Here is a 50,091-nt window from a genome sequence, read left to right as displayed (position 1 = left end):
GGCGGGGCGGGCTCCCGGGGCGTGACGGAGGCGAGCGGGGCAGCCCGGCGTCGCCGCACGGCGGCTCATGGAAGTCCGCTGGCCCGCGACGGGCGGAAGTTGCACGCCCGGCAGGGCCGGTGCGCGGTCGACGGAGGCTATCGGCACGAAGCGGAGCGGTTTAGGACGCGGGTCAGTGATCCTGGAGGTCCTCTGTGGTGACGGATGCGCGTCCCAAGGTGAAGCCCGTGCAGGGGAATCGTGACGAATTGATTGATGCGCTGCGACAGCGCCTCGCGGGCTCCTTCCGCTGGGCCAGCGTGGGCGTGGCGTTGGGGACGTTGGCGGTGCTTTACGGCGCGTCATCGTTCCAGCGGGCGCTCGATTCCGGAAGGTTCCGATGGCCGTTCAGCGCCCAGCTCCCCATCTGGGGGAGTCTCTTGATTGTCATCGGTCTGGCCGCCTTCTGGCTGGCGCCCCGCTACACGCGGAGGTTGGTGAGAAGCGTGGAGTCCGATGAACGGACGTCGTTGCTGATGACGGTGGCGCGCAAGCGAGTGCCGGGAGATGACGAGCACTTCCTGTTCGTCGCCACCCTGTACAGCCCGGAGCAACAGCGCGTGGTGCTCCGGAACGTGCATTTCCTCCAGGGGGACAAACCGCTGCAGTACCCATACAAGGAAGGTGTCACCCAAGTACCGGTGCAGGTGTATGGCAAGCCCGGCCAAGCGCCCATCGTCATTGATGCGGGGTGGGGCTTCCTGCTCCCGGCCAACCTGACGTACCCCTGGTACAAATAGGAAGCGGCCGTCCTCTCGCTGCAGCAGCTCAATACGTGTACGACGCCGCGGCCCTGGTCGCGCCGTTCTCGATGGTGCGCCTGGAGCTTCGCGGCGGCTCCATCCCTGCGCCTCGCTCGGACAAGGACACCGAGTACTCCATGAACTATCACCTCGAGCTCGACATCATGGATGGGCGCGTCATCCTGCTCGAGTGCATCCCCGACCACGGCACGGGGATCTGCCTCTAGAGAATGCCAATGACCTCCCTACGTCCCATCATCACCCCGGCCAACGCCGCGCGCCTGAGGCGCGTGCGGCAGCTCAGCCCCGTGCGCGTCTCCTACTCCTCGGGCCAGCGACTGGGCTTCGACTTCCAAGGCGCGGTGCTGGTCGCAAAGGACGGTCACCCCGCACATCTACGGTGGTGGGATTTGGGGACGGTCTCAGACCATCCCGTGGTGGACACTGAGTTGCCGCTCCTGGAGGCTCCCGCGGTGGCGGTGGGGGAGCTGGTGCTCTGTATCGGCGCTCCGGCACTGTCACCCTCTGGACTCTGGCGGCCGAGCCTCAAGGCCCTGTCCGCCAGGGATGGCTCTCTCCAGCGCCAGGAGTTCCTGCCCCATGCGGTCACCACGCTCTGTGCGTCCAGGGATGGCTCCCATCTGCTCGCGGTGATGGATGAGGAAGCGGGCCTGCTATGGGATGTCCGCGCCTGGCGTCCGGTTCGAGAGCTGCCGTGGCCGGAGGGCGAGTTCTCCGTCACCGCGTGTGCCCTCTCGGCGGATGGCCGCTTCGCCGCGGCGACCGCCACGCAGTGGAGCGATGACCAGCGGGGCGTCCTCTGGCTGTGGGAGGTGGCGTCGGGAGGGCCGCCGTGGACGATGCCCTTCAATTCGTCGACGGCCTGGAGTGTCGCGTTCCATCCCCGGGAGCCCCTGCTCGTCGTGGGGGGCCTCACGGAGAACGTCGCCGTCGTCCACGCGGAGGAGCGCCGCCTCGTTCGGACGATTCCGGGATTCTACGGCTACGCCTACAGCCTGGACTTCCACTCGGAGGGGCAACTGCTCGCCGCTGCTCACGACGGTCGGGGCTTCGCCCTCCACCACTTCGACACGGGAGAGGTCCTCTTCCGTGCCAGCGACGGCGACGACCTCCAGACGAGTGATGCTGTCTTCTCCCCCGACGGGCGCTTCGTGGCATGGGGGCAGGGGGATGGCACTGTGGGGCTGTGGGCCGTGGCCGACTGACGGCGTGGGTGGCGAGGGTGGCGCCCCGCCTTTCCCGGCCCGGAAAGCCCCCGAAACGCTCATCGCGCGCTATCGGCGGCAGGCTGACTGGCTTAGGACGCTGGGCATTGATTCCGGAGGCCTGGCACGATGCCGAACGCGAGCTCCCTGACGAGGACCGCGCAGTTGAACCGTGACGCGCTGCTTGCCTTGTTGCGACAGGACCTGTCGTCGACCCGCCGGATAGGCGTCGTGATGGCCCTCCTGGGGGTGGTGGCGATGCTCTTTGGGCGGCCCCAGTGGGACCAGGTGATGGACGCCGCACGGGACGAGCTGAAGGCGCTCATGTCGTTCTTCTTCTGGGGCGCCATCCTGCTCATCGTGGGCTTGCTGGTCCTCTGGCGTGGGTCGCGCCACACGCGGAAGCTCATTCGAAGCGTGAAGGCGGATGAGCGGACCCCGATGCTGATGACCGTGCTGCGCGAGGAAGTGCCGAGCGACGACGACGAGCGCGTTCGCTTCGTGGCCACGCTGTACAACGTGAAGGAACATCGCGTGGCGCTGCGGGACGTGCGTCTGCGAACCGGGGACATGCCGATGGCCTACCCCTACGACGACGGTGTCACCAAGGTCCCGGTGGAAGTCTATGGCAGGCCCGGCGAGGGGCCTGTGGTCATCATCGATGCGGGCTGGGCCTTCCTGCTCCCGTCCCACCTGACGTACCCCTGGTACAAGTAGCCACGAACCGCGAACAGGCGACGACCGGGCTCCCGTGAAGAAGCCCGGCCGCCGCCCACGTTCCGTTTGAAGGACCGCTCAATCCCCGGAGTAGATGCCGATGGTGCCCGGCATCACGGTGCCGTCGCTGAGCGTGGCGCCCTGGAAGGCCACCAGCATGCGGCGCCGCGGGCCGGAGCGGTCCACCTGGATGTCCGGCACGCGCATGCTGGACAGTTCTCGCCCGAGCACGGAGAGGCTGTAGTGGGAGACGGAGCCGCCCCGGACACGGGAGAGGCCGCCGCCCCAGCTATGACCGGCCCAGATGCTGCCGTTGGCCGGGTCCGCCGCCACGCTGGCCACGTGCGGCGCGGCCAGCTCGTTCTTCAGCGTGCGCACCACCTGGCCGCTGTCGTTCAGTTCCGCGAGGCCGTGGCCGAAGGAGCCCACCCAAGCGGAGGTGCCCACGACGGCGATGCCGGAGACCAGGTCATCCGTGCGCTGCTCCGGACGGGAGTAGCTCTCCTCGCCCACCGCGTCCTTCCAGATGTCGATGCGGTTCCATGCGGAGGCCCGGGACTCCGTCCGCGTCTGGCCCTCCCAGAAATCGTTCGCGACGGTGCCGTAGAAGTAGCGCGTCGTCCGGTTGGCGCCGCCGACCCAGACGTCGCCGTCCGGACGCACGCCCAGGCCCCAGTACGCATCCGTGAGCAGCGCGGGCTGAACCCTCCACCGGCTCCGGTCCTCTCCGTACTGGGCCCGGTCCGCCGTGGGGTTCGTGTAGATGTACGCGTTGATGCCCGGGTGCGAGTGCTCCTCCACGCCCCAGCAGTGGAACTGCCCGTTGCACGTCGGGTCGCCCCGGTAGTCCGCATCACCGCGGGCGAAGCCGTGGTTGGCGCCAAACCAGACGCTGTTGGTTTTCGCGTCATAGGCGATGCGCCAGATGTTGCAGAGCTTCTCGCGGCCTCGCAGCTCGGCGTTGACGACGTTCGGTCCCGAGAAGATGTCGTAGTGCACGACGTCGAGCGTGCCGTCCGCGCGCAGTGAGACACGGTCGGCGTCACCGCTCTTGTATCGCGCGGGGTCCGGCACGTTGCTGTCCCAGTTGTTCTCGCAGTGGAGCGCGCCGTCGCCCGGCATGCCCTCGTAGCCGACGAAGACGGTGTCGTTCCAAGCGCCCGCGACAGAGATGACCTTGAGGTACTTCGGTCCCGGCGGCGCGCTGCCGTCCGGCATGTAGCCGTACGGGCGCAGGCCTTCCGCCATCGTGTAACGCCGGAAGGTGCGCTCACCCTTCTTCATCAGGAAGAGCCCTTCTTCGCCGCCCGCCACCCAGATGTTACCGGAGGCGTCCGCGCTCACGCCGTGGATGAAGCGGGGGCCGCCCGCCTCGCGGCCGAAGAACTCCCAGTTCGCCGCGGAAGGCGTGGGCAGTGGCATTTCCACGGGGCCCCCGTCCGGCGTGCCACCGTCGTCGTCCGGCGTACCCGAATCCGGCGTGCCACCGTCGTCGTCCGGCGTGCCCGAATCCGGTTCTCCCGCGTCGGGTTCGTCTGGTGTTCCTGAGTCCAGCGTGCCCGAGTCCGGCGTGCCTGCATCGCCTTCCGGGGCTTGGGGGAATTCCGAGGGCGGGACGTCCAAGCCCTCGACGCCCGTCGTGTCACTTCCCGAGCCACAGCCCGTCCACAACCAACCCGCCACGAAGAGCGCGCCCGCCCATCCCCATCCGCGCTTCATCTCGTCACCGTTCCCTGCTGAAAAGCCGACCGGCCCGAAGTGGGTCGTCGTGTTCAATCCCCGTTCGTTCGCAAGGTCGGTGCCAGCACGAGCAGCCCTGAAGCGTGGCGTGTCCGTCGGGCGCCGGACACGATGTGGGTAATCCGCTTCCCAGCGTGCGTACGTGCCTGTCCCGGGCGAGGCCGGATTCGTGCTACTTCCTTCGTCGAATGGGTGGTCATGACGCGCGGGGCCGGATGCCACTTTCTCTTGTCAGTCAGGAGCCGGACCTCCTGTTCTACACACGTCAGGCGGCCGAGCATGGCGGGCCCGTGCTGGTGTTGGGAGCCGCCAATGGCCGGGTGGTGTGGGCGCTGGCGGGAGATGGCTATGACGCCGTGGGCGTGGACCCCTCGGAGGTGATGATTCGCTCCGCCGAGGAACAGCGGAGCTCGGAACCCGAGGACGTCTCACGCAGGGCGCGCTTCCAGGTGGCGGACCTCCGCTCACTGCGTCTGGACGAGCGCTTCCCACTGGTGCTCGCGCCCCAGCACGCGTTGGGGCTGATGCCGGGAAAGGACGACCTGGAGGCGTTGCTGGCCACGGTGCGCCACCACCTCACGCCGGATGGCTCCTTCGTCTACGACGTGCTCAACACGCCCCGCGAGCCCGTGCTCCCCCGAGACGACGAGGCGCCCAGCGCCGGCCTGGAGCCTCGCCGCCCGCTCTTCACCCTCCACCTGCGCGAGCGGCGTGCGCCCGGTGGGCCCAGCCCCATCCGTCGGCTCAAGCTGCGGCACTTCACGCCGGAGGAGCTGGACGCTGCGCTCACCGCGGCGGGGTTGGTGCCGCGCGAGCGCTACGGCCGCTTCGACGGCAAGCCCTTCGATCTGGAGGACTCGCGCCACATCGGCATCGCCGGACCGTGAGCGCCCGTCAGCGTTCGAAGCGGTAGCCCAGTCCGCGCACGGTGAGGAAGTGGCGGGGGGCTTCCGGGTCGGGCTCGAACTTCAAGCGCAACTGGCGCATGAAGTTGTCCACGGTGCGGGCGCTGCCTTCGTAGTGGTAGCCCCACGCGCCGGACAGCAACTCCTCGCGGGTGAAGGTGCGTCCCGGGTGCGCGAGGAAGTGCGCCAGCAGCTTGAACTCCTGCGCGGTGAGCTCCACCGGCGTCCTCGCGCGTGCCACCGTGCGGGCGGCCATGTCCACGCTCACGTCGCCGAAGGTCACCGGCGGCGGCGAGCCCGCCCCCGCGGACGGGTAGCGCCGGCGCAACACGGCCTTGATACGGGCCAGCAGCTCCTGGAGGCCGAACGGCTTCACCACGTAGTCGTCCGCGCCCAGGTTGAGGCCGACAATCTTGTCCGTCTCCATGCCCTTGGCGGAGAGCACGACGACGGGCGTGTCCCGGCCGCGCTGGCGCAGCTCCTTGAGGACCTCGAAGCCATTGAGCTCCGGCAGCATGACGTCCAGCACCACCAGGTCCGGCGACTCGTCCAGCGCGCGCGCCAGTCCGGTGCGGCCATCCTGGGCCTGGAGCACCTCGTAGCCCTCGAAGCGCAGGTTCATGGACAGGCCCGTGAGGATGGACAGGTCGTCCTCCACGACCAGGATGCTCCGCGTCTTGTCGCTCATGCCTTCCCCGCCGGCAGGTGGATGGTGAACCGGCTTCCCTTGCCTGGCTCGCTCTGCACGGAGATTCGGCCTCCGTGGGTTTCGATGATGCGCCGGGTAATGGCCAGCCCCAGCCCGCTGCCTTCCGTCCTGCGCGTCAGCAGGTTGTCCACGCGATAGAAGCGCTCGAAGATGCGATTGCGCTCCTGCGGAGCAATGCCCACGCCGTTGTCCTCCACCGACAGGTCCACGCCCTTACCGCTGCCCCGGACCTGGAGGGTGATGCGGCGGTTGTCCGGCCCACTGTACTTGTAGGCATTCTGCAGCAGGTTGAGCAGCGCGCCGGCCACCGCGGCCCGGTCCACGTCCAGCGCGGGCAAGCCGTCTGACATCTCCACCGACAGGTCCACGCCGTCCTCCATGCGCTGGGTGCGGAAGGCTTCCACCGCCGCGTTCACGAGCTCCGACACCGGCACGATTTCGCGTTGGTACACCTTGCGCCCGCCTTCGATGCGCGCCCAGTCCAGCACGCGCTCGACGAAGATGGACAGGCGTTCCGTTTCGCGCATCAGCAGGGTGAGCACCTCCTGCATCTGCGCCGGGTCCTTCAGCCGCCCCAGGGCCAGGGTCTCGATGAACATGCGGATGGACGTGAGGGGTGTGCGCAGCTCGTGGCTCACCAGCGACACGAAGTCCGTCTTCATCCGCGACAGCTGCGCCTCACGGTAGAGCGCGCGGCCGGTGTAGACGACGCCGAAGGTGAGCGTCAGGTAGAACAGGCCTAGCAGCACGCCGTACAGCACGCGGTTGCGCGTGGACGCGCGCGCCACCGGGTCCTCGCCGGTGGGCAGCACCACCAGCCGGAAGTCCTGGAGGGGCGAGGACAGCACGCGCTCAGCCAACCCCGTGGGCCCCAGGGCGCTAGCGCGCGCCTGCGCCACCTCGGACACCAGCCGCCCCATCAGTCCGCCATCGGAGGGCTCCCGGGGCACGGGCAGTAGGGCGAAGCGCACCGGTTCGCTGGACACGGCCCGGGGGTCCACGCGCTCGGCCAGCAGGGCCTCCAGCCGCTGCACCGACAGTCGCACGCCGTGCACCACGCTGCCGCGTCGCTCGGCGGCCACCAGCACCGCGCGACCGCCCGCGGTGAGCGAGAAGACGGTGGGCTCGGTGGGCAGTCCGCCCGCCTCGGGCACCACGGTGGTGAGCGCCTCCGCCAGTTGGGGGTCCCGGGTGCGGACCTGTCCGTCCTCCAACTGGAAGGCGCCGTCCGGCTCCGACACGGGCTGCCCGTCGGGGAGGATGAACTGGAGTTGGCCATTCACCGGCTCCAGGCTCGCCGAGGCGAGGATGCCCGGCAGTTCCTCCGACAGCGACTCCAGCGTGCCGCGCCAGGCGGCCTCCAGCCGTTTCTCCACGGCCGCGCGCTCGTTGATGATGGCCACCACCCCGAAGCCGGACAGGCCGGCGGATGGCACCACCACCAGGACGATGAGCAGCGCGAACGTGCGCCGGAAGTTGAGGAATCGGGGCGGAGTGCGGGACACAGCCCCTCTCCTTTACCCCTACCCGGCGCTACATGCTCGTGGCGTTTCATCCACGCCCGCGACAGGGGAGTGTCCACCACTCACCTGGAGTGTGTGCGGACGTCATCGACTTCAGGGGTGTTCTGGTGCAAGCATGGGCGGCTGCGGGGCAGGCGTGCGACGTGGGCCGGCCGCCTTCTTCCCCGCTCAGGACGCGGCCGCCCGGTGTCTGGTGGGTGGGACGAGCCGCCGCGAGGAAGGGAACCCCTCCATGAGACGGACGGTCCTGGCCACGGTGCTGGCCTCGATGCTCGCGCTTCCGGCGTGTGAAGACCGCGATGCCCAGGCGACCTGGACCCAGGCGTCGGGCTCGGTGGCGCTCAGCCGGGATGACGCCTTTCTCTACGTGGTGGACTCGGACAACGGCGTCCTCGCCGTGGTGGACACGGCGCGTCGTGAAAAGGTGGGCGAGGTGAAGGTGGGCCTCCTTCCCGAGCGCGTGGCGGTGGGGCCGGACGACACCGTCTACGTCTCCAATCGCGGCTCGCGCAGCGTGTCCGTCATCCGCCGGGGGGACTGGAACGAGGCGGCCCGCATCGCGGTGGGTGTGGAGCCCGTGGGCCTGTCGGTGTCGCCCACCGGGGACACGCTGTACGTGGTGAACAGCACCGCGCTGGCGACGTCGAGTCACGGCTCGTTGATGGCGGTGGATACGCGCTCGCTGTCGGTGCGCTGGGAATTGCCGGTGGGGGATGAGCCCCGGGGCATCGCGCTGGCGCAGGGCGGCAAGCGCGCGCTCATCACCCGCTTCCGCCAGGGCGACCTGGTCTCCGTGGACCTGACGGACGCGGACCGGCCCCGCGTGGTGCGTGAGCAGACGGACCTGTACGCGCGCGCCAATGTCCGGGACAACGTGGCCGCGTCCCCGGACGGGCTGTCGCCGCGGCTTCCGCCCGCGGACATCCGCTTTCAGCCGCGCAGCATGTCGAGCGTCGCGGTGACGCCGGATGGAGAGCGCGCGCTGGCGACGGTGATGTGGGCGCGGGAGGACCCGCTGTCTCCAGACGGGACGCCCACTCCTCCAAGCGGGGGCTCGCTCTACGGCGGTGGTGGGCCCTGCAACACGGGCGGCGTGGTGGCGCCAGGGCTGGTCACCTTCGACACGGACACGGGCTCGCCCCGGGTGGATAACCTGGACCGGTGCCGTCCGCCGCCGGACCTGTCACCGGACTTCCCGCCCTCCACCATCATCAGCCCGGAGTCGACGCACCCCATCCAGGGGCCGGTGGCGGCGGTGGTGGACCCGACGGGCCTGTGGGCCTTCGTGGTGAACCGGGAGACGGACAACGTCGCCATCATCCCCACGGGGCGCCGTTCGGGCTCGGACCTGAGGTCGGGCCTGGGCAGCACGGTGCGCCAGTTGGTGCGCGTGGGCTCCGGCCCCACCGGCATCGCGATGACGCGGGATGGGCGCAAGGCCTATGTCTACAACGCGTTCGACCACACGGTGACGACGCTGGTGAACGACGGCGCGGGTGGCACCGCCAACATCCGCACGGACGGCGCGCCGCTGCCCATCGCCGGGGACGTGCTGGCGCCCAACGAGGCGGCGGGCCGCAAGCTGTTCTTCAGCGCGCTGGACTCGCGCATGGCCAGTACGTCGGTGGGCGCGTCGTGCGCGAGCTGCCATCCCGATGGCCGCGAGGACGGCCACGTCTGGGGCTTCCCGGACGGGCCGCGTCAGACGCCCAGCCTCGCGGGCCGGAGCATGACGAAGACGGGGCCGTTCCACTGGAGCGGCGAGTTCTCCACCATGCGGGACTTCCTCGACGCGACGGTGCGCCACCGCATGGGTGGGACGGTGCTGGACGGTGTCATGGTGGCGCAGCTGTCCGACTTCATCGACGTGCTGCCCGCGCCGGACAACCCGCACAGGGCCGACGTCCTCACCGACGCGCAGACCCGCGGCGAGGCCGTGTTCCGAAAGGCCGCGTGTGACACCTGCCACGGAGGGGCGCACTTCACCCTCAACACGCAGGCCGACGTGGGCACCTTCGTCACCTCGGGGCCGCTCCAGGATGACCCGGTGGTGCGCAAGCAGGGGCTCAACACGCCGTCGCTGTTGGGGCTGGCCCGCACCGCGCCGTACCTGCATGACGGCAGCGCCGTGTCGCTGAAGGACCGGCTGATGCAGGGCCGCGAGTCGAACCAGCACGGCGTGACGGCGCAGCTCACCGACGCCGAGGTCGACGACCTGGTGGCGTACCTGCTCACGCTGTAGGGGACGGGGGCTGTCCGGTGGGCCTCAGGGCTCGCCGGAGTCCCCCGCGTCCTCTTTCTGGGCACCGGGTGTCCCCGCGTCGAGCACGGCGGGCGTGGTGGCGATGAGCGCCGAGCGCGCCACCTCCACGGCCCGCTCCGTCTCACCGCCCAGCCAGGTGACGACGACCGCGCAGTCCGTGTCGTCATCCCAGGCCAGCACCTGGGACATGCCCTGGGCGGGCGCGCGCCGCACCGCGGCACGGCCGAGCGCGGGCACCGCCACGCCGCCGGCCTGGAGGGTGGGGGCCATCAACTCGTGGATGTCCGACTGGGCGTAGCGGGCGTTGCAATCCCAGGTGATGGAGACGGCGAGGCCGGGCTCCGCGTCCGAGCGGAAGCTGCACAGCGGGCCACACGTCGGGCAGGCGCGCTCCTGCTTCATCGTGAAGCCGGGGAGCATCAGCTCGCGGTCGTCCGCGGGCAGCAGCACCTCGCAGTCGGGGAGCGCCGCGCGCTCGGCAGGGGGCGCTGTGGTGCCCGCGTCCACCGCGGATGTGTCCGAGGGTCGGCTCCGGCACGCCGCCAGTGCCAGTGCCATGAACAATGCCGCGCGCCCTCCAGCCCTCATCCCGTGTGACTCCCGTGTGCGCCTGCCGAAGCGGCGCGGATGGTAGACCGGAGGATGCCTCGCGCGGCGACGTTTCCCGCATGCCGCTGACCGCTTCCGGACGCAGGCCCGGTTCGGCCTCCGAGCGGGCGGGCTTGCCTCGTGCCTTATACGCCCTTCGGATTAAGCTGAGGCTTCCCTCCATGCGCTTCGCCCCCTCCTTGCCCTTGCTCGTGTTTGCCCTGGTGGGAGACGTCCAGGCGCGTCCGGTGGAGGTCGCTCGCTCGGCTGTCGTGCCGTCGCAGTCGAGGGTGTCGGGCGCCGAGGCTTCGAAGGGGCGTGTCCCATCGGCGGGCTCGTCGAAAGCACCCGTGCCGTCCCAGCCAGGACCGCCTGCGTCTGGCGGCGGGGCACCGGCACGTGTGTCGTCGGGAACCGCGCCCGCGGCGGCTTCTGCGCCAGCGGAGCCTCTTGGGGCGCCTCCGCGCAACCCGGCGCCGGACACCTCCTGGGCGCAACCCGGCCAGGTGCCCGCGCCCGCTCGCAACGAAGCTCCGGACGACGCGGCCTGGGAGTCCTTTCCGGGCGCCACCGCTGTCCCCGAGGCGGAGGAGGCTGCCACGCAGCCCCAGTTGCCCGAAGTTCCGCCGCTGGTGCCCGTCGACGAGGCCGCCATCCCCGCGCCGCCAGCCCCCGTCAGGCCGCCGCCCGTCCCCAACCGCGTGAGCCTGCTCGGCGCTCGGACGGTGGGGGCAGGGGGCATGGCCGTGGGCTTGGCCCTGGGCTTCCCCATCGTGTCCGCGCGAGTCGCCGTGGGCGTCCATCGTCGCGTGGACGTGCTGGCCGGCGTGGACAGCGCCTACGGGTTGATGAACGAGCTGCGCGTGGGCGCGCGGTGGATGGTGCTCGACGGCGGGCCCCGGTGGAGCGTGGGCATGGCGGTGGAGGGCAGCCACGCCTTCTTCCTGCGGCCCGCGAGCGTGGAGGACCGGGGCGCGCGCTACTACAGCGGACGCCGCAACTGGAACGTGCTGCCCGGCATCGTCGGCAATCTCCAATTCGCGGGCGCCCGCTCGCCGCGACTGTTCCTGGACGTCCGCTACCTGATGGCGCTGGACACCGAGCCCATTCAAGGTGTGCCGCTGGGCGGCCTGCCCCCTGACGTAGAGCTGTCCGGCGCCTTTCCGGTGCGGTTGGGCGCGGAAATCCCCGTGAGTGAGAAAACGTCCTACGCTCTGACGATTGGCGGGGACATCCGGACCCGGCCTGACGAGACTGACTTCATGCCCGTCATCACCTTTGGCGTCGTGACGGGTTTCTAGCGAGGTCTTCCATGCGTGGCAGTGTCATCGGCTCCGGCTCCTTCGGTACCGCCCTGGCGAACGTGCTCGCGGTCAATTGCGAGGAGGTTCGTCTGTGGGGTCGTGAGTCCTCCGTCGTGGAGGCCATCAACACCCAGCACGAGAACCCCACCTACCTGAAGGGCATCCCCATCTCGGAGCGCGTGCGCGCCACGAATGACCTCCAGGAGGCGCTCGCGGGCTCGGAGTTGGTGGTGCTGGCCACGCCCAGTCACGCCACGCGCGAGGTGGTGGCGAAGGCTCAGGCGTACCTGCCGCGCCACGTCCCCATCGTCACGGTGTCGAAGGGCATCGAGAACGGGACGCTGCTGACGATGACGGAACTCCTGGAGGACTGCCTGCCGGAGGAGTTCCACCCGTACCTCGCGGTGCTGTCCGGCCCCAGCTTCGCCAAGGAGCTGGCGCGGCGCATGCCCACGGTGGTGACCATCGCCTCCCACTGGGACAAGGTGGCGCTGCGCTGCCAGAAGGCGCTGCAGACGGAGACGTTCCGTAGCTACACCTCCACGGACGTGGTGGGCGTGCAGTACGGCGGCGCGCTGAAGAACGTCATCGCGATTGCCGCCGGCATGGCGGACGGCCTGGGTATGGGCCACAACGCGCGCGCGGCCATCATCACCCGCGGCCTGGCGGAGATTACGCGCCTGGCGGTGCGCAAGGGCGCCAACCCGCTGACGCTCTCCGGCCTGTCCGGCATGGGCGACCTGGTGCTGACGTGCACCGGCGAGCTGAGCCGCAACCGGCACGTGGGCATGGAGCTGGGCAAGGGCCGCAAGCTGCCGGACATCCTCGCGGACATGAAGGAAGTGGCCGAAGGCGTGAAGACGGCCCGCAGCGCACACGAACTGGAGGTCAAGACGGGCGTGGAACTGCCCATCTGCCACCAGGTGTACCTGATTGCCCACGAGGGCAAGAGCGCGCGCACGGCGGTGGTGGACCTGATGACGCGCCAGCCGAAGTCGGAGCTGGCGGGCGTCTGAGCGGCCTTCAGTAGCGGCGCGGCGCGGCGTCCGGCGTGGCGCCGCGGACGCGCCACACGGTGAGCCGCTGGGAGTTGGTGTGGCTCACCACCAGGCCCTCCTGCTGCATCTGCTCCAGCAGGCGGTTCGTCTTGAGCCGGTCCAGCCCCACGGACTTCGCCAGCAAGTCACCGGGCATGCCGCTGATGTTGCGGCGCAGCTCGTTGACGATGGCGCGCTTGAACTCGTTCTTCTGGAGGCCGTCTAGGTCCTGCGTGCGCCACGCCTGGAGGACGCCCGCGGCGATGATGACCAGCGTCAGAATCGCCAGGACTGGGTAGATGATGTGGCTGTTCTGCTCCAGCAGCTCGAAGTACTTCGGAGACAGAGAGGACACAGGCTTCGCGTAGTCAGCCTGGGCCAGCAGCAGGGGTGTGAGCGATGGAGTCGACACGGCCCCCCGACTCTACGGGGAGCCGTGCCTGCGCGGCAACCGCGGGCTCAGACGGCGCCGATGGCCTCGGTGGCGCCTTCGGCGAACAGCGTGGTGTCCGCCTTGGCCAGCAGCGTCGCCAGGCCCTCGCGCGTCGCAGCGCTGATGGCCACGCCGCCCCGGGTGCGCAGCAGCGCCTCCACTTCGTCCGGCGGAAGCAGGTCCGCTTTGTTCCACACCATGAGGCGCGGCTTCTCCATCAAGTCGAGCGACTCGAGGATGTTCTCCACCGCCTCCACCTGCTCGTCGCGGGCGGGGTCCGCCGCGTCCACGACGTGGAGCAGCAGGCTGGCGTCGTACAGCTCCTCCAGCGTGGCGCGGAAGGCGGCGACCAGGTCCTTGGGCAGGTCCCGGATGAAGCCCACCGTGTCGGTGATGATGACCTCCCGCTCCTGCGGGAAGCGCAGCCGCCGGCTGGTGGGGTCCAGCGTGGCGAACAGCTTGTTCTCCGCCAGCACCTCGGCGTTCGTAATCGCGTTGAGGAGCGTGGACTTGCCGGCGTTGGTGTAGCCGACAATGGAGATGACGGGCAGCTCGCGCCGGTTGCGCTGGGCCCGGCGCACGCTGCGCTCCCGGCCAATCGCGTCGATGCGCTTCTCCAGGTGGGTGATTCGTTCGCGCACGCGGCGGCGGTCGATCTCCAGCTTCGTCTCACCAGGGCCACGTCCGCCAATGCCGCCCATGAGCCGGCTGAGCGAATCGTCGCTCTGCACCAGCCGCGGCAGCCGGTACTTCAGCTGCGCCAGCTCCACCTGGAGCTTGCCCTCCGCGCTCTGCGCGCGCTGCGCGAAGATGTCGAGGATGAGCTGTGAGCGGTCCAGGATTTTGAGGCTGGTGGCCTCGCCGATGTGGCGCCCCTGGGACGGGGTGAGGTCCTTGTCGAAGATGAGCAGGTCCACCATGGACTGCATGGAGCGCAGGTTGAGGTCCTCCAGCTTGCCGCGGCCGATGAGGTAGCGCGGGTCCGCCTCGCGCTTCACCTGGAGCACGGAGTCGATGACCTCCACGCCCGCGGTGCGCGCCAGCTCCTTCAGCTCCGCCAGGCTGGACTCGGCCAGGGCGCGGTTGCCGTCCAGGCACACCGCCACGAGGATGGCCTTCTCCCGGCCGCCCACCTTGCGCGACGCCGCCTTGCGGTTGAACTCCTCCTCCAGCGCGCCCAGCGTGTCCATGAGGTCGGGCTGCGCCACGTGGACGGAGGGCAGCGTCTCGACGTGCCAGAAGTCGCCGGAGCCGTTCTCCGGGATGAGGTAGGCGTAGTGCAGGACGCCGGGCAGGCCGTCGTGGCCCACGCCAACGGCCGCCACGCAGTCCAGGCGCAGCAGCGCGAGGTCCGTGAGGTCGTCCTTGGTGAGCGGCTCGCTCTTCAAGTGGGTGTGGACCAGGCGGAGGCCACGCAGACGCACCTGGCCCGCGCGGGCGCGGCCAATGTCCGGCAGCTCGAGCTTATGGGCGCTGCCCACGATGACGTGCTCGATTTCGCCCTTCCGGTTGACGAGCACACCCACCTGCCGGTTCATCTCACGCGACAGCTCGGTGAGATGCCGGGCAAGCTCGGGCGACACGATTTCGTGCGGTGGGACGCGCCGGCGGAAGGTGTTGCGCAACCGGTGCTGTTCGCTCGACTTGAGGCCCAGGGTGTTGCCGTAGATTTCCTTCAAACCGTGCTCTCCTGGCGGAGGCATTGGGGCCCCCACCTTTTCCGTACGACTTTATGACTGCCGCTGTGGGGAAAACACGCCGGACGCGCGCGCCTTCCATTTCTGACCTACGCTGACGCCCCGTGAGTTCGATTGCCACGGGACGCACCGCCCTACGCTCCGCCCGGCGGGTGGTGGTGAAAATCGGCACCAACGCACTGACGAACGTCACCGGACGTTTCAACCGTCAGCACTTCGATGCGCTGGGCCAGGATTTGTTGTGGGCCGCGCAGGGCCGCGAGCTGGTGGTGGTGTCCAGCGGGGCCATTGCCCTGGGGGTCGAGCGGCTGGGCCTGCCCTCGCGCCCTCGCGACATTCCAGGCAAGCAGGCGTGCGCGGCGGTGGGGCAGAGCCGGCTGATGCAGGCCTACGAAGAGGCCTTCGCCGCGCGTGGGAAGGCAGTGGCCCAGGTGCTGCTTACCCACGAGGACGTGCAGGAGCGCCGCCGCTACCTCAACGTGAAGCACACCCTGGAGCGGTTGCTGTCGGCGGGCGTCGTCCCCGTCATCAACGAGAACGACACCGTCTCCGTGGACGAGCTGAAGTTCGGTGACAACGACACGCTGGCGGGGCTGGTGGCCGGCGTGGTGGATGCTGACGCGCTCGTCCTGCTGTCGGATGTGGAGGGCCTCTACACCGGAGACCCCCGGCGCGACGCGGGCGCGGAGCTGCTGGCCACGGTGATGCAGGTGACGCCCGAGGTCCTGGCGCTCGCCACCGGCACGAGCAGCGGGGTGGGGACGGGCGGCATGAGCACCAAGGTGCGGGCGGCCGCGCGCGCGTCTGATTCCGGCATCCACTGCGTGATTACGTCCGGCGCCGTGCCCGGTCGCCTGCGCGCCGTCCTGGAAGGGGCGGACGTGGGGACCCACTTCGAGCCTGCCGGCAGCCGCCGCAGTGCCCGCGCCGCGTGGATTGCCCATGCCCTGCGCGCACGCGGGACGCTCACGGTGGATGCCGGCGCGCGCGAGGCCATTGTCACCGGCAAGCGCAGCCTGCTGCCAAGCGGCGTGCGCGGCGTGGAGGGTGACTTCGGGCGCGGAGACCCGGTGGACCTGGTGGACGCGGAGGGGTCCGTGTTCGCGCGGGGGCTGGCGGCCTACGACGCCAACGAGCTGCGACGCATCGCCGGACATCGCACTGCGGACATCGAAGCGGTGCTGGGCTACCGCTACCTCGACGAGGCCGTGCACCGCGACGACCTGGCCGTACTGTAGCCAGGCAGGGCGCCGGTCAGATGGACGAGGTGGACAGCGACTTGCCGCCGCTTTCGCCCAACTGCATGAGCGCGCGGAACTCCGGCGAGTCCACCTTCATCAGCAGCAGGGAGACCTCGAGCTCTCCGGGGACGCGGCCAAGCTGTAGCTTGCGCTCCTGGCCGTGGAGCAGCGCCAACTCGGAGTGGCCCTTCGCCTCGGGCAGGAGCAGGTCGAGCTGGAGGAGGAAGGACTGGCCTTCGGCCTTGGGCGTGAGGACCAGCCGGTAGTCGGGCAGGGGCGCACCTGGACGGCGGCGCTCGGCGCGAAGGGTGCGGCCCGTCTCGCCCAACAGCTTGGGCTGGGCCACCAGCCGCCCGTCACGGCGGACCTCGACGGCGAAGTAGAGGGGCTCCGCGCGCACGGGCGCAGGCGCGGCCATGCTCGTGAAGCCCACGAACATCGCCAACCCGGCCACCACATTACGGACGAGGGTGATGCCGCTCATCGTGAGTCCCTTCGGAGGCTCCGCTCGCCGCTTCGGCCGTGCGGCATCCGGACAGGCAGGCCTGTCCACGTCGCTTCCACTTCCACGGAATGGAGCAGCAATAACCCAGATCATGCCCGCAGTGCGAGCCCCCCGCCCAAGTCCTTGCCAGCCGCAATGAGTACAGCCGTGCGTACAGGTGATTACCTGCTTGTTTGTTCAGTCGTGTCCGGCTATCTCGCCGGACGCGAGCGGCCCTCTCACCTGTTTCCCCACCCACACGTCCACTTCTTGACCCTCTCGGGTCCGCCCGGCATCGTCGCCGACCTTTCCAATGGACCGCACTGAACGCATCCTCGACCTCGTGGCCCTTCTGCTCGACGCACGCGAGCCCATCTCCTGGGCCGAGCTGCGCGAGCACTTCCCTGGTGACTACGGCGGCTCCGATGATGCCGCCGAGCGCAAGTTCGAGCGCGACAAGGCGGAGCTGGTGGAGCTGGGCTTTCCGCTGACGTACGTGCAGGGAGACGACGAGCGCCGGGACGGCTACATCGTCGACCGGGACGCCTACTACCTCCCGGAGGCGGACCTCTCCAAGGAGGAGCTGGCCGTGCTCTACGCCGCCGGCTCCGCGGCGCTGGCGTCGGGGGCCTTCCCGGGCCGGGATGACCTGGCGCATGCGCTGCGGAAGATCGGCTTCTTCGCCGGTCAATCCCTGCCCACACCCCGGGTGCGCATGGAGCTGGGCTCCGTGCACGAGGGCCAGGAGAAGGAGATCTCCGCGCGCCTGGAGCAGCTCTGGGATGCGTGCGCGGCCCGCAAGTGGGTGGACCTGACGTATGCCAGCCCCAAGCAGGCCGGCACCACGCAGCGGCGGGTGGACCCATATGGCCTGGCGCTGCGCCGCGGCGCCTGGACGCTGGTGGGGTACTGCCACTTGCGCAAGGAGTTGCGGACCTTCCACGTTCACCGGATTCGCGAGCTGAAGGTGAACACGGCGCGCCCGCGCACGCCGGACTTCCAGGTGCCGGCGGACTTCTCGCTGGAGGCCCACGTGGCGTACTTCCCGTGGCAGCACCGCTTCCATGAGCAGGTGGAGGTGGTGCTCCACCTGTCGGGCACGCTCGCCTCGCGGGCCGCGAGCCTGTTGCCCGGCGCCACGCTGGAGCCGGCGGAGGAGGGGGCGGTGCGGGCGCGGCTGCCGGTGACGTTCGTGGACGGCCTGATGCGCTTCTGCCTGGCGCTGGGGCCGGACTGCCGCGTGGAGGGCCCGGAGCGGGCGCAGGCGCGTCTGCGGGAGATGGCCTCGCGCATCGTGTCGTGCCACGACGATTCGCTGGACAAGGTGAGCGCATGAGCAACGTCCACGAGCGGCTCCGCCGCCTGCTGTTCCTGGTTCCCTACGTCTCCAAGCACCCCGGCGTCACGGTGGACGCGCTCGCGCGCGCGCTCAACATCAGCCGCGAGGACCTGCTGGAGGAGCTGGACCTGCTCACCTGCGTGGGCCGGCCGCCCTTCAACCCGGACGACTACATCGACATCTACGTGGACAACGACCGCGTCTACGTGGACCTGGACCAGCGCCTGTTCGCGCCGCCCCGGTTGACGCCGGGCGAGGCCGCGGCGCTGGCCGCGTCGGCGGAGCTGCTGCGGCCGGCCACGGGGGACGCGTTGCAGAGCGCCCTCCAGAAGCTGGAGCGCGTGTTGCCGCCCGCCACCCGCGAACGCTACCGGGAGATGTACCGGAAGATTGATGCATCCACGGAGGCGCCCCAGGCCCTGGGGCCGCTCACTCGGGCCATCATCGAGCGCCTGGAGGTGACGTTCGGCTATGCCAGCCCCGGCCGGTCGCCGGAGCCGCGCACCGTGCGCCCCTACGAGCTGCTCAGCCACCGGGGGCAGTGGTATCTGCAGGGCTACTGCCACACCCGGCAGGACGCGCGCCTGTTCCGCCTGGACCGGATGGAGGACATCCTCGTCACGGACGTGTCCTTCCAGCCGCCCGCGGACGCCCGGGCGGACGTGCCCAACCCGGCGCGGGGCCTGACGGATTCCTCGGTGCGCGTGCGCTTCTCCCCCGTGGCCGCACCCTATGTGAAGGAGCGCTTCGGCCAGGACGCCCGCCCGCTTGCCGACGGGGGCGTGGAGGTGCTGGTGGCGGGGGACAGCGAACGCTGGCTCACCCAGTGGGTCCTGTCCTTCGGTGGCGAGGCGCAGGTCATGGAACCGGCCTCCGCGCGTGCGGCCGTTGCCCGAGCGGCGCGGGCATCTGTAGGATTGTAACCCCCCATGCCTTTCCAGCTGACGATCTCCGAGGGTAGAGAAGCCGGTAAGGAGTTCGTCTTCGACCAGGACTCCGTTCTCATCGGCCGTTCGACGGATTGTGACGTCGCGCTGTTCGACCCGGGTGTGTCCCGGCGCCACTGCCGCATTTTCCTCGACGGTGATGCCTACGCCGTCGAGGACCAGGGCAGCGCCAACGGGTCGCTCATCAACGGCAGTCCGGTGAAGACGCAGGTGCTCGAGGACGGCGACAAGCTGACCCTGGGACCGGTGACGTTCATCTTCGCCATGCTGACGGACGAGCCGGCCACGGGCGAAGAAGAGCTCCCCGCCGGCGCCCAGGAAGGCGATGGCAGCACGCGCATCGTCTCCCTGGATTCCCTGAAACGGCAGCGCAACAAGGGCGTCGCGCTGGCCCCGGAAGGTGCCGACCAGGAGGAACTGAACGAAATCCGCGAGGGCGCCACCCGCTCCAACCTGCAGGCCCTGCGCCCCGTGTCCCAGGGGCAGAGCGGCTCACGGGCGGCCATCGAGCGCTCGGCGCCAGCGGCACCGCCCGCGAAGCGGCCGTCCAGTTCGCCCCCGCCGGTCCGGGCTCGTCCAGCGCCAGCAGCCGGGGGCGGTGGTGGCCTGTCCGCGGCGGAGCGCGCGCGCATCCGGCGTGAGTCCCCCGGCGTGGTGTCCAGCGCGAAGCTCTTCTGGGCGGACGCCAGCCAGGGCGTGCGCACCGGCATCATCGGTGGCGGCGTGGCCATGGTGCTCGCGCTGTTCGGCGTCCTCTACTGGCTGGTGCTGAGCGGCGAGGACGGTCAGCCGATGGGCGAGGAGCCCTCGATGCTGACCGGCCAGCCCATCCGCGACTCGTTCGGCCTGGGGCCGGGCGTGACGTGGGATCGCCCGGACATGAAGGTCTTCGAGTGGGAGTACACCGCCGCCACGCGCGCGGTGGTCATCCTCCACTACCAGGCCCAGAGCATCTCCAAGGACGAGGTCGTGGTGAGCGTCAACGGCGTGGACGTGGGCAAGGTGCCGCCCGACACGCTGGCCAGCCAGGACCGCTCCATCGAACTGATGATTCCGGCGCAGCACCTGAAGAAGGGCGAGCCCAACCGCATCATCTTCGACAACGTGAAGAATCCGCCGGGCGAAGACCCGTGGATCATCTGGAATATCTGGGTGGAGCGCGCGCTGCTGCCGGACCTGCTGCCAGAGGAGCTGGTGCGCGAGGCCACCGAGTACCACAAGCGGGGCTTGAAGCACTTCCAGACGCCGGACATCGGCGCTCGCAACCGCTACGAGGCCTGGAAGTCCTTCCGCGTGTCGTGGCTGATGCTGGAGGCCCACCCGGAGCCGAAGCCCGACCTCTACTACGACGCCCAGGAGCGCATGAAGGCGGCGCAGCAGGAGCTGGACCGCACCTGCTCCAAGCTGCTGCTGGAGGTGGAGGGCTACTACAACCAGGGCAACTACAAGAGCGCCTCCGCCACCCTGGACCACGTGAAGGAGTACTTCCCGGAGTTCGACCAGCCGTGCGCCACCCGCGCGGACGCCAAGCGCGCGGAGTACGGCCTCTAGGCCGCGCCACGGCTTTCCGGTGTCCGTGAAGTCGCGGGATTGTCCCGTCGGCTTCCGGACACCGGCTGGCACTGGAAGACAGGCTGCGAAGCGGCTCGGGTTGCCGGGTCGCGCGGGCATCCGCACCGTTGGGATGCCATGCGTGACCAGGAGGCGTTGACCGAGCAGTCGGGGGAAGCGGACACGGGCGCGCCGCGGCGTGCGCCCACGCCCCCAGTGCCCGTGCCGGAGCATGGGCCGGTGTGGAGCCCCAACGTCTCCGGGCTGCTCCTGTCGCGCTACTACCTGCCGCGCCGTCACGGGGTGGTGCAGGGCAACGCATGCCAGCTGTTGCGCGACGGCGCGGAGGCCTACCCGGCGATGCTGGAGGCCATCCGCGGGGCGCGCCGCTATGTCCGCCTGGAGACGTACATGTTCGTCTCCGACGCCGTCGGCGAACTGTTCGGCGAGGCGCTGGCGGAGGCGGCCGAGCGCGGCGTGCACGTGAAGGTGTTGTACGACGCGGTGGGCTCGTGGACGAGCCGCCGGAGCTTCTTCTCCGGGCTGCGCGCGAGGGGCGTGGACATCCGCGCCTTCAAGCCCTTCAGCCTGTCACGCGGGCTGCGGCACCTGCTGCGGAGGGACCACCGCAAAATCCTGGTGGTGGACGGCGAGGTGGCCTTCACCGGTGGGGTGAACATCTCCGCCCACTGGGCGCCCGCGGAATCTGGCGCGGCGTGGCGGGACGACGTGCTGCGCATCGAGGGGCCGGCCGTCCACGAACTGGAGCGGTGTTTCTCCGCCACGTGGCGGATGATGTTTCAGGGCCGCTTCCACCGGCTGACCCGGCGGTTGGAGCGCCTGCACAACCCACCGCCCCGGCACGGCGCGGTGGGGCTGGCGGTGTTGTCCAGTCGGCGAAGCATCCACCGGGCCTACCTGCACGCCATCCGCCGGGCCCGGCGCAGCGTGCTGGTGGCCGCCGCCTACTTCATCCCGGACCGGCGCATGGTGATGGCGCTGCGCGAGGCGGCCCGGCGCGGGGTGGAGGTCCATCTGCTGCTCAACGCTCGCAGCGACCACCCCATCCTGGAGTTCATGGCCCGGGCCTTCTACGAGCGGCTGCTGGGCGCGGGCGTCCGCATCTTCGAGTGGCAGCGCGGCGTGCTGCACGCCAAGACGGCCGTGGTGGACGGGGTGTGGGGCACCATCGGTTCGTTCAACCTGGAGCGCCTCAGCCTGGCCTTCAATCACGAGGTGAACGCGGTCTTCGCCGACCGTCGCTTGGGACAGCAACTGGAGGACTCCTTCCGCACGGACTGCGGGGACTGCCGCGAGGTGACGCTGGCGGAGTTCCGCCGCCGGCCCCTGTGGCAGAAGCTGCTGGAGCGGGCGCTGTCTCTGCTTCGCAAAATCATCTGAGCCAGGCCTGCCCACCCCTCAGCGGGGCGCATGGTTCCGATGAGCGGGGCTGCACACCTGCGGCTCGAAGCGTCCGGCCCTCAATGCCCTCGCAGGAACCCTTTGCAACGCGTCAAAGGGGGGCCTAGAAGTTCCCGCATCCCGCGCAAGGAAGGACGGCAACATACATGACCGACAGTTTCGGCACGAAGTCCCAGCTCAAGGTGGGCTCTGCCACCTATGACCTCTTCAGCCTGGGCAAGCTGGCCAAATCCCACCCGGCGGTGAACCGCCTGCCGTTCTCGCTGAAGGTCCTGCTAGAGAACCTGCTGCGCCACGAGGATGGCCGCGTGGTGAAGCGCGAGCACGTGGAGAAGATGCTGGCGTGGGACCCCAAGGCCACCCCGGACGTGGAGATCTCCTTCCACCCCGCCCGCGTGCTGCTCCAGGACTTCACGGGCGTGCCCGCGGTGGTGGACCTGGCGGCCATGCGTGAGGCGCTGGCCTCCATGGGCGGCAACCCGGACAAGATCAACCCGCGCAACCCGGCCGACCTGGTCATCGACCACTCGGTGCAGATTGACTCCTTCGCAACGTCCGCCGCGTTCAAGGAGAACGCCGAGCTGGAGTTCGAGCGCAACCGTGAGCGGTACGCGTTCCTCCGCTGGGGCCAGAGCGCGTTCAAGGGCTTTGGCGTGGTTCCGCCGGACATCGGCATCTGCCACCAGGTCAACCTGGAGTTCCTGGCGCACGTGACGTTCCGCCAGGGCAGCACCGTGTACCCGGACACGCTGGTGGGCACCGACAGCCACACCACGATGATCAACGGCCTGGGCGTGGTGGGCTGGGGCGTGGGCGGCATCGAGGCCGAGGCCGCGCTGCTGGGCCAGCCGATTACGATGCTGATTCCGCAGGTGGTGGGCTTCAAGCTCTCCGGCAAGCTGCCCGCGGGCGCCACCGCCACGGACCTGGTGCTCACCGTCACGCAGATGCTTCGCAAGAAGGGCGTGGTGGGCAAGTTCGTGGAGTTCTACGGCAGCGGCCTGAAGAACCTGTCCCTGCCGGACCGCGCCACCATCGCGAACATGGCGCCCGAGTACGGCGCCACCATCGGCTTCTTCCCGGTGGACGAGGAGAGCCTCAACTACCTGCGCTTCACCGGCCGTCCGGACGACCTGGTGGCCCTCACCGAGGCCTACGCCAAGGAGCAGGGCCTGTGGCGGCGTGACGACGCCGAGGACCCCATCTTCAGCGACACGCTGGAGCTGGACCTGTCCACCGTGGTGCCCAGCCTCGCCGGCCCCAAGCGCCCGCAGGACCGCGTGCCCCTCAAGGACATGAAGTCCGGCTACGAGAAGTCGCTGGTGGAGATGCTGTCGGCCGGCAAGAGCAAGGGCGAGGACGAGGAGGGTGGCAAGGGCAAGGCCGCCGCCGCCGCGGTGCCTCCCGAGCGTCTGGCGCAGGCCGTCACGGTGAAGAACGGCCGCCAGAGCTACCAGCTGGGCCACGGCGCGGTGGTGATTGCGTCGATTACGTCCTGCACCAACACCTCCAACCCGGCGGTGCTGGTGGGCGCGGGCATCCTGGCCAAGAAGGCCGTGGAGCGCGGCCTCAACCCGAAGCCGTGGGTGAAGACGTCCCTGGCCCCGGGCAGCCGCGTCGTCAGCGAGTACCTGCGCGACGCCGGCCTGCTGCCCTACCTGGAGGCGGTGGGCTTCCACATCGTGGGCTACGGCTGCACGACGTGCATCGGCAACTCCGGTCCGCTGACGGAGCCCGTGGCCAACGCCGTCACCGAGGGTGACCTGGTCGTCGCCGCGGTGCTGTCCGGCAACCGCAACTTCGAAGGCCGCATCAACCCGCACGTGCGCATGAACTACCTGGCCAGCCCGCCGCTGGTGGTGGCCTACGCGCTGGCTGGCGAAGTGGGCATGGACCTGGACAACGAGCCGCTGGGCACCGACCCCAACGGACGTCCCGTGTTCCTCAAGGACATCTGGCCCACCAACGAGGAGATTCAGGAGGTCATCCGCACCTCCGTGAAGCCGGAGCAGTTCCGCAGCCAGTACGCCAACGCCATGGAGGGCGACGCGCTCTGGCAGCAGCTGCCGGTGGGCAAGGGCTCCACGTTCCAGTGGGACGACACGTCCACCTACGTGCGCAAGCCGCCCTTCTTCGAGAACCTGCCGAAGGAGCCCAAGGCGACGCAGGACATCCATGGCGCGCACGTGATGGCGCTGCTGGGTGACTCCGTCACCACGGACCACATCTCCCCCGCGGGCAACATCGCCAAGACGAGCCCGGCGGCCAAGTACCTCATGGCCAACGGCGTGGAGCCCAAGGACTTCAACTCCTACGGCGCGCGCCGCGGCAACCACGAGGTGATGGTGCGTGGCACCTTCGCCAACATCCGCCTGAAGAACCTGCTGGTTCCGGGCGTGGAGGGCGGCGTCACCGTCCACATCCCCACGCGCGAGCGGATGAGCATCTACGACGCGTCCATGAAGTACCAGGCGGAGGGCACGCCGCTGGTGGTGCTGGCGGGCGCGGAGTACGGCACCGGCTCCAGCCGTGACTGGGCGGCCAAGGGTACCATGCTGCTGGGCGTGAAGGCCGTCATCGCCAAGAGCTTCGAGCGCATCCACCGCTCCAACCTGGTGGGCATGGGCGTGCTGCCGCTCCAGTTCGAGGCGGGCCAGGACGCGCAGTCGCTGGGCCTCACCGGCCACGAGAAGTTCGACATCACCGGCGTGGCGCAGGACCTGGCGCCGCAGAAGAAGCTCACCGTGAAGGCCACGGGTGAGAGTGGGACCAAGGAGTTCACGGTGGTGTGCCGCATCGACACGCCGAACGAGCTCGACTACTACCGCCACGGCGGCATCCTGCAGTACGTGCTCCGCCAGCTGGCCAAGGCCTAGCGCGGAGAGGAAGGAACCGGCGCCCTGCTTTCCTCGGCGGGCGCCGGTAGCACCTCGGCCCGGAGCCGCCCCCGTGGCGCTCCGGGCCGTCGTGTCTTCTATGGCTCGCGCAGGCGGGCCCAGGCGGCGCGGTAGCGGGCCAGGCGCTCGGCGTCCTTGGCCGTCACCGCGGCCAGCCTCCGCACGTCCATGTTGTCCTCCAGGTCCGCCAGCTTCACGCGGCGGGCGAGCGCCAGCGGGCGCAGCCGTTCGATGAAGGCCTCGTACGTCTCGTCCTGGCGGCGGGTGAGGGCGTCCAGCGCGCCCAGGACGTTCTCCGGGTAGCCCAGCTCGCGCAGGCGCTCGAGCGTGTAGGGCGTGTCCTCCACCACGTCGTGGAGGATGGCCACGGTGCGCTCTTCGTCCGTGTCCAGCCGCATCATCACCCGCAGCGGGTGGAGGATGTACGTCTGGCCGGCCTTGTCTCGCTGGCCGTGATGCGCGGCCACCGCGAGCGCGATGGCGTCTTCGAGTGCGGGCATGCCCGTCTTCTAACGCCAGACGCCCTCCCCAGGCGAGCGGGGAGGGCGGGCCTTCACGGCATCACGGCAGGCAGCTGGCCGCGTTCTCGTGGCGGCAGGCGTGCTGCTCCTGGGTGAGGGGCAGCTCGTACACGTTCTGGAGCACCTCGCTGTTCTCCGACACGTCCACCGAGGTGGCCTGGCGCTGTCCGGGCTCCTGCATGACGGCGCTGTACTTCACGCTGCCCGTGGGCGAAATCATCACCGCGGTGGCGGGCTCGGGCGGCGGTGACAGCACCGCGCGCTCCTGATAGCGCGCGTTCTCGAAGGACGCGGCGCAGTTGGGCAGGCCGCTGAGGAAGTCCGCCTGGTAGAAGCGGGCCTTGGCGGCGGTGCTGCTGCACACCTCGCCGTCCTGAGACGGGTAGATGACGTTCCACAGCGTGCAGCTGGCCACCGTGGCCGCGCCGCCCGCCGTCTTGTGGGTGTGGTTGTCCGTGTACTCCAGCATCCACCCCGGGCTCTCCGGCGCGGCGCCCGTCGCGGAGCAGGCCCCGGACGCGTCGCAGGTGATGTTCGTCACGTCCACCAGGTCGCCGCTGGTGTCGTTGTCGCTGGTGCGGTCGCTCAGGCGTTCCGCGTCGAACTGGCTCGCCGTCATGGGGCCCTCCGCGGAAACAGCGGTGGCATCCTCGACGAACGTCTGCCCGGCCACGCCGTACACGCGCACGCCGTAGAATCGATTCTTCCCAATGGCGTTGACGGTGCGGGTCAGCTCCAGGTCCGCGAAGTTGGGCGCCACGTTGCTCACGTCGAGGCAGCGGAAGTTGCCCTCGGCGTCCTTGCCGCACTCCACGCGCGCGGGGCTCATGGAGGTGTAGTCCTGGGGCGCTCCCGGGCAGGAGCGGGCCTCGTGCCGGGTGAACCGGGCCGACACCACTGTCTGGCCCGGGTCGCCACAGGCGGGCTGCGAGGCCGTCTCACGCGTCAGCGTGGACTGTGCCAGTCCCCGCTGCGTCCACTGGTGCCGCGACTGGGTGATGTTCTCGCCGATGCGGTCCACGCGGTAGTCCACCTCCACGTTGCCGCACCCGTAGCGCGCGCAGGCCTGCGGGTTGTCGAAGCGGCAGATGCCGGCCTGGTCATCCAGCAGCGCGTAGCGGTCACCCGTGCCGACGAGCGCGCGCATGGCGCCCGTGCCCGGCTGGATGCCGATGGAGGGCACGTAATAGAAGGGCCATGTGCGCGTGAGGCTGTCGCCCTGGCCGCCCGACGGACCCACGGCGTCCCGGTCCATCTGGAAGGCGCGCGCGGCGCTCCAGTTGCGGATGAGCCGGGTGCTCGGGTCCAGCGCACCGGGCACGGACATGCGCGCCACCCAGAGCTGGCCGCGCATGTCACCGAAGACGGCCGTGTCGAAGAAGCCGTCCTGCTGAACGTTGCCCGCCACGCCGTAGTCCACCAGCGCCACGGGCGCCGCCACGCTGTGCGTGAGGTGCCGCGCGGGCCCGTGCTGCTCGCCGGTGGCGTTCGGGTCGTATTCGAACTTCCACCACAGGTTGTCGGTGCGGCCATTCACCTCGGGGGACCACGCGTCCACCATGTAGATGCCGCGGCCCTTCTCCTGGCCGGGGGACCAGCCGCCCGACAGGGCCACCATCCACCGCTCCTGGGTCTCCACGTTGTAGCGGGACACGGGGCCGGCCGAGGTGCCCGCCTCCACCAGCACGGGGCCAATGGGCGGCGGCTTGGGGCTGAGCGAGAAGAGCGTCTTGCCGAAGAGGGCGGCCTCCGGGGAGTCCGGCTGCGGGTACATCCACTGCATCCGGGGCGCGCCGAAGCGGCCGGTGCCCGAGTCCGCGCGCAGCTCCAGCGCCAGGTAGTGCACGCCGCCGCGTCCCTCCGAAATCACCGCCATCGTGTGGTACTCGGTGGACTGCTTGATGCCGTCCGGCTGCGAGCCGTCCGAGCCGTCCGCCCACACGTCGCGCACCATGATGTCGCCGTCCACGTAGTACTGGTGGCCGTTGGCCATCTCGTGCAGGCGCGACAGCAGGTCGGGCGGGATGAAGGCCCACTCCTCCTCGCCGTTGCTGGGCGAGTACTCAATCATGGGCAGGCCGCCCTCGCAGTTGTCGTTGCTCGCGGTGCTGTCGCGGAAGGCGTGCAGCATGCCGTCGTTGGCGCCCACCAGCACCAGCTTGTCGCGGCGGCGGTAGCGGTGCAGGTACGCGTCATACGCGTCCACCTCCACGGTGTTGCCGCAGCGGCTGATGCTTTCGGTGGCGAGTGGCGTGGGCGACACGCCCAGTTGCTGGCTGTAGAGCGTGCGCGTGCACTGGTTGCTCATGCCCAGGTTGCACAGGAACTTGTCCATGGGCGGGTCCACCAGCACCGGCGCGGAGTGGAAGATGTCGCCCAGCACGGAGCGGCGCACCTCGGTGCGGTTGCCGTTGCCGTCCTCGTCCGCCAGGTCCTGGCCGCGCACGTATTGGATGAGCGTGCGCACGCAGATATCGTTCACCCAGGTTTGCGCCTGCGCCAGGCTGCCGAAGCCGGGCACCGTGACGCTCATGGCCGCGGCGGCCTGCTGGGGCGTCAGCCGGAGGCCCGTCATCAACGTGCCAGGGTCGATGTCCAGGGGGCTGAGCGACTGCACCTTCGGGCAGACGGGAGTGCCGAGGATGCCGAAGTAGCTCTTCAGCACCTCGCGGTTCTCCACGGTGAACTCGATGGGCGTCGCCGCGTTGTCCGCGGCGGTGAGGCGCCCGTCCTGGTTGCTGTCCGTCACCGTGTAGATCTTCCGGCTGTTCAGCGCGCGGGCCATCAGCGCGCGGCGCGCCTCCCAGAACTGGTTGGCCGGGGTGCTGCCACCGTCCTTGACGAAGTTGCCGGATGTATCCTCGACGACGATGTCCCCGTCTCGGTCCACGACGAAGATGTCGTCCATGTCGCCGTCGCCGTTCTTGTCGACCCCTTCCACGAACTCGTTGAACTGGTTGAAGCGCCACAAGTCGCCGCGCCAGGCGCTGTCACCGGAGGCGGGCGACATGCGCGGCATCAGCGCGCTGAGCGTGGAGCTGCCTGTCTGGAACGAGGAGATGGCTGCGGCGGCGAACGCGATGTTCCGATTCTGCACGTCGTCGACGATGGCTTGGAGCGCCGACTTCAGCTGGCTGGAGTTGGTGGCCGCGTAGAAGCGCCCGCCGCCCGCGTCCGCGGTGACGCGCAGCAGGTTGATGGCTTTCGTGTTCGTCAGCGCGAAGCCCACGGTGTAGGTGGCCACCGCCTGCGACCCTGCCAGCTCCGGCCGCATGTCGTTCGTCCACATCCACTTGGCGATGCGGTGGATGTGGCTGCTGGAGCCGCCGCTGTTGTTGCCCTGGCCGGCCGCGGCGCAGTTGGAGCAGGGGACTTCCAGGTTGCGCACCTTGGGCGGGACCTGGGCGGAGTCGCCGCTGGGCTCGTTGGGCTCCCCGTCCGTGAGCAGAATCATGGCGTTGAAGCCGCAGGTGAAGCAGGTGGCGGCTCGTCCGGGCGCGGCCTCGTCGTTGAAGCCCGAGTCGCGCAGGTAGTCGCTGCCGAACCAGCCGGGGAACGGGTCGCTGCCGGCGGAGCGGAAGTAGGTGCTGGCGCCCCACAAGGCCTGCGTCAGGGGCGTGCCCGTGTTGAAGCGCAGCCCGTTCCGCATCTTGCTGAGCAGGTTGTTGCGGTGCGCTTCACGCTCCGCGCCGCTGAGCGACTTGTCGCAGCGGGGGCCGAATCGCTCGAAGCGCACCACGTCCTGACCGCTCCACTTCACCGTGTCGGTGGCTTCGCTGCTCGCGGAGAACGTCACCACGCCGAAGCGCGTGCGCTCCGAGTCCTTGAGCACCTGGCTGATGACGTTGACGGCGGAGTGGCCGCGCGGCGAGTAGAAGTTGAGGAAGTTGCCCGACGCGACGCGCTCGCTGGAGGTGTACTGGAAGTAGCCCTTCGTCGCGAGGCACTGCGCGCACGCGGCTCGCGCGGCGGGCCGGTTGCCATTGTTGTTGGTACCCACCAGATTGGCGCATGCCGCCGCCGCGTTGTCGCTGATGACGGTGTTGGGCGGTGGCTGGTCGAAGCGCACGGGATTGCTGTTCATCCCGAAGCTGGTGTGCGTGCCGCTGCCGTTTCCGGCGAAGCTGTAGTACTTGGCCGGCACGAACCAGGGCGAGTCCTGGTTGGTCAGCGACAGCCACATCCGCGGGTACTCGACGTTGGCGTCGTAGTTCAGCTCGTCAATGTTGGCCTGCCGGCAGCCTGGAGAGGCGCCGCCGCTGGAGCTGTCGAAGCTGTGGTTGCTGTCGTTGCTCCAGGCGATGGGCCAGTACGCCATGGAGCCCGACGTATCCAGGATGAGCAGGATGTTGGGCGGGCCGCTGGGGCTGGTGAAGAAGCGCTCGTCGCTGCCGCGCGCGGGGTTGAGCAGCGCGTCCAGGCGGGAGGTGGACTGCAGGCTGCAAGACGCCGGGTCCTGCGCGAGCGCGCCAGGGGCGGCCAGCAGCACGGACAGGGCTGTCACGGTGGAGAAGAGTGCCTTCATGGGGGGCTCGGGGAAGGGCGGGGTCGGAAGGGGTCAGATGCCGAAGCGGAAGACGAACTCGGTCTCGGCCTGCCGGCCCCCGGGTTCGTCACACATGACGACCACGCGGTAGTAGCTGCCGCCGGCCGTGCCTTCTCGAAGGGTGTTGGCCGCGTCACTCACCTGGTCCTTGCCGCTGCTGAACGAGGACGAGGCGAGCACCGCCGCCGTGGGCGCCGACGCGGTGTCACCCAGGTGGGCGGTGCGCATGACGCTGCTGTCGGCGACGACCTGGTCGTCTTGCAGCACCTGCTCCAGGCTGATGCTGGTGACGGGCACGGCGCCGGTGCCGAACACCTTCAGCCGCGACAGCAGATAGCGCCGCGCCGTCTCCGCGCAGGCCTCCACGCGGTCGCTGCGCGTCTTGGCCACGGCGGCGGACTGGTTGCGGCCGGTGAAGGTGATGGCGCCCACCACGAGCAGCAGCAGCACCGTCAGGGCAATCAGGGTGATGGCCAGGGCGCTGCCCCGGCGTGCGGCGAAGTGAGTCATGGTGGCTAGCCTCCCCAGACGTTCTTGATGTCACCGGCGACGCCTTCGGAGCGCAGCTCGGGGATGAAGAAGGCGCGGGACGTCATGTTGGGAATTCGGACGGACGTCTCCACGGTGGTGCGGAAGAACATGTCCTCGGGATTCACGGGGTCCGCGTTGAAGAGCCTGCGGGCCTGGTTCTTTGTGCCGGAGGGCAGTTGGCGCACCGAGCGCACCGTGAGGCCCACGCCCACCGAGCGGATGTTGGCCGGGTTCATGTTGTAGCGGAGGGGCGCGTCGTACGGCGTGCTGTACGTGGGCGCGGGGACGTCGGCGTCGTACTTGGGCAGCACGACGGAGTCCTCGTCACCCAGCACCCAGGCCATGCCGCTGCCCACGGCGCCGTCGGGCGCGGGCAGGCCGGCGCAGCACGCGGAGTTCGCGGGCGGCCGGTTCATCTGGTAGCTGACCTGGAAGGACTCCACGTCCACGGCGATGGGGTCGAAGTCGGCGTTCTGCGCCCAGCCGTGCCTCACCACCAGGTACGGGCGGCCACCGTACGCCTCCACGCGCAGCCGCTTCTCATGCACCAGCATGACGAAGGGCCTGCGGCCGGTGTCCGTCATGCAGGCCCTGGGCACATCGCCCGGGCGGCCCGCGGCGAGCGCGGTGTCCAGCGAGGCGGCGGTGCCGTCCGCGGGCACGTCCGCCGTCAGCCGCCCGAGGAAGTAGTCCTGACCGCCCGGACAGGCGATGAGCACGGCCTGCCCCTGGCGCAGCGGCTGGCCGAAGGTCGCGGCGGGCTCCAGCGCCAACTGGAAGGGCTCCGCTCCGGTGTTGGCGAGCTGGCCGCGGCGCAGGAACATCGGGTCGCGGTAGCGGAAGGCCAGGTCGTCGGTGACGAAGTTGCCCCAGTCCTCCACTTCCTGCGTGTAGTTGTCCTTGCGGGTCTCCGGCAGGCCCGTCGTGTCGAAGTCGAAGGCGATGGCCGGGTCCAGACCGTAGCCCGCGTAGCGCAGGGTGCGGTTGAGGTAGTCGGAGCCCACGCGGCTGCCTTCGACTGCCGTCTTGGAGATGGTGTTGTTCTGGAAGATGTTGTTGACGGCGATGATGGTCCCCGCCACCGCCAGCAGCACCACCGAGGAGACGGTGATGCCGACCAGCAACTCGATGAGCGTGAAGCCGCGGCGCGCGTGCGTCCTGGGTGTGTTCACAGCTCCACCCCCGCGCCGTTCTCCGTCGGGTTGTAGAGCGCGACGAACTGCTTGACGTAGCGGCGCTGGCCGGCGCTGCGGAAGGACACCACCACCGCGACAGAGTCGATGGCCTGCGCCGGCGTCCACACGAGGACGCGGCGGTAGTGTTCACTCTCCTCCGGCGAGTAACCCGGCACCACGCGGAGCAGCGGGTCTCCGGCCGCGGTCTCGAAGGCGTCCAGGTCCACGACGCAGGCGTCGGGCAGGGTGGAGAGGCCGCCGGCCAGCTCGAGCGTCTCCGCGGCGCCGGCGCAGCGCGCGCTGGACAGCGGCCCGGTGTCCGCGAAGAGGCGGGAGCGCCCCTGGAGCTGGATGCCGGAGCGCACCTGCGAGGCGATGGCGCTGGCCTGCGACAGGCGGTTGGCGGCGGCGTTCTGCTGGCTGGCGAAGATGAGCCCGCCGAAGACGCCGCTGATGCCCATGGCGAGGATGGCGGCGGCCGCCATGCCTTCGATGAGCGTGGCGCCGCGCATGTGGGCGCGGCGGGATGCGGGATTCAGGCGCCTCATCGGTTGACCCTCATGTCGACGAAGCCAACGGGCGCGGAGACGGCGAAGAGGTATTCGCGCTGCCCGTCGGTGGAGAGAAGTGCCAGCGACGCGGCCCGATTCACGGTGCCGTTGCCGGCGGGGATGACTGGCTGGCCCGCGCCGTCCACGAAGCGCGCGGAGCCGTCACCGCGGAAGACGATGGCGCCCCGCCGCGGCGCGCCGCTGCAGAAGCTGCAGTCCGTGGCGGCCAGTCCTTCGAAGATGCCGGTCCACGCCAGGTTGCCGCTGGCTCCGAAGCGCACGGTGCGCTGCGAGTAGCGGTCCAGGTACATGGCGTCCATCAACCGGCCCTGGTCCGCGGAGGGCTGGATGTCCAGCGGGGGCGAGAAGGTGCCGAAGCTCAGCTGTCCGCCGGCGCCCGCAGCGTCTCCGAAGTTGCGCAGGCGGTCCTCCAGCAGGAACCAGGCGCCATGGCCCGCGCCGGCCTGACCCTCCGGATTGATGTCCGGGTAGATGATGAGCCACACGTCGGCCTGACGGTCCACGGCGCGGGCCCGGGCCTCGGCGAGCGCGCCGGACAGGTCGGCGGCCGCGTTCTGCGGACCCGCCCTCGCGCTGAGCTGCGCGTAGCCCGCGTAGGCCAGCGCGGCCAGCACCGCGATGATGGCGAGGACGATGCTGACCTCCAGCAGCGTCATTCCGCGTGCGTCGCGCCGGCTCACTTGGCGACCTCCACGCGCACGCTCAGGGGCTGCCGGGTGCCCTGGCGCCACACGAGCACCTCGGACACGCCCAGGCTCAGCCCCTGGACCATGATTTGATTCGGCTCACCGAGCGACGCCTCGACCACCGCGGAGGCCTGGACCCTCACGCGCTCGGCGTTCTCCACGATGAACTGCGTCTGATGAAGGGGCTCCACCCGCACCACCAGGCCGGACGGCTGCGCGTTCTTCGCCTCGACGGCGTAGTCCGGCTCGGGGGCGGTGGCGGCGTCCTGGGCCCACGCGGCGGAGGCGGCCAGCGTCAGGGCCAGGGGTGCCCACAGCTTCCAGCGGGGCGCGCGGGAACGGTGCTTCTGGGAAGGCGTCGGAAAAATCGTGAGCAAGGGCATGGGGGAATGTCCTGCGGGCACAATGACCCCTGGGGGCTGGGGCAAGGGAGACACGCGGGTGTCTCTGCACACCCCGTGCCTCCCCGCCTGGTGAGCCAAGCCCCCGACATTCCACGGCCAATTCCCAGGAGGAGGTCCCTATGAGCAGCAAGCGACCTTGCAATGTCTGCGAGCCCGCAAACTTTAGGCGCACCCTGACTGTCCGATGACAGGGTGACTGGAGTCTGAATGGACCCTGGGTTACCAGCCAGATTTGCTGTTTCTCAGGGCCTTCTTTTCGGAGGTGCGCTTCTTGCCTTCCAGGCGCCGCCGCTTGGAGCCGGCGGTGGGCTTGGTGGCTCGCCGCACCTTGGGCACGAAGGTGAGGACCTTGAGTCCCTCGCGCAGCCGCTCCAGCGCCACGCCCTTGTTCTGCACCTGGCTGCGGCGCTCGGTGGCGCTGACGGACAGCTCGGTGGGGGCATGGGTGAGGCGCACGCCGCTGGCAGTGGTGTTGCGGTGCTGGCCCCCCGGGCCCGAGGCGATGAAGTAGTCCACCTCACACGCCTTCAGGAGGGACTCGTCGTCCAGCTTGAGGGCGTCCAGCGCGGCCTGCCGGCGGGTGGGTGAAATGCTCATGGCTGTCTTCAAGGTATCCCTCCCAGGCCCCTTCGTGCATCGCTGTCGTGCGTGCAGGCCCCGGCGCTGGACGGGGCCCCGCCGTCCGTCTGACGGGGGATTTCAGGTTGGCCGGGGTGGGCTCTCAAATTGATTCGGGCATGAGGCGGCTCCGGGACGAAGCTCCCTGATTCCAGCGGGGTGGCTCATGCTCCGTAGGCTGCTCTGGAGGGTCGCGGCGTGCGCTTCGCGTGGCGGTGCTAGCGCACGTTGATGGTGGTGCCCGTGCTGGCCTGCCGTCCGTCCTCACTGGTGGCGATGATGGAGGCGGCGACGGGCACGCGGGTCATGCCGCGGTCGGTGTCGATGTAGGGCTCCACGAACGTCTGGTCCGCGGGGATGGTGACCGTGGGCATGCTGATGCGGCGGGTGGGCGATTCCAGGGCGACGGTGACGGGGCCGGTGAAGCCCTCCGCCCGCGTCACGGTGATGCGCACCTTCTCGTTCTGACCGGCGAAGAGGTCCAGTTGGCGCGGCTCGATGGTGACAGAGAAGTCCGGCTGGGCCACGGGCGGCGGAAGGATGACGAGGAAGATGTTGGCGCTGGCCGCGAACGTCTCCGTGGCGTTGGTGGCCATCAGCAAGGCGCGCATCATGCCCCGGGCCTGCGTGTCCTGCGCCACCGAGTAGGTGGCTGTCGCGGTGACGGCGGCCTCGCCTTCGGGCAGGACGATTTCCGGAGCGAGCGTCACGCCCTCGGGCGCATTCTGGAGGTTGATGCGGAACGCGCTCTGGTCGTCGCCCTCGCGCCGCACGGTGATGTCCACCGGAAGGCTCTCACCTGGAATGGCGGTGAGGGTGTCGGGGATGTCAAAGGCGATGCGGAAGAAGGGCCCGTCGCTGCCGCAGGACAAAGCGAGCGCGCTGCCGACGAGGAACAGGCCCCCGATGAGGGACCGGCGGAGGGATGGGGTCATGTTCTTGAATCTCCTGGTGCGTGCCAGCATCCGTCCACCGTGGCACCTGGGCAAGCCGCTCCAGAGCAGGCGGGCTCAGCGGAACAGCGCACGGGCCACTTCATAGGCGCCCACGTGCGCATCAATCGTGGCGGGCAGGGGAGCGCTTGACCGCCGCCCTGGGACAGCGCGCCGAGGTGGCGGGTGCATCCGGCGGCGCGTGTGAGAAATCGACCGGGGGCGTAGACCCGGGGGCGAAGTCGTTCGTTTCGAACCTCGCTGTCGTCCTTCCCCTTGGAGAACGCCATGGACCGCAAGTCCCTGTCGCGCGCCGCGCTGTCGGCCGCGCTCGTCACCGCTCTGTCCGCTGCCCTGTCCCTGGCCGAGGAGAGCCCGATTCTCAAGCCCGTGGAGAAGCCCGCGCCCGCCAAGACGGCGACGCCGGCCGCTCAGGCGAAGCCCGCTCCGAACCAGAAGCCCGCGCAGCCTGCGCCGTCCCAGCAGCAGCAGGTCCCCGCCGCCGCCCGGCCGGAGATTGAAGTGGTATTCGTGCTGGATACGACGGGCTCGATGAGCGGGCTGCTGGAGGGGGCGAAGCGGAAGATCTACTCCATCGCCTCGCGCATCGCGCAGGGCCGTCCGACGCCGCACCTGAAGGTGGGGCTGGTGGCCTACCGCGACGTGGGCGACGACTACGTCACGAAGCGCTTCGACCTGAGCGACGACCTGGACACGGTGTTCGCCAACCTGCGCAAGTTCGAGGCGGGTGGCGGCGGGGATACGCCCGAGCACGTGGGGCGCGGGCTGGGCGAGGCCGTGTCCAAGCTGTCCTGGAGCAAGAACCGCGAGGTGATGAAGGCCATCTTCCTGGTGGGGGACGCGCCCCCGGCGCAGCGCAACGACGACTGGGACTTCAAGCACTGGGCGAAGAAGGCCCGGGAGAAGCACATCGTCGTGAATACCGTGCGGTGCGGCGGGGATGCCGAGACGGAGGCGTCGTGGCGGTTCGTGGCGAAGCTGACGGACGGCACCTTCGACTCCATTGACCAGGGCGGTGGCATGGTCGCCGTCGCCACGCCGTATGACGCGGAGCTGGCGAAGGTGAACGCGGAGCTGGCCACCAAGACGCTCTACACGGGCCGCAGGGAGGTCCAGGCGGAGAACATGGCGCGCGCCGCTTCCATGGGGGCGCTGGCGCCGGAGGCTGCGGCCGAGCGCATCAGCTACATGAAGAAGACGCGCGGCGGTGGGGCCGCGGGAGCCCCCGCGAGCAGCGCGCCCAAGGCGGTGGGCGGCGCGGTGGACCTGGTGGAGGCGCCGTCCGCGCTGGATGGCGTGAAAGCGGACGAGCTCCCCTCCGAACTCAAGGGCATGTCCAAGGAGGCGCAGGTCGCGAAGGTGAAGGCGCTCTCCGAGGAGAAGAAGGCGCTGGAGAAGAAGGCGGAGACGCTGGCCGCGGAGCGCGAGGCGTGGCTGACGAAGAACGCTCCCGAGAAGGAGGACGCCTTCGACGCCAACGTGATGAAGGGCGTGAAGGCGCAGGCCGCCCGCTACAACATCGCCTACTGAGCGTCAGCGAAGCGGGGGACAGGAAGCCGCGGGCGCGCTTGGAGGCGTCCGCGGCTTTCGCGTGTCAGGCGTGGGCGCGCAGGAACTCCAGCAGCGCCGGATTGACGGCTTCCGGGTGCGTCATGTTCGCCGCGTGCGCGGCGCCGGGAACCGGGACGAAGCGCACGCTGCCGGGCAGCGTCTGGTGCAGGTGCTCGCCATGGGCCGGAGGCATGCCGTGGTCCTCCAGCCCGTGGAAGACGATGGCGGGGCAGCGAATCTCCGTCAGCCGTCCGGAGATGTCGTCCCGGTCGATGAGCGAGCGGATGGCGTTGGCGAAGTGTCCGCCGGGGATTTGCCGCCAGCGCGGCAGCCAGGTGTCGAAGTAGCGCGTGTCCCCGATGATGGCCTGCGCCAGCCCCTGCACCAGCGGGTCGATGGGGCCCTGCGTCTCCCAGATGTCGGCGGACTGCTGGTAGGCGGCCCGGGTGGGCGCGTCGTCGTTGGTGCCCCGGGTGCTCATCAACACCAGCGCCCGGACGCGCTCGGGGTGCTTCAGCGCCACGCGCAGCGCGCTGTAGCCTCCCTGGGACATGCCGCCCACGACGGCTCGCTCGATGCCCAGGTGGTCCAGCAGCGCCACGCAGTCCGTGGCGGAGTCCCACGGCGTGAAGGGCTTGCCGTCCCAGCGTGTCTGCCCGAAGCCGCGGGCATCCCAGCGGATGACGCGGAACTCGGGAGCGAGCGCCGCCACCTGCGCGTCGAACATCCGGTGGTCCATGAGGAAACCATGGCCCAGGATGATGGGCCGGCCGTTTCCACCGGAGTCCTCGAAGTAGATTCCCTGTCCATTCAGCTCGGCGATGGGCATGGCCCCTCCGTCTATCACCCCCGGGGAGGCCGCGCGCGCTACTCCCGCGTCACCGCCTGGAGCACCACTTCACGCCGCCGCTCCAGCAGCCGCAGCGCCAGGGGAAGCACCCCACGATACAGCGCCACGTTCAACGCGGCGGCCAGGAGAATCATCGCCGCCGTGTGCCACGTGGGCCCTTCCTTGCCCGCCAGCTTGAGCGCCCAGCCGAAGGGCATGCAGCCCGCGCTGGCCGCGAGGATGCCCAGCATGGAGGCCGTCAGCGGGACCTTGTCCCGCCGCTTGAGGCTCGCGTGGAACTTCACCGGGAAGTACAGCGACAGGAAGTTGCCCGCGGCCAGCAGCATGGGCACCACGGCTCCCACGGCCGCCATGGCGCACAGCATGTCCAGCCCGGTGCCGAAGCCGAAGTACACCCGGTAGAAGAGCGCCACCATCGCCGCCATCCCGAGCGCCGCCGCGCCCTGCACTTGATTCTTCGCGCGCAGCACGTCCGCCAGGTCCAGGGGCGCCGCCAGGAAGGCCGCGAAGCCCTGTCCGTCGTACGCGAAGGTGTTCTGGGAGAACGTGGACGCAATCACCACCGCGCCGTAGATGCACAGGCCCCCCATCAGCCACGCATCCGCCGAGCCGCCCAGGAGGAACACGAACAAGTCCCTTCCGGACAGCAGCTTCAGCAGGATGGCCAGGATGAAGGGCACCGACGCCAGCAGCCGCGCGCGCGGGTTGCGCCATAGGTCCAGGGCCTCGCGCGTCACCAGCGTGGTGTAGCGAGTCCGCGTGGTGGCGAACGGGTTGCTATCACCCGAGTCCTTGCTCGAGCCCCCCGCGCGGCCCGCCTGCCGGTGGAAGCGCATCAGCAGCGCGTAGGCCACCGCCATGCCCACGCCCGCGAAGAAGAGCAGCGCCGCCGCCTCGAGCATGGCCACCCGGGGCCGGTGCCAGGCGAGCTGCGCCAGCGCGTCTCCGAAGAGACCCGGGGGCACGCGGCCCAGCGCCACCGCCGCGTTGATGATGAGGGACATGTCCAGCGCGTCCACGCCCGCCTCGCCCACCGCCGTCAGCCACGAGGTGTCGATGGGCGGAATGAACGACGCGCCCAGGAGGAAGAGCGCCAGTCCTCCGCCCATGATTTCCGCGCTGTGCTTCTCCCGCAGCACGTTGATGACGGCGTACAGCGCCACCCGGCTCCACGCCGCGCACAGGAACGCGAAGAGGACGTAGAGCACCACCGCCATCCACGGCATGTGCAGCACGTAGATGGACGCGAAGCCCAGCGCGGCCCCGGTGAGCGGGGCGTAGAAGACGAGCGCGCGCGGCTCGAAGAGGCTGGCCACCGTGGACGCGATGAGCAGCCGGAAGGGGGAGATGGGGAAGGCGGCGTAGCGGCTCAGTTCGGAGTGGTCATCCACACCCGCGGACAACAGCGGCCACGTCACCCACACCGAGAAGGTGACGAAGCACAGCAGGTTGAGGATGAAGTAGGGCCACACGTCGCTCTCCGCGATGGGCCGCAGCCGCATCAGCGCGAAGAACGTCAGGCCCAGGAAGAGGCCCGGCGCGCTCGACGCGGCGAAGGCGGCCACCGCGAGCAGCCGGCTGCGTCCGGGGCCCTGATTCAACCCGATGTCGAAGCGCAGCCCCCACAGCAGCCACAGGTGCCGGAAGAAGCCGGGCACGGCGGGGCGGCTCATGCGGTCTCCTGGCGCAGCGGCGTCACGGACGCGGGCGCCTCACCGTAGAAAGACAGGCGCGCGTTGCGCGAGGCCGGCACGGAGATGAGCTTCTCGAACACCGCCTCCAGCGACGGGCACTCGTAACGCGACAGCAGCGAGCCCACCGGACCCTGGTCCAGCATGCGTCCGCCGCGGATGATGCCCGCGTGCGTGGCCAGCCGCTCGGCGATCTCCAGCACGTGCGTGGTGAGCAGCAGCGTCACCCCTCGGCGGCTCAGCTCGCGCAGGAGCTCGCGGATGACGCCGGCGGCCAGCACGTCGATGCCCTCGAAGGGCTCGTCCAGCAGCACCAGCTCCGGCGCGTGGATCAGTGCCGCGGCGATGGCGAGCCTCCGGCGCATGCCCTTGGAGTACTCCGCCACCAGCGCGCCGGCCTTGTAGGTGAGCTCCGTCAGCTCCAGCAGCTCGGTGGCGCGCGCGGCGGCCTCGTCGCCGTCCAGCCCGTACATGCGCGCGCAGAAGGTGAGGTACTGCCGGCCGGTGAGCCGCTCGAAGAGGCTCAGTTCCTCCGGCACCACGCCGACGCGGCGCTTCACTTCCATGGGCCTGGCCACCGCATCCACCCCGAGCATGCGGATGGAGCCCGCGTCGGGACCGTACACCCCTGTCAGCAAGGCGATGCTGGTGGACTTCCCGGCCCCGTTGGGGCCCAGGTACGCGTAGAAGGCGCCGCGGGGAATCTGCAGGTCCAGGCCGTTGAGCGCGCTGAAGCCGCCAAAGCGCTTCTGCAGTCCGCGAGCGTCGACCGCCAGGTCATCAGTGGGAGAGGGCATCATGGAATGTCCTCCATCTCACCCGAGCCCGGCACTGGGGGACAATCCCCACCCGTCAACAGGGGGATGCCCGCTGGCTCCTACGGTGCTGTCTCAGTGGACGAGCGACATCTCCGGCGGACCGGCAATCTGCTGCACCGTCATCCGCACCTTGTCCAGGTCCACGGGCTTGGAGATGTAGCCCGCGGCGCCCACGAGCTCGGCCTCCCATTCGAAGCCGTAGCCGGAGATGATGATGATGGGCAGACCCCGCGCACGGGGCATCTTCTTGAGTGCGTCGAGCAATCCCCAACCGCTCATGACTGGCATCCGCAAGTCGAGCAGCACGGCGGAGGGCATGTCTCCCTCCAGCAGGTCCAGCGCCTCACGACCGTTGGCCGCTTGAACCGTGGGATAGCCCATTTCCTCGAGTGCATCGCAGATGAGCGTGCGGTGGCTCGCGTCGTCATCGACGACCAGGATGTGGGACATGGCAGGGCCTCGGAAGCTGCGGCTGGGTGTGTCGCCGCGAAATTCTATGGGCAGGATGATGGGAACTCCTCTTCCATTCCGGAAGGGGCCCCGATGCTTTTCAACAGCGAACGGCCCGTGAGGACGAGGCATGCATCCGGGGCCGGATGTCCACGGGACTCACGCCCCGTAAAGCTGGAGTGCATTCTGCCCCAGGATGCCCGCGAGTACCGCGTCATCCAGCTTCATCCCCAGCATCGTCCGCAGCTCACGGTCCCATGCGTAGGGGATGTTGGGAAAGTCCGTGCCGTAGAGGATGCGCTCGGGCCGGACCTCCAGCGCGCGGCGGGGGATGGGAACGGGGAAGTACCCGGCCAGGGCCATGGTGGTGTCCAGCCAGAGGTTATCGTGCCGCTCGAGCAGCCGCGCATAGGCGTCGAACTCGTCCGCGCCCAGGTGGGGCACGCACAGCTTCAGCGTGGGATGGTCCTTCAGCACGCGCTCCACCCGCTCCGCGGCGCAGAGCGCGTAGGTGTCGCAGCGGTAGTGGGGACTGGAGGGCTCCCGTCCCGCGTGCATGACGAGCGGACGGCCCGCCTTCGCGCACGCGGCATACACCTCGTGAAGGTGCGGCGCGTCAGGAGAGAAGCATTGGACGTGGCAATGAATCTTCACCCCACGCAGGCCCGCGTCGAACGCCTCTTCCAACACGGCCGTGGCATCGGGTTCGCCCGGGAGCACGGTGGCGAGCCCCAGCACACGAGGCTCTTCCCGGGCCACCTCCGCCACGTAGGCGTTGAGCGCGCGGGCCATGCCTGGCCGGTGGGCGTAATGCAGCGCCACCACCCGGTGGACACCTCGCGACAGGAGGAAGGACACGACCTGCCGCGTGTGCAGCTTGTAGCGGATGGGCCAGCCGTACTGGTCGAACCAGCGCCACACCGCGTCGAACACCCGGTCCGGGAAGAGGTGGACGTGCGCGTCCACCACGGGAGGCAGTCCTTCGGGCAGGCGAGGGCCCTCCGTGTCCTGGAGGGCGGGCATGGGCATGCGGATGCCGGCGTCCCGCCACGTGGGCGCGGAGGCCAGGCAGGGGACGGGCACGTCAGCGTCGGAGTCGGTGGCCATGGCGAGCCACCCGTCTACGTCTTCTTGACGGTGTCGTCCTCGTCGTCGCCGTCGGTCCGTCGCAGGTAGGTGTTGTGCGGATACCCCTGGCGGGACAGGCGCTGCGCCTCGATGGCGTCCGCGACCTTGGCGCAGACCTGGCCCAGCATGCGCAGCGACTCGGCGAGGAGCCGCTCGGCATGGTCCTGCGCGTCGGCAGCCTGGATGGTGGTGCGCTCTTTGCGGAACAGCCCGGGCAGCTTCATCTCCCCCAAATCATAGGTGACGCACTGCTCCCGTGCCACCGCCCCGCGAGGCCGGCCTTAACCACGTTGACGGCCCGTCCAATTTACATTTTTGAGCAGTTGCCCCGGCTCCTCGCCTGGATGCCTGCCAAATGTGCTTGTAACCCCTTGGACTTCTAGGGTTTTGACGAATTTTCAAGCGGGGGGATGACACGGAGTTAATCCGGCCCTACATTGGGTTCCGTTGGATTTACGGCAGAGGAGCTGCGCATGGCTTACGACGGCGAGCTGGTGAAGATGGAGAACGGTCGCTGGGCGCGGTTCCAGCGGTGCCAAGTGTACCGCCCGGGCGTCGAGGACGCGGGCGAGACGATGCTGCTGATCGCCGTGGAGCTTGAGGAGCGCTATCAGCGCCAGCTCGACGAGGCGGCTGACTCCCTGGCTCAGTACCGCTATCAGGGCGTCCCCGTGCAGGTCCGTTTCGATTCGGGTTCCCAGGGCATCACCCTGCAGCCCGAGCAGACGGTGGCCGCACCCGTGGTGCACTGAGCGCTGACGCCGCGTGAGCGGAGTGTCAACGGGTTGACGGATTCACAACACAAGGGGCCTCGCGATTCACATCGCGGGGCCCTTGGTTTTTACAGGCCCTGACGAGCAGCGTCAGGCGTCGTCCAGCCAACGGGTATACGCCTCGAAGCCGTAGTCCCTGCCCAGGAATGACCGGACCAGGTCCGCCGCGTCACGGGAGCCGCCCGGACCCAGCACGGTGTCCCGGTAGCGCTGGGCGGTGGAGGTGTCCATCAGCCCGTGCTCCAGGAACGGAGTGAGCAGGTCCCGGGCGATGACGAGCGACCAGAGGTAGGCGTAGTACGCGGAGGAGTAGTAGCCGTCGAGTTGGACGAAGGAGAGATGGGCGTAGGTGTCGTCCACTGCGGGGAAGGGCATGTAGCGCTCCTGGAGCGTGTTCACCCGCGCGGTGGTGTCAACGCCGGCGGGGTCGCTCGCGTGGAGCTGGAGGCTGACGGCCGCGTAGAAGAGCTGTTGGCGCAGCCACAGTCCCTTGCCGAAGGCGTCCGCGCGCCGCATCCGGAGGATGGTCTCCGTGGGCAGCGGCTCGCCGGTGACGACGTGCCGGGCGAACGTCTGGAGTGACTCCGGGCGCCAGGCCCACTCCTCCATCACCTGGGCGGGGGCCTCCACGAAGTCGCGCTCCGTGCGCGAGCCGGACAGGCCGGCCCAGCGTGCCCGGCCGCCGAGGACGTGGTGCAGCAGGTGGCCGAACTCGTGGAAGAACGTCTGCACCTGGGAGTGCTGGAGCAGCGCGGGGTGGGCGCCGGGACGCGGGAAGTTGCCTGTCAGCACGCCCTCGGGAAGCGTCCTCCCCGCGCGGCCGGTGGCCAGGTCCCACTGCGCCGGATGGGCGTACTTGTTCGGGCGTGGGTGCATGTCCAGGTAGAAGCGCCCCAGGCGCGTGGAGCCCTCGTAGATGTCCCAGGCCTCGATGTCTGGGTGCCACACCTGCGCATCCCGGACGCGGCGGTAGGTGAGCCCGAAGAGCCGCGAGGTGATGTCCAGCACGCCCTGCTTCACCCGCGTGTATTCGAAGTAGGGCCGCAGCTCGCGCGAGTCGAAGTGGTAGCGCTCCGCGCGCACCTGTTCCTTGAGGTACGTCTGCTCCCACGGCTCCACGCGGGACGCGCCGGGCACGTCGCGCCGCTTGCGCTCCAGCAGCGCGGCGTAGTCGTCCTGCACGCGCGTGGTGGTGGCGGTGGCGAGCTGTTCGATGAAGTCCTCGGCCACGTGCTGGTGCCGGACCATCTTGTCCTCGGACGCGTAGGCGGCCCAGCTCGGATAGCCCAGGAGCGTGGCCAGGTCGTGACGCGTCTGGAGCAGGCGTGACAGCGTCTCCAGGTTGCGGGGATGGCCGCGCTGCTGGCCCGCGCGCCAGAGCGCCTCGCGGGCGCTGCTGTCGCGCGCGTACGTCAGGACGGGCAGGGCGTCGGAGGCGTCGGTGGTGACGCGCACCCGGCCGTCGGGCCCGGGCGGATGGTCCCGGATGTAATCGTCGGGAAGGCCCTCCAGCGCTTCGGGTGCCACGTCCACGTGCCGGACGTCTTCGCGGATGTGCTGGCTGAACGTCTGTCCCAGCCGGGTGAGGGCGTCGTTCAGCTCGCGCAGCCGCGCGCGGGTGGCCGCGTCCCGGTTCACCCCCGCGCGCCGGAAGTTCCGCAGCACCAGGTCCACCCATCGCTGGGTGGCGGTGTCCTGCCCGCTCAGGTCCAGCGCGGCCAGGGCTGCGTAGACGTGGGGGTTGAGCGACACGTCCGTGCGCATGCCGTCCGCGGCCTGGGCGCAGCGCGCCGCCGCCGCGCGGAACGCGGCGTCCGGGTGGGTGTTGGCACCGATGCCCGCGCGGCCGTTGGCATCATCCAGCAACGCGATGGCGTCGTCGTAGGCAGTGAGGGCCGACTCCACGTTCCGGGGCTCGGGCAGTGACAGCAAGGCGTTGATGCGCGCCGAGGCCCGTTGCACGTCGCACAGGCAGGCCGCCAGGAAGCGCCCGGGTGTGGCGGTCAGTTGGCGGCCCGCGTCAGGCTCCAGGGCGCGCGGCGCGGAAGGCACCGGCGTTTCGGTGGATGACGCAGGGCGCTGAGCGGAAGACGGGCCAGCGCAGCCCGCGAGCGCGAGGCTGACGACGAAGACGACCAAGCGGTGCAAATGCCACTCCCAGCGCGGGTGAGGGGGCAACGTGCGGGGGACCGGCCTATTTCCGCTGCGTGCTCCTGATGGGAATGACGAAGAGCGCGCCGTTTCATCGAAAGATTCCGCCACGGAGGATGGCGGACCCGGGTCAACGGGCGCTGGCCACGGTGGCGGAGCTGCGCCGCGCGAGCGTCAGCCGCCCACCTGGAAGAAGCGGGCGGCGTTCTCGTGGGTGATGCGGCGGACGATGCGCTGGGACAGGCTGGCCTTGGCCAGCAGGTTGGCGGCGCGCGCCAGGCCGAGGATGTCCCCGGCTCCGTCACCCGCGTCGGAGTTGAGCATCAGCCGCTCACTGCCCAGCCGCCGCACCAGCACCACCGCGCGCTCGGCCTTGAGCGCCTCGGGGTGCAGCGTCAGCCCGGCCCAGTGGCCCACCTCCAGGATGGTGCGCACCGTCCGGGCGTTGGCGTGGTCCACCAGCGCGCGCGAGGGCAGCAGGCCCGACTGCCGCAGGAGCGTGAGGATGCGCCGCGTGTGACGCTCCTTGTCCGTGGTGGGGGTGTGCACCACCACGCGCAATTTGAGGCTGCGGGCCAGCGCGAGCTGCTCCAGGAATGCTTCTTCTTCCTCCTCGCCGCCCGTGTGCAGGCCCGTCTCGCCCAGGGCCACCACGCGCCCGCCCTGGAAGTAGTCAGGCAGCGCGGACAGCACCTCGCTCAAGCCGCGCCGGGGGATGCAGCGTGGGTGGACGCCCAGGGCCGCGTACGCGCGGATGCCCAGGCGCTCCAACCGGGGAAGCTGGCGTTCCACCAGGTCATCGAAGTGCCGCAGCAGCGCCTTGGACGTGGGCTCCGGGAAGTGGTGTGCCACCACCAACGCCCGCTCCACGCCGAAGAAGCGCATGGACTCCAGATCCTGGTCGCTCAGGCTCTCCGGGTGGAGGTGGGCGTCGAAGATGGGCGGTGGGGTGGGCACTGCTCAATCCTGTCCCAGGGCGGCGCCCTCGTTGCGCGGGTCGCTCGCGGAGAAGCGCAGCCCCGTCTTCGGGTCGCTGTAGACGGCCTCCGCGTCGCCCCACTGCTCCACGCGGCGCACCTTGTGGCCCTTGGCCTCCAGCACGGACAGCGTCGCCGGCTCCAGGCCCCACTTGTCCACCCACAGCTCGTCGGGCAGGTACTGGTGATGCACGCGGCCTTCATTCACCGCGCGCGCCACGTCCATGCCGTGGTCCACCACGTTGCTGATGACCTGGATGACGGTGGTGGGGATGGTGGAGCCGCCAGGGCTGCCCACCGCGAGCATGACGCGCCGGGGGTCTTCCTTGGAGAACACCAGCGTGGGGGCCATGGAGGACAGCGGCACCTTGCCCGGTGCGATGGCGTTGGGCTCGCCCGTCACCAGTCCGTACGCGTTGGGCACGCCCGGCTGCGCGGCGAAGTCATCCATCTCATCGTTGAGCAGCACGCCGGTACCCTTGGCCACCACGCACGAGCCGAAGCCGTAGTTCACCGTGGTCGTCATCGCCACCGCGTTGCCGTCCTTGTCGATGACGGAGATGTGCGTGGTGTTCTTCTTCTCCGGTTCGGGCGTCAGTGTGGTGGGCTCTTCCGTCAGCGTGGAGCCCCGCACGCCTTCCTTCGGCGCCAGCAGCGACGCGCTGGCCGTGGCCTTCTTCGGGTCGATGGAGCCCGCCAGGTCCGCGACGTGGCCGGGCGACACCAGCCGCGCCAGGGGCACGTCCACGAAGGCCGGGTCCCCCAGGTACTTCGCGCGGTCCACATAGGCCCGCCGCACGGCTTCCGCGTAGAGGTGCAGCGCCTCCGCGTCGCGGAACGTCACCCCCTGGGGGCGCAGTTGCTCCATCGCGGTCAGCACCTGGATGACGGCCACGCCCCCCGCGCTCGGCGGCGGCATGGTGAGGATGCGGTGGCCGCGGTACGTGCCCTCCAGGGGCGTGGCGCTGCGCGTCTTGTAGGCCGCGAGGTCCTCCTGGGTGAGGATGCCGCCGCCAGCCTGGACCGACGTGGCGATGGCCTTCGCCACCGGCCCCGCATAGAAGGCCTTGGCGCCCCCCTTCGCGATGGAGGACAGCGTGCGCGCCAGGTCGGGCTGGCGGATGACGTGCCCCACGGGCGGGGCTTCCCACTGGCCCTGGGCGTTCTTCACCAGGAACACGCGTGAGGCCTCCGCGTCCCGGCTCAGACAGGCCAGCCGGCCCTCCGCCATGGTGCGGTAGCGCGGCGTCACCCACATGCCCTTGCGCGCCGCCGCGATGGCCGGAGCCAGCACCACCGCCGGCTTCAGCTTCCCGTGCGCCTTGAGCAACTCCAGGTAGCCCGCGACGGCGCCCGGCACCGCCACACTCAGCGCGCCGTCCGTGGACAGGCCCGGCACCACTTTGCCGTCCTTCACGTACATGTCGCGCGTGGCCGCCTTGGGGGCCACCTCGCGGAAATCCAGCACCTTCGTGTCGCCGCTCTTGGCGTCGTGCACCAGCGCGAAGCCGCCGCCACCAACGCCGGAGTGGTAGGGACCCACCACCGCCGCCACGAAGGCCGCCGCCACCGCCGCGTCCGTGGCGTTGCCGCCCTTCTCCAACATCTCCAACGCCGCCGCGCTCGCCTGCGGGTAGGCCGTGGCCACCGCGCCGCCCCGGTAGGGCCGCGCCGCCTGCGCCACACACGCCACCATCATCACCGCGGCCAGCAGCCCTCGCTTCAGCACCGCACCGCGGAAGCTCGTGTCCTTCACGGGTTCAGCCCTCCTCGCGCTGTCTGAACAGTCCATCGCTGGCTTTCGTCCTGGGTGGTGTGTTACCCGGGCGACAAAAGCCTACCCTCCAGTCCGGCGACGCCAGGGGACCAGACGGACTACATGTGTCCCGGTATGCACGAACCGTATGGTCAGGACCAGGATTTCAACCTGACAACATTTTTCCTCTTGGATTGTTCTCCGGCGGCGTGCATCCTGGTCCCATCATGAATCGCGTCCGGGGGAGCGTATGAGCACGCAAGCCATACCCGAGAAAAAGGCCCTACCTGGCGCCGCGCCCACCGCGGCCGAGGTGACGGTCTTCTTGAAGCCCAGCTTCGGCATCACGATTCAGCGCAACACCCTGTGCGTCTCGGTCAGTGCGAAGGCACGGCCGGTGGACACCGTCACGCCTTCTGATCCACGCGCGGTTGACGACTCGATTGGCTGTCCCTAATTCTCCGCCGCATGAGCGTTCTGGCGGCGGTGGTGCTGTGCGCGGGCAAGGGCACGCGGATGAAGTCGGAGAAGGCGAAGGTCCTTCACCCCATCCTCGGTCGGCCCCTTTGCGCGTATCCCCTCAAGCGGGCCCTTGAACTGGGCGCCACGTCGGTGGTCCCCGTGGTGGGCCATCAGGCGGAAGCGGTGGAGAAGGCCGTCCGAGGCCTCTTCCCGGATGCCCCCCTGCGCTTCGCGCTCCAGCGCGAGCAGCGCGGGACGGCGGACGCGGTGCGCTCCGCCGAGGAGGCCCTGAAGGGGTACTCCGGGCGGGTCCTCATTCTTTACGGTGATGTGCCGCTGCTGCGCCGCGAGACGCTGGACGCGCTGCTGGCCGCCCATGACCAGGCGGGCGGCAAGCTGGCCATGGTGTCCACCACCCTGGAGGACCCCACGGGCTACGGCCGGGTCATCCGCGACGGTGGCAAGGTGACGCGCATCGTGGAGCACAAGGACTGCACCCCGGAGCAGCGCGCGGTGCGCGAGTGCAACGCCGGAATCTACTCCGTGGACGCGGACTTCCTCTGGAAGGCGCTGGCTGAAATCAAGCCGCAGAACGCCCAGGGTGAATACTACCTCACCGACCTGGTGGAGATGGCCGCGAAGCAGGGCCCGGTGGGCTCTGTGGAGGCGGACGCCACGGAGACGGCCGGCGTGAATGACCGGGTGGAGCTGGCCGCCCGCGCGCGCGTGCTGCAGCAGCGCATCAACGAAGCGCACATGCGCGCCGGCGTCTCGCTGCAGGACCCCGCCACCGCCTACATCGAGGAAGGCGTCACCGTCGGGCCCGACACCGAAATCGGTCCCTCCGTCACGCTGGCCGCCGGCACCGTGGTGGGCAAGGGCTGCACCATTGGCCAGGGCAGCGTGCTGCATGCCTCCACCGTGGCGGACGGCACCATCATCAAGCCCTACTCCGTGCTGGAAGAGGCCCGGGTGGGGGAGCGCAACGTCATTGGCCCCTTCTCGAGGCTGCGCCCCGGGACGGAGCTGGCCGAGGACGTGCATCTGGGCAACTTCGTGGAGACGAAGAAGGCCCGCATCGGAAAAGGTTCGAAGGCCAGCCATCTCACGTACCTGGGGGACGCTGTCATTGGCTCAGGGTGCAACGTGGGGGCGGGCACCATCACCTGTAACTATGACGGGGTGAACAAGCACCTGACTGAACTGGGTGATGGTGTGTTCATCGGCTCCGACACCCAGCTCGTCGCGCCCGTGAAGGTCGGCGACGGCTCGTATGTCGGCGCGGGCACCACGGTGACGAAAAATGTGCCTCCTGGGAGCCTCGCTGTGTCCCGGACGCCACAGGTGACCAAGGAGGGTTGGGTGGCCACCAAGAAGGCGCGGCAGGCGAAGGCCCGGGTGGGATAGGCGGCGCGGCTCTTGCTTGGGTACCAGGCAGAGCGCTGCCCGGCAGGGATGTAGGGGAGTCCCGCGGATTGCTCCGGCGGGCGTGGGCGTGAGAGAGAGGTGCAACTATGTGCGGGATTGTTGGTTACGTCGGTGACAAGGAATCAGCCCCCATCCTGGTGTCGGGCCTGAAGCGGCTCGAATACCGTGGCTATGACTCGGCGGGCGTTGCGGTACTGAATCAGCGCAAGCTCAACGTCGTGCGGGCCACGGGCAAGCTCCGCAACCTGGAAAACCGGGTGGTGGCGGACCAGCCACCGGGCACCATCGGCATCGGGCACACCCGCTGGGCGACCCACGGGCGTCCCTCCGACGAGAACGCGCATCCGCACACGTACAAGGACGTGGCGGTGGTGCACAACGGCATCATCGAGAACCACCTGTCGCTCAAGGAGCAGCTGCGCTCGCGTGGGCACGTCTTCTCCTCGGAGACGGACTCGGAGGTGTTCGCGCACCTCATCTCCGAAGAGCTGGAGCGCGGCCTGGAGCTGCCGGACGCGGTGCGCGCGGCCATTGCCCAGGTGAAGGGCACCTACGCGCTGGCCGTGCTGACGGCCAGCGACCCCAGCCGCATCGTCTGCACCAAGGACGCCTCGCCCATGGTGCTGGGCCTGGGCCAGGGGCAGAACTTCCTGGCCAGCGACGTGCCGGCGCTGCTCGAGCACACGCGCGACTTCGTCTACATGGAAGAGGGTGACCTGGCCGTCATCACCGCGGCGGCCGTGGACATCTTCAACCGCCAGGGCCAGAAGGTGAACCGGCCCACCCGCCGCATCGACTGGACGCCGATGATGGCGGAGAAGGGTGGCCACAAGCACTTCATGCACAAGGAAATCTGGGAGCAGCCCCGCGCCGTCGCGGACACGCTGCGCGGCCGGATGCTCCTGTCGGAAGGCGACGTCCACTTCGAGGGCTGGAACCTGTCGGCGGAGAAGGTCCGCTCGCTGACCAAGATCACCATCCTCGCGTGCGGCACGTCGTGGCACTCCGGTGTCGCGGGCAAGCACATGATTGAGTCGCTGGCGCGCCTGCCGGTCGAGGTGGAGCTGGCGAGCGAGTTCCGCTACCGCGACCCCATCGTCGACAGCACGCACCTGGCCATCGCCATCAGCCAGTCGGGCGAGACGGCGGACACGCTGGCGGCCTTCAAGGAGGCCAAGGCCCGCGGCGCCACGGCCATGGCCATCTGCAACGTCATTGGCAGCGCGATGACGCGCGAGGCCGACT

44 protein-coding genes (1 of these 44 running past the window's edge) are annotated in these 50,091 nt (G+C 69.6%); 19 read left to right on the top strand and 25 right to left on the bottom strand.

Going from position 1 to position 50,091, the window contains the following annotated elements; translation table 11 throughout:
* Positions 1 to 197: 197 nt before the first annotated feature.
* The 4 genes from F8M74_RS04795 (at position 198) to F8M74_RS04780 (ending at position 2,725) form a co-directional block, all read left to right on the top strand.
* Complete coding sequence (locus F8M74_RS04795) at positions 198 to 779, top strand: hypothetical protein (RefSeq protein ID WP_141253533.1); 582 nt, start codon at positions 198 to 200, stop codon at positions 777 to 779.
* A gap of 35 nt (positions 780 to 814) precedes the next feature.
* Positions 815 to 1,009 carry a hypothetical protein gene (locus F8M74_RS04790; protein WP_141253532.1) on the top strand — a complete coding sequence of 65 codons (195 nt, stop codon included), beginning with the start codon at positions 815 to 817 and terminating at the stop codon, positions 1,007 to 1,009.
* A gap of 9 nt (positions 1,010 to 1,018) precedes the next feature.
* Entirely contained in the window at positions 1,019 to 2,008 is a 990-nt protein-coding gene (locus F8M74_RS04785; protein ID WP_141253531.1) for a WD40 repeat domain-containing protein, read from the top strand.
* 129 nt (positions 2,009 to 2,137) lie between these two features.
* Complete coding sequence (locus F8M74_RS04780; RefSeq protein ID WP_141253530.1) at positions 2,138 to 2,725, top strand: hypothetical protein; 588 nt, start codon at positions 2,138 to 2,140, stop codon at positions 2,723 to 2,725.
* A 78-nt stretch (positions 2,726 to 2,803) separates the two neighbouring features.
* Here F8M74_RS04780 and F8M74_RS04775 read toward each other — a convergent pair whose 3' ends face one another.
* Positions 2,804 to 4,444 (bottom strand): hypothetical protein, encoded by a 1,641-nt coding sequence (locus F8M74_RS04775; protein WP_228560703.1) that lies wholly within the window; start codon positions 4,442 to 4,444, stop codon positions 2,804 to 2,806.
* Between the two features lie 209 nt (positions 4,445 to 4,653).
* On the opposite strand from F8M74_RS04775, the gene F8M74_RS04770 reads away from it, so the two are divergent.
* The gene (locus F8M74_RS04770) at positions 4,654 to 5,352 is read left to right on the top strand and encodes a bifunctional 2-polyprenyl-6-hydroxyphenol methylase/3-demethylubiquinol 3-O-methyltransferase UbiG (protein ID WP_171410458.1); all 699 of its coding nucleotides are present in this window, start codon (positions 4,654 to 4,656) and stop codon (positions 5,350 to 5,352) included.
* A 7-nt stretch (positions 5,353 to 5,359) separates the two neighbouring features.
* Here F8M74_RS04770 and F8M74_RS04765 read toward each other — a convergent pair whose 3' ends face one another.
* Together F8M74_RS04765 and F8M74_RS04760 are read right to left on the bottom strand one after the other, a co-directional pair.
* Positions 5,360 to 6,058, bottom strand: coding sequence for a response regulator transcription factor (locus F8M74_RS04765; protein ID WP_011551466.1), 699 nt, complete (start codon positions 6,056 to 6,058; stop codon positions 5,360 to 5,362).
* On the bottom strand, positions 6,055 to 7,584 hold the full coding sequence (locus F8M74_RS04760; protein WP_141253527.1) for a cell wall metabolism sensor histidine kinase WalK: 1,530 nt from the start codon (positions 7,582 to 7,584) through the stop codon (positions 6,055 to 6,057). Before F8M74_RS04760 ends, F8M74_RS04765 begins: the two co-directional genes overlap by 4 nt.
* 250 nt (positions 7,585 to 7,834) lie before the next feature.
* Between F8M74_RS04760 and F8M74_RS04755 the strand changes: the two genes are divergently transcribed.
* On the top strand, positions 7,835 to 9,844 hold the full coding sequence (locus F8M74_RS04755; RefSeq protein ID WP_141253526.1) for a c-type cytochrome: 2,010 nt from the start codon (positions 7,835 to 7,837) through the stop codon (positions 9,842 to 9,844).
* A 24-nt stretch (positions 9,845 to 9,868) separates the two neighbouring features.
* On the opposite strand, the gene F8M74_RS04750 is transcribed toward F8M74_RS04755, so the two are convergent.
* On the bottom strand, positions 9,869 to 10,453 hold the full coding sequence (locus F8M74_RS04750) for a hypothetical protein (protein ID WP_141253525.1): 585 nt from the start codon (positions 10,451 to 10,453) through the stop codon (positions 9,869 to 9,871).
* A gap of 182 nt (positions 10,454 to 10,635) precedes the next feature.
* Between F8M74_RS04750 and F8M74_RS04745 the strand changes: the two genes are divergently transcribed.
* Together F8M74_RS04745 and F8M74_RS04740 are read left to right on the top strand one after the other, a co-directional pair.
* On the top strand, positions 10,636 to 11,754 hold the full coding sequence (locus F8M74_RS04745) for a hypothetical protein (RefSeq protein WP_228560699.1): 1,119 nt from the start codon (positions 10,636 to 10,638) through the stop codon (positions 11,752 to 11,754).
* Between the two features lie 11 nt (positions 11,755 to 11,765).
* Positions 11,766 to 12,773, top strand: coding sequence for an NAD(P)H-dependent glycerol-3-phosphate dehydrogenase (locus F8M74_RS04740; RefSeq protein WP_141253524.1), 1,008 nt, complete (start codon positions 11,766 to 11,768; stop codon positions 12,771 to 12,773).
* A gap of 7 nt (positions 12,774 to 12,780) precedes the next feature.
* Here F8M74_RS04740 and F8M74_RS04735 read toward each other — a convergent pair whose 3' ends face one another.
* Both F8M74_RS04735 and hflX read right to left on the bottom strand, forming a co-directional pair.
* Positions 12,781 to 13,206, bottom strand: a complete 426-nt coding sequence (locus tag F8M74_RS04735) for a hypothetical protein (protein WP_011551472.1) — start codon at positions 13,204 to 13,206, stop codon at positions 12,781 to 12,783.
* Positions 13,207 to 13,253: 47 nt separating this feature from the next.
* Positions 13,254 to 14,906 (bottom strand): GTPase HflX, encoded by a 1,653-nt coding sequence (gene hflX / locus F8M74_RS04730; RefSeq protein WP_171410459.1) that lies wholly within the window; start codon positions 14,904 to 14,906, stop codon positions 13,254 to 13,256.
* Positions 14,907 to 15,028: 122 nt separating this feature from the next.
* Between hflX and proB the strand changes: the two genes are divergently transcribed.
* Complete coding sequence (proB, locus tag F8M74_RS04725) at positions 15,029 to 16,162, top strand: glutamate 5-kinase (protein ID WP_141253522.1); 1,134 nt, start codon at positions 15,029 to 15,031, stop codon at positions 16,160 to 16,162.
* A 16-nt stretch (positions 16,163 to 16,178) separates the two neighbouring features.
* Here proB and F8M74_RS04720 read toward each other — a convergent pair whose 3' ends face one another.
* Entirely contained in the window at positions 16,179 to 16,649 is a 471-nt protein-coding gene (locus F8M74_RS04720; protein WP_225888583.1) for a hypothetical protein, read from the bottom strand.
* Between the two features lie 313 nt (positions 16,650 to 16,962).
* On the opposite strand from F8M74_RS04720, the gene F8M74_RS04715 reads away from it, so the two are divergent.
* The 5 genes from F8M74_RS04715 (at position 16,963) to acnA (ending at position 24,784) form a co-directional block, all read left to right on the top strand.
* The gene (locus F8M74_RS04715; RefSeq protein ID WP_141253521.1) at positions 16,963 to 17,985 is read left to right on the top strand and encodes a YafY family protein; all 1,023 of its coding nucleotides are present in this window, start codon (positions 16,963 to 16,965) and stop codon (positions 17,983 to 17,985) included.
* Positions 17,982 to 18,911 (top strand): YafY family protein, encoded by a 930-nt coding sequence (locus F8M74_RS04710; protein WP_011551477.1) that lies wholly within the window; start codon positions 17,982 to 17,984, stop codon positions 18,909 to 18,911. Before F8M74_RS04715 ends, F8M74_RS04710 begins: the two co-directional genes overlap by 4 nt.
* A 6-nt stretch (positions 18,912 to 18,917) precedes the next feature.
* Positions 18,918 to 20,486, top strand: coding sequence for an FHA domain-containing protein (locus F8M74_RS04705; protein WP_141253520.1), 1,569 nt, complete (start codon positions 18,918 to 18,920; stop codon positions 20,484 to 20,486).
* A gap of 39 nt (positions 20,487 to 20,525) precedes the next feature.
* Entirely contained in the window at positions 20,526 to 21,887 is a 1,362-nt protein-coding gene (gene clsB / locus F8M74_RS04700; protein ID WP_141253519.1) for a cardiolipin synthase ClsB, read from the top strand.
* A 167-nt stretch (positions 21,888 to 22,054) separates the two neighbouring features.
* Entirely contained in the window at positions 22,055 to 24,784 is a 2,730-nt protein-coding gene (acnA, locus tag F8M74_RS04695) for an aconitate hydratase AcnA (protein WP_141253518.1), read from the top strand.
* Positions 24,785 to 24,882: 98 nt separating this feature from the next.
* Here acnA and F8M74_RS04690 read toward each other — a convergent pair whose 3' ends face one another.
* The 9 genes from F8M74_RS04690 to F8M74_RS04650 form a co-directional block, all read right to left on the bottom strand.
* Positions 24,883 to 25,305, bottom strand: coding sequence for an HD domain-containing protein (locus F8M74_RS04690; RefSeq protein ID WP_141253517.1), 423 nt, complete (start codon positions 25,303 to 25,305; stop codon positions 24,883 to 24,885).
* Positions 25,306 to 25,366: 61 nt separating this feature from the next.
* Positions 25,367 to 29,851, bottom strand: coding sequence for a PilC/PilY family type IV pilus protein (locus tag F8M74_RS04685; protein ID WP_141253516.1), 4,485 nt, complete (start codon positions 29,849 to 29,851; stop codon positions 25,367 to 25,369).
* Between the two features lie 33 nt (positions 29,852 to 29,884).
* Positions 29,885 to 30,382, bottom strand: a complete 498-nt coding sequence (locus F8M74_RS04680; RefSeq protein WP_141253515.1) for a hypothetical protein — start codon at positions 30,380 to 30,382, stop codon at positions 29,885 to 29,887.
* 5 nt (positions 30,383 to 30,387) lie between these two features.
* Positions 30,388 to 31,575: a PilW family protein gene (locus tag F8M74_RS04675; RefSeq protein WP_141253514.1), complete on the bottom strand. Its 1,188-nt coding sequence runs from the start codon at positions 31,573 to 31,575 to the stop codon at positions 30,388 to 30,390.
* Positions 31,572 to 32,126, bottom strand: a complete 555-nt coding sequence (locus F8M74_RS04670) for a prepilin cleavage protein (protein ID WP_141253513.1) — start codon at positions 32,124 to 32,126, stop codon at positions 31,572 to 31,574. The genes F8M74_RS04675 and F8M74_RS04670 overlap by 4 nt, the downstream gene beginning before the upstream one ends.
* Entirely contained in the window at positions 32,123 to 32,830 is a 708-nt protein-coding gene (locus F8M74_RS04665) for a prepilin-type N-terminal cleavage/methylation domain-containing protein (RefSeq protein WP_140853270.1), read from the bottom strand. The genes F8M74_RS04670 and F8M74_RS04665 overlap by 4 nt, the downstream gene beginning before the upstream one ends.
* Positions 32,827 to 33,219: a pilus assembly protein N-terminal domain-containing protein gene (locus F8M74_RS04660; RefSeq protein ID WP_141253512.1), complete on the bottom strand. Its 393-nt coding sequence runs from the start codon at positions 33,217 to 33,219 to the stop codon at positions 32,827 to 32,829. Before F8M74_RS04660 ends, F8M74_RS04665 begins: the two co-directional genes overlap by 4 nt.
* A 240-nt stretch (positions 33,220 to 33,459) precedes the next feature.
* Complete coding sequence (locus F8M74_RS04655; RefSeq protein ID WP_026113834.1) at positions 33,460 to 33,837, bottom strand: peptide chain release factor-like protein; 378 nt, start codon at positions 33,835 to 33,837, stop codon at positions 33,460 to 33,462.
* 239 nt (positions 33,838 to 34,076) lie between these two features.
* Complete coding sequence (locus F8M74_RS04650) at positions 34,077 to 34,793, bottom strand: hypothetical protein (protein WP_228559541.1); 717 nt, start codon at positions 34,791 to 34,793, stop codon at positions 34,077 to 34,079.
* Positions 34,794 to 35,078: 285 nt separating this feature from the next.
* Here F8M74_RS04650 and F8M74_RS04645 point away from each other — a divergent pair, with 285 nt between their 5' ends.
* Positions 35,079 to 36,341, top strand: coding sequence for a vWA domain-containing protein (locus F8M74_RS04645; protein WP_163884331.1), 1,263 nt, complete (start codon positions 35,079 to 35,081; stop codon positions 36,339 to 36,341).
* A gap of 64 nt (positions 36,342 to 36,405) precedes the next feature.
* On the opposite strand, the gene F8M74_RS04640 is transcribed toward F8M74_RS04645, so the two are convergent.
* The 6 genes from F8M74_RS04640 to F8M74_RS04615 form a co-directional block, all read right to left on the bottom strand.
* On the bottom strand, positions 36,406 to 37,191 hold the full coding sequence (locus F8M74_RS04640) for an alpha/beta fold hydrolase (RefSeq protein WP_141253509.1): 786 nt from the start codon (positions 37,189 to 37,191) through the stop codon (positions 36,406 to 36,408).
* A 38-nt stretch (positions 37,192 to 37,229) separates the two neighbouring features.
* Positions 37,230 to 38,885: a hypothetical protein gene (locus tag F8M74_RS04635; protein ID WP_141253508.1), complete on the bottom strand. Its 1,656-nt coding sequence runs from the start codon at positions 38,883 to 38,885 to the stop codon at positions 37,230 to 37,232.
* Positions 38,882 to 39,703 (bottom strand): ABC transporter ATP-binding protein, encoded by an 822-nt coding sequence (locus tag F8M74_RS04630; RefSeq protein ID WP_020477755.1) that lies wholly within the window; start codon positions 39,701 to 39,703, stop codon positions 38,882 to 38,884. The genes F8M74_RS04635 and F8M74_RS04630 overlap by 4 nt, the downstream gene beginning before the upstream one ends.
* Before the next feature lie 90 nt (positions 39,704 to 39,793).
* Positions 39,794 to 40,171: a response regulator gene (locus tag F8M74_RS04625; protein WP_011551495.1), complete on the bottom strand. Its 378-nt coding sequence runs from the start codon at positions 40,169 to 40,171 to the stop codon at positions 39,794 to 39,796.
* Positions 40,172 to 40,330: 159 nt separating this feature from the next.
* A complete protein-coding gene (locus F8M74_RS04620; RefSeq protein WP_141253507.1) occupies positions 40,331 to 41,278 on the bottom strand; it encodes an amidohydrolase family protein in 948 nt (315 codons plus the stop codon).
* Positions 41,279 to 41,292: 14 nt separating this feature from the next.
* Positions 41,293 to 41,523, bottom strand: a complete 231-nt coding sequence (locus F8M74_RS04615; RefSeq protein WP_141253535.1) for a hypothetical protein — start codon at positions 41,521 to 41,523, stop codon at positions 41,293 to 41,295.
* A gap of 249 nt (positions 41,524 to 41,772) precedes the next feature.
* Between F8M74_RS04615 and F8M74_RS04610 the strand changes: the two genes are divergently transcribed.
* Positions 41,773 to 42,051 carry a hypothetical protein gene (locus tag F8M74_RS04610; RefSeq protein ID WP_141253506.1) on the top strand — a complete coding sequence of 93 codons (279 nt, stop codon included), beginning with the start codon at positions 41,773 to 41,775 and terminating at the stop codon, positions 42,049 to 42,051.
* 111 nt (positions 42,052 to 42,162) lie between these two features.
* Here F8M74_RS04610 and F8M74_RS04605 read toward each other — a convergent pair whose 3' ends face one another.
* The 3 genes from F8M74_RS04605 to ggt form a co-directional block, all read right to left on the bottom strand.
* Positions 42,163 to 44,220, bottom strand: coding sequence for a M3 family metallopeptidase (locus tag F8M74_RS04605; RefSeq protein ID WP_141253505.1), 2,058 nt, complete (start codon positions 44,218 to 44,220; stop codon positions 42,163 to 42,165).
* A 177-nt stretch (positions 44,221 to 44,397) separates the two neighbouring features.
* Complete coding sequence (locus tag F8M74_RS04600; protein ID WP_141253504.1) at positions 44,398 to 45,180, bottom strand: TatD family hydrolase; 783 nt, start codon at positions 45,178 to 45,180, stop codon at positions 44,398 to 44,400.
* Between the two features lie 3 nt (positions 45,181 to 45,183).
* Positions 45,184 to 46,992, bottom strand: coding sequence for a gamma-glutamyltransferase (ggt, locus tag F8M74_RS04595; RefSeq protein WP_141253503.1), 1,809 nt, complete (start codon positions 46,990 to 46,992; stop codon positions 45,184 to 45,186).
* Positions 46,993 to 47,206: 214 nt separating this feature from the next.
* Between ggt and F8M74_RS04590 the strand changes: the two genes are divergently transcribed.
* From F8M74_RS04590 to glmS, 3 genes are all read left to right on the top strand, one after another.
* Positions 47,207 to 47,413 (top strand): hypothetical protein, encoded by a 207-nt coding sequence (locus F8M74_RS04590; RefSeq protein WP_011551501.1) that lies wholly within the window; start codon positions 47,207 to 47,209, stop codon positions 47,411 to 47,413.
* An 11-nt stretch (positions 47,414 to 47,424) separates the two neighbouring features.
* Positions 47,425 to 48,825: a bifunctional UDP-N-acetylglucosamine diphosphorylase/glucosamine-1-phosphate N-acetyltransferase GlmU gene (gene glmU, locus F8M74_RS04585; RefSeq protein WP_141253502.1), complete on the top strand. Its 1,401-nt coding sequence runs from the start codon at positions 47,425 to 47,427 to the stop codon at positions 48,823 to 48,825.
* A 107-nt stretch (positions 48,826 to 48,932) separates the two neighbouring features.
* Positions 48,933 to 50,091, top strand: the 5' portion of a protein-coding gene (gene glmS, locus F8M74_RS04580; RefSeq protein WP_141253501.1) for a glutamine--fructose-6-phosphate transaminase (isomerizing). 677 nt of this gene lie beyond the right edge of the window; only the first 1,159 of its 1,836 coding nucleotides appear in the window; it begins with the start codon at positions 48,933 to 48,935; its stop codon lies beyond the right edge, outside the window.

Source organism: Myxococcus sp. CA023 (assembly GCF_010998615.1).
Taxonomy (GTDB): Bacteria; Myxococcota; Myxococcia; order Myxococcales; family Myxococcaceae; genus Myxococcus.
The sequence above is the reverse complement of the archived record's forward strand: the minus strand, read 5'-3'. Positions and strand labels throughout refer to the sequence as shown.

Excerpts from the sequence above, each read along its gene's own strand:
- F8M74_RS04685 (WP_141253516.1), bottom strand. The coding sequence starts at position 29,851 with ATGAAGGCACTCTTCTCCACCGTGACAGCCCTGTCCGTGCTGCTGGCC.
- F8M74_RS04655 (WP_026113834.1), bottom strand. The coding sequence starts at position 33,837 with ATGAGCATTTCACCCACCCGCCGGCAGGCCGCGCTGGACGCCCTCAAG.
- F8M74_RS04690 (WP_141253517.1), bottom strand. The coding sequence starts at position 25,305 with ATGCCCGCACTCGAAGACGCCATCGCGCTCGCGGTGGCCGCGCATCAC.
- F8M74_RS04780 (WP_141253530.1), top strand. The coding sequence starts at position 2,138 with ATGCCGAACGCGAGCTCCCTGACGAGGACCGCGCAGTTGAACCGTGAC.
- F8M74_RS04745 (WP_228560699.1), top strand. The coding sequence starts at position 10,636 with ATGCGCTTCGCCCCCTCCTTGCCCTTGCTCGTGTTTGCCCTGGTGGGA.
- F8M74_RS04750 (WP_141253525.1), bottom strand. The coding sequence starts at position 10,453 with ATGAGGGCTGGAGGGCGCGCGGCATTGTTCATGGCACTGGCACTGGCG.
- glmU (WP_141253502.1), top strand. The coding sequence starts at position 47,425 with ATGAGCGTTCTGGCGGCGGTGGTGCTGTGCGCGGGCAAGGGCACGCGG.
- F8M74_RS04755 (WP_141253526.1), top strand. The coding sequence starts at position 7,835 with ATGAGACGGACGGTCCTGGCCACGGTGCTGGCCTCGATGCTCGCGCTT.
- F8M74_RS04645 (WP_163884331.1), top strand. The coding sequence starts at position 35,079 with ATGGACCGCAAGTCCCTGTCGCGCGCCGCGCTGTCGGCCGCGCTCGTC.
- F8M74_RS04620 (WP_141253507.1), bottom strand. The coding sequence starts at position 41,278 with ATGGCCACCGACTCCGACGCTGACGTGCCCGTCCCCTGCCTGGCCTCC.
- F8M74_RS04740 (WP_141253524.1), top strand. The coding sequence starts at position 11,766 with ATGCGTGGCAGTGTCATCGGCTCCGGCTCCTTCGGTACCGCCCTGGCG.
- F8M74_RS04660 (WP_141253512.1), bottom strand. The coding sequence starts at position 33,219 with ATGCCCTTGCTCACGATTTTTCCGACGCCTTCCCAGAAGCACCGTTCC.
- F8M74_RS04775 (WP_228560703.1), bottom strand. The coding sequence starts at position 4,444 with ATGAAGCGCGGATGGGGATGGGCGGGCGCGCTCTTCGTGGCGGGTTGG.
- F8M74_RS04705 (WP_141253520.1), top strand. The coding sequence starts at position 18,918 with ATGCCTTTCCAGCTGACGATCTCCGAGGGTAGAGAAGCCGGTAAGGAG.
- F8M74_RS04680 (WP_141253515.1), bottom strand. The coding sequence starts at position 30,382 with ATGACTCACTTCGCCGCACGCCGGGGCAGCGCCCTGGCCATCACCCTG.
- F8M74_RS04630 (WP_020477755.1), bottom strand. The coding sequence starts at position 39,703 with ATGATGCCCTCTCCCACTGATGACCTGGCGGTCGACGCTCGCGGACTG.
- F8M74_RS04720 (WP_225888583.1), bottom strand. The coding sequence starts at position 16,649 with ATGAGCGGCATCACCCTCGTCCGTAATGTGGTGGCCGGGTTGGCGATG.
- F8M74_RS04635 (WP_141253508.1), bottom strand. The coding sequence starts at position 38,885 with ATGAGCCGCCCCGCCGTGCCCGGCTTCTTCCGGCACCTGTGGCTGCTG.
- F8M74_RS04615 (WP_141253535.1), bottom strand. The coding sequence starts at position 41,523 with ATGAAGCTGCCCGGGCTGTTCCGCAAAGAGCGCACCACCATCCAGGCT.
- F8M74_RS04785 (WP_141253531.1), top strand. The coding sequence starts at position 1,019 with ATGACCTCCCTACGTCCCATCATCACCCCGGCCAACGCCGCGCGCCTG.
- F8M74_RS04715 (WP_141253521.1), top strand. The coding sequence starts at position 16,963 with ATGGACCGCACTGAACGCATCCTCGACCTCGTGGCCCTTCTGCTCGAC.
- ggt (WP_141253503.1), bottom strand. The coding sequence starts at position 46,992 with ATGGACTGTTCAGACAGCGCGAGGAGGGCTGAACCCGTGAAGGACACG.
- F8M74_RS04670 (WP_141253513.1), bottom strand. The coding sequence starts at position 32,126 with ATGAGGCGCCTGAATCCCGCATCCCGCCGCGCCCACATGCGCGGCGCC.
- F8M74_RS04765 (WP_011551466.1), bottom strand. The coding sequence starts at position 6,058 with ATGAGCGACAAGACGCGGAGCATCCTGGTCGTGGAGGACGACCTGTCC.
- F8M74_RS04710 (WP_011551477.1), top strand. The coding sequence starts at position 17,982 with ATGAGCAACGTCCACGAGCGGCTCCGCCGCCTGCTGTTCCTGGTTCCC.
- F8M74_RS04640 (WP_141253509.1), bottom strand. The coding sequence starts at position 37,191 with ATGCCCATCGCCGAGCTGAATGGACAGGGAATCTACTTCGAGGACTCC.
- F8M74_RS04770 (WP_171410458.1), top strand. The coding sequence starts at position 4,654 with ATGGGTGGTCATGACGCGCGGGGCCGGATGCCACTTTCTCTTGTCAGT.
- F8M74_RS04610 (WP_141253506.1), top strand. The coding sequence starts at position 41,773 with ATGGCTTACGACGGCGAGCTGGTGAAGATGGAGAACGGTCGCTGGGCG.
- acnA (WP_141253518.1), top strand. The coding sequence starts at position 22,055 with ATGACCGACAGTTTCGGCACGAAGTCCCAGCTCAAGGTGGGCTCTGCC.
- F8M74_RS04590 (WP_011551501.1), top strand. The coding sequence starts at position 47,207 with ATGAGCACGCAAGCCATACCCGAGAAAAAGGCCCTACCTGGCGCCGCG.
- F8M74_RS04625 (WP_011551495.1), bottom strand. The coding sequence starts at position 40,171 with ATGTCCCACATCCTGGTCGTCGATGACGACGCGAGCCACCGCACGCTC.
- F8M74_RS04650 (WP_228559541.1), bottom strand. The coding sequence starts at position 34,793 with ATGACCCCATCCCTCCGCCGGTCCCTCATCGGGGGCCTGTTCCTCGTC.